Raw genomic sequence first — 57,192 nt, 5'->3', positions numbered from 1 at the left:
GACGCGAAGACCTTCTTGGCCTGGTCGAAGCCGTCCATGGTGCTGATGTCGTCGGTGGCGACGTTGCCCGTGACCAGCTTGGTGACGGCGAGGTTGACACCCTGGAGGATCAGGAAGCTGCCCAGGGTGATCAGGAAGCTGGGAAGCCCGGTTTTGACCACGAGCCAGCCGTTGAGGAAGCCGATTGCCAAAGACACCAGCAGCGCGACGATCACACCGACCCACACGTTCATGGTCAGCTGGTAGCTGAGCATCGACGCGGTCAGCGCCGAGGTGATGACCGCGACGCCGGCGGAGAGGTCGAACTCGCCGCCGATCATCAGCAGCGCGACCGGGAGGGCCATGATGCCGATGGTCGACGAACCGTAGAGGATGTTCGCCATCGAGGCGCCCTCGCGCACCGGCGGAGCGGCGATCAGGAAGAACACGTACACCGCCGCCGCGCCGAGGAAGACTCCGACCTCGGGGCGGGCCAACAGCCGGATGGCCAGCGGGCGTTCCGCGGTCCGGCCGTCGGTGGGCTTGGGGCCGGGGGCCGGCGGTGAGGTCACCGCCGGCTCGGCCTGCGGGATCGTACGCATCACCGGGTGCCCTTCGCGGCGAACTTCGCCACCGCGTCGACGTCGGTCTTGTCGACGAAGGCCGGACCGGTCAGTACGGGCTGCTCACCGCCGCCGCTGTAGTTGCCGTTGGTCTTGTAGAGCCACAGCGAGTCGACCGCCAAGTAGCCCTGGAGGTAAGGCTGTTGGTCGACGGCGAACTGGATACTGCCCTTCTCGATCGCGGAGATGAGGTCCTTGTTCAGGTCGAAGGTGGCGACCTTCGCCTTGCTGCCCGCGTCGGACAGCGACTGCACCGCAGTCAGCGCGAAGGGCGCGCCGAGGGTGACCACCTCGTCGATGGTCTTGTCCTGGGTGAGCTTGGCCGTGATCGTCGACTTCACCGATGGCATGTCCGTGCCGTTGACGTACAGGATGTCGGTCTTGCCGGTGAAGGTCTTCTTCACGCCGGCGCAGCGCTGTTCGAGGTTGACGTCGCCCTGGGCCTGGATCACGCACAACGCGTGCTTGGCGCCTGTGGAGTTGAGCTTGGTGCCGAGTGCCTGGCCGGAGACGGACTCGTCCTGTCCGAAGAACGACAGCAGGCCCTGCTTTTTCCAGTCGCTCAGCCCGGCGTTGAATCCCACGACGGGGATGCCGGCCTGCTCGGCCTTGGCGACGACGTCCTTCATGGCGTCGGGCTTGGCCAGGGTCACGGCGATGCCGTCGACCTTCTGGTCGATCGCGTTCTGCACCAGGTTGGCCTGGTCGGCGGCGGTCTCGTCGTTGGAGTAGATGAGCTTGACGTTGTCCTTGGCGGCGGCGGCCTCGGCGCCCTGGCGGATGGTGTCCCAGAAGGTGTCGCCGGAGGGTGCGTGGGTGACCATCGCGATCGTCATACGGGGGGTGGTCGCCTTGCCCGCGGAGACGTTGCCCGTCGACTCGTCGGACTTCTTGCCGCCGGAGCTGCTGGAGCAGCCCGCGAGGGTGAGTGCGGCCGCGGCGGCTACGGCCACGGCAGGGGCGATTCTGCGGGAGCGGGGAAGGGCTGTACGGCTCATGATTCGTGCACCTCGCTGTGCGACTGAAAGAGGTAGCAGGGCGGTGGGTCCGCGGCTGCTTGATGGGCCGGGGTCGGAATGGAGGACCGGAGTGGGCTCGCCGTGAACTGAGGCGGGCGGATGTACCGTCCGTGACCGCTCGTCCGCCTTGTGGGCGACGTCGACGGTGAGCGCGTGTCCCCGCCGGTTGCGGGCGACGAGCCAACTACCTTCGTTGGAACATCAGGACAATTTAAAGCGCTTTAATTCCTGGTACTATCGACTCGTTTCGAGAGCGTGTCAAGGGCGTTGCGCGAGAAGAATGCGGCCGGGAGGCACAAGTGGAGGACGCTGGGGCGGAACGTCACCGGGCAGCCGCGAAGAAGCGCCCACGACTGGAGGACGTGGCGACACGCGTAGGTGTCTCCACCGCGTCCGTCTCCCTCGTGCTGCGCGGTGTGGCGGGCCCCAGCGAACGCACCCGGCAGCGCGTCTTGAAGGCCGCCGCCGACCTCGGCTACCAGGTGGACCGCACCGCCAGCCTGTTGGCCAGCAGGCGCACCCGGATGCTCGGCGTCATGGTCGACGTCCACAGCCCCTTCCACGCCGAGCTGGTCGAGCATCTGCACTCGGCCGCCGAGGAGGTCGGCTACGACCTCGTCCTGAGTACCCAGACCCGCACCCGTGACGAGCGCACCGCCATCGAGACGCTGCTGGCCTTCCGCAGCGAGGCGCTGATCCTGCTCGGCCCGACCGCTCCCGTCGACACCCTCGCCGCACTAGACGGCAAGGCCCCCGTCATCGTCGTGGGCCGTCGCATCGAGGAAGGGGAGCTGGACGTGGTCCGCACCGCGGACGACGACGGCGTGGGCCAGATCGTCGACCGCCTCGTGGCGCTCGGACACCGCGAGATCACGTACGTCGACGGCGGCAAGGGCGTGATCGCCACCGACCGGCGCCGCGGCTACCGCACCGCCATGCGGCGCCACGGACTGGACGCGCACATCAAGGTGTTGCGCGGTGACAACACCGAGGCGGCCGGCGAGCGCGCCGCCCGCCACCTCCTCGACGCGGACCAACTGCCCACCGCCGTGGTCGCGTTCAACGACCAGAGCGCGATCGGTGTGCTGGCCGGTCTCGCCCGCGCCGGTGTTTCCGTACCCGGAGAGGTGTCCGTCGCGGGATACGACGACGACAGACTCTCCCGCCTGAGCTGCTTCGACCTCACCACGGTCAGCCAGGGAGCGGAGGAACAGGCCCGCTACGCGGTGGCCGCGGCGGTGGAACGCCTCGACCAGGGCCGTACAGAACCCCGCGAGGTCGTTCTCGCCCCGCACCTCGTCGTGCGCCGGACCATAGCCGCGCCGCGCTGAGGCTGTCCGTGCCGGTCACGCATGTTGCCGGCGCCTGAAACTCCAAGCCTCCGGCAGAACGCCTTTCACGTGACCGCACTGATCACTTTTGTCAGGTATTGGTCGAAGAGGTCTGCCTTGTAGAGGAGCCCGCTGTACTTGACGGGGATCCGGTACCCGTCTATTTCGGCAGTAGGTGTGCCGGGCCCTTCGTGCCCGTTGTAGTGCCCAGCGGCGGCGAACACCTTCTCGGAGGAGTCCACGAAGTCCTGGTACTTCATGGACGTCACCGCGGTGTCGAAGGACGGGCCGCGCAGCCCTGTCACCTTGCCCGCCAGTTCCAGCAGGCGCGCGTTGGTGAAACCGTCCACCTCCTCGGAGGGTTGGTTCTCGTAGAGGACGGCGTGATACTCGGCGAACTTCCCGCTCGCCACCGCCGCGCGCAGCGCGTTGACCGCCTTCTTCGACCCGTTCCCGCCCAGCCGCGGGTCCAGGAACGACGCCATCGTGTACTCGACCTTGACCTTGTGCCGCAGAACCCATTTGGTCAGGACCGGACCGCCGCCCGTGGTCTCGAATTCCCTGCAGTACGGGCAGCGCGGGTCTTCGTAGAGGCGCACGGTCACCGGCGCCTTGGGGTCGCCCACCAGAATGGTCGTGCCGTCCGGTTCCACCTGCTCGGGTGCGTCAGCCAGCCGTGGGTAGTCGGTCTTGCCCGTGGCTTGTTGCCCGTTGCCGTCTGCAGCGATCGGGTGCCGGGACCCGCAACTCACCAGCGCCGCACCGAGCACACTTGTCAACACGGCTGCCGTCAGCCGTCTACTCCCATGATTCAACCGCATCATGCCCCCCTGTGGTTATGGAAGGGGAGAGTAGGCCATCCGCCGCAGCACCATGGCTCGGGGTCCGCTGTGCTCTCGACGGAACCGCTTACCGGGCTGCACCATGAACGCCGGCCCTGGTGGGCGATGGTGCGGTCGAACGCGCCCCATCGGGCCACGCCCGCCGCCACCCCGGCCTACGCCTCACCGGCTATCCGCCCTGCGTGCGCAGCTGATGCTCGTACGCGAAGATCACGACCTGCACCCGGTCGCGGAGCTGCAGCTTGGTGAGGATGCGGGTGATGTGGGTCTTGACGGTGGCCTCGGTGAGGAAGAGGCGTTCCGCGATCTCGGCGTTCGAGAGGCCGGCGGCGATGAGGTGGAACACCTCCCGTTCGCGGGCGGTCAGGTGGGCGAAGCGCGCGCCCGCGTCGTCGGCGCGGGGCCAGGGCGCGATCTGGGCGAAGCGGTCGACGAGACCGCGGGTGATGCGTGGGGTGAGGACGGCGTCGCCGGAGGCCACGGCCCGGATCGCCGCCTGGAGTACGGCCGGGACGACATCCTTGAGGAGGAATCCGCAGGCTCCCGCACGGAGGCCTTCGAAGGCGTATTCGTCGAGGTCGAAGGTGGTGAGGATGAGAACGCGCGAGGCCGTGCTGGAGGTGATGCGCCGGGTCGCCTCGATGCCGTCCATGACCGGCATCCGTACGTCCATGAGCACCACGTCCGGCAGAGTGCGCCGCGCGAGCTCGACCGCCTCGGCGCCGTCGGCGCTCTCGCCGACGACGGTGATGCCCGGCATCGTGTCGAGGAGGCTGCGGAAGGCCATGCGGACGAGCGCCTGGTCGTCGGCGAGCAGGACCGAGATGGTCATCGTGGTTCCCCCAGCTTCAGTTCACCGGAGACGGCCCATCCGGAGCCGGTGGGTCCTGCCCGGAGGTCCCCGTCGAACATCGCGACCCGTTCCCGCATCCCGGTGAGTCCGTTGCCGGTACGTGCTTGGGCTCCGCTTCCGGGGGCCGGTCTGCCGTCGTCGGTGACGCTGAAGCCGATCAGGTCCTCGCCGCAGTGCAGGACGACGTCCACCGTCGACGCGTTCCGGGCGTGCTTGACGACGTTCGTGAGTGACTCCTGGAGGATGCGGTAGACCGTCGTCTGCGCCTCCGCGCTCAGGGTCGCCGGACTGCCGGTCTCGGTCAGCCGAACGTCCAGGCCGGTGCCGCGGGCCTCGTCCACCAGGGCCTTGAGCGAGCCGAGGTCCGGCTGCGGGGCCCGTTCGCCACCGTCGTCCGCCCGCAGGACGCCGAGGAGCCGGCGCATTCCGGCGAGCGACTGCCGACCGGTCGACGCCGCCTGGAGCATCTTCCCGCGGGCGCCTTCCGGATCGGTCGCCGTGGTCGCGGCGGCGGCTTCGGACAGCGCTACGACGACGACCAGGCCGTGGGCGACGATGTCGTGCATCTCCCGTGCGATCCGGGTGCGTTCGGCCGCCGCGGCGAGCTGCGCCTGCTGGGCGCGCTCCTGTTCCAGACGCTCCGCGCGGTCCTCGATGGAGGCGAGGTAGCGGCGCTGCGCCCGCACCGTGGTGCCGAGGAAGAACGCCGCGGCGCCCAGCCCACTGAGGATGACGAAGGCGTCGTTGACGCTCGCGGCCGGGGCGAACCGCACCGCGACCAGCACGACACCGAGTTCCACGGCCGCCGCGGCGCCGAGCGAGTGCCGCAGCCCGCGGTGGGCGGCGACCGTGTAGAGCGCGACCAGCACCGCGAACTCGGAGAACGAGACCGTACCGAGCGCCCAGGTCGCCATCGCCACGGCCCAGCAGAACCAGAACACGGCGACCGGAGCGCGGCGGCGCAGCAGGAGGGGGCAGATCACCGCGATCGCCAGCACCCAGTCCAGTACCCCGGACCGGTTGTAGAGCAACTCGTGCGACGCGGCGACGGCGCACAGGACCGGCGGCCCGAGGAGCAGGACGAGCGACAGCGACGGGCGGTCCCGCGGCAGGCGTAGCGTCGGCTGGAGGTGCTTCACCCTGCCGACATTACGGAAGGGCGGCCCCGGGGGCGTCAATCGAAGGTCTTACATCCGCCGGAAAGTGGCCACCATTGTCGGATGTGCCGGTCCCGGTGGCGCTTCTACCGTCGCGACATGGAAAAACGACCAGCGACCATGGCCATGAAGGTGCCGGAAATCACCCTCATATTCTGGATCGCGAAACTGTGCACCACCGGATTCGGTGAGTCCTTCTCGGACTACGTCTTCTTCAACGACTACATCGGACAGCACGCGGCCATGCTCATGGGCCTAGGCCTGCTCCTCGCATGTCTGGCCGTGCAGTTCACCACGAGCAAATACATTCCGTGGGTCTATTGGCTTGCGGTGACGGCCGTCAGTGTCTTCGGGACGATGTCGGCGGACTTCCTGAACAAGGATCTGGGAATGCCGCTCTACGCCTCCACACTGATGCTGGTGGCCTTGCAGATCGCCGTTTTCGCCGCCTGGTACGCGACACAGCGAACCCTGGACGTGCACAGCATCAACAACCGTCTGCGGGAGCTTTTCTACTGGCTGACCGTCCTGTGCACCTTCGCACTGGGGACAGCCGCGGGCGATTTCGCGGCCGTGACCCTTGGACTCGGCACGCTGGCCTCGTCCTTCGTCTTCCTGGGAATCATTCTGATTCCGGCGGCGGGGTATCGCTGGTTGGGTCTCAACGAAGTCCTGGCTTTCTGGTTCGCCTACACCATCACCCGCCCCTTGGGTGCCTCCGTCGCGGACTGGCTTTCCGTCCCCGCCCCTTATGGGGACGGACTGCAATTGGGTACGGGACCCATCAGCCTGGTCCTCGGGATTCTCCTCGCGGGAGTCATCGCGCTGATCGGATCACGACACCGCCGCTCCGACTCTCTGGAAGGTGCACCTCCGGAGACAGCCGCCGAGGTCCGTTGACCACGCCTCAGAGTTCCAGTCGGTAGCCGTGCCCCCGCAGGGTGGTGATGCGGGGCAGGCGGCCGGCGTGGGCCGAGGTGTCGGCGGCCTCGGTGAGGCGGCGGCGCAGGCCGGCCATGGTGACGTCGAGGGTCTTGGTGGAGCCGAACCAGTTCTCGTCCCAGACCTCGGCCATCAGGGTCTCCCGGGAGACGGCCTCCCCGGGGTGCTGGGCGAGGACGGCGAGCAGGTCGAACTCCTTGGGGCGGAGCGGGACTTCATCGTCGTGGAGGGTGCACCGGCGGGCGGGGACGTCGAGTACGAGGTCGGCCAGGTGGACGGGTTCCGGTGGTGGCGCGGCGACGGTGCGGCGGCGCAGGTGGGCGCGGAGCCGGGCGAGCAGCACGGAGAGGCTGAAGGGCTTGACGAGGTAGTCGTCGGCTCCGGCATCCAGCCCGGCGATCACGTCGATGTCGTCGGTGCGCGCGGTGAGGACGATGATCAGCAGGTCGGGACGGCGGGCGCGCAGGTCGCGGGCGACGTCGAGGCCGTCCATGTCGGGCAGGCCCAGGTCGAGGAGCAGGACGTCGTACGAGGACCGCGCGTCCTCGGCCAGGGCGCCGGAGCCGGTGCGGCTCCAGGTGGGTGCGTAGCCGTTGCCGCGCAGACCGGTCTGGAGGTGGCGGCCGATGGTGTCGTCGTCCTCGACGACCAGGACGCGCGGTCGGCTGCGGTCGGTGGTGACGGGCATGCGCATGGGCGACAGCCTAGAAGCGGGCGGCCCTCCGGTCCTGTCCGGCGCGGTCACAGGTCGCGCAGTTCCTCGACGGCCGGGCGTCCGGCGCTGCGGATGCCGTTGAGGGCGGCGGCCAGTACGGCGGCCACGGCGGCGCCCGCGGTGAGGATCAGGTAGCCGGAGGGCACGGACAGGCTCGCCGGGGGTGGGTCGAAGACGCCCGTGAGGACCTTCACCAGCATCTCGGACAGCGTCCAGCCGATCAGGGCGCCGCCCGCCAGGCCCCCGGTGGTCAGCAGCAGGGCCTCGGTGAGGACCATGCCGCGCAGCTGGCCGGGTTTCGCGCCGAGCACGGTGGCGATGGCGAACGTGCGGCGGCGTTCGGCCAGGCCGAGGGCCAGGACGAGTCCGCCCGCTCCGGCGGCGAGCAGCACGGCGAAGGCGAGTTCGATGCGGGTCAGACCGGCCAGGTCCACGGAGGTGAGGCTGGTGCCCACGGCGCCGCGGGTCTGGGTGAGGTCGGTGACGGTGGCGCCGGTGCCGAGCTGCTTGCGCAGATGGGCAGCGATCTGCTGCTGGTGTGTGCCGCCGGTGTCGAGCAGGAACGCGCCCACCGCGTCGCTGCCGGTCGCCTTGGCCACGTAGGCGGCGTTGGCGACGAAGAAGCTGTCCTTGGGGGCGGTGGGGAACTCCTTGACGATTCCGGCGTAGTGGAAGGGGACCGTGCGCAAACCCTTGGTGCGGGCGTCCTGGATACGGAGGTTGACGGTGTCGCCGGGGGAGAGCTGGAAGTCGTGGACCGTCTCCACGCTGACCAGAAGGTTGTCGGGGCGTTGGGCGAGGCGGCGCATGAGCTGGTGGGCGGTGCCGCCGGAGAAGTAGGCGTCCTGGAGCGAGGTGGCACCGGCGATGGTGTCGGGGCGGACACCGTAGAGATCCTGGAGGTCGGAGCCGACGTAGGCGAAGCGGTGCTGGACGGGCTCGACGTGCCGTACGCCGGAGGCCTTCAGCGTGCTCGCGGCACCGGGCGGGACGTGGGCGCCGGGTGGTTCGGTGACGGTGACGTCGGCGCCGTTGGTCAACCGGGCGTCGGCCTCGGCCTGTTGGTGGTAGGTGGAGTTGAAGACGGCGGTGGAGATCGCGAAGGACACCGCGAGAGCGAGCAGCACCACGGAGCGGGCCAGCGGGCGGCGGCGCCTGGACAGCATGGCGGCCGTGGTGCCGGCGAGGGTGGCGGTCAGTGGGCGGGCGAGGCGGCCCAGGGCCGTGCGGCCGTGGGTGAGGGCGAGCAGGGTCAGGCGCCACAGCAGCAGGGCGGCGCCGATCCACAGCAGGGCCGGGCCGAGAAAGGCCCAGTAGGAGACGGAGAGGGTGGGCACGCCCTCGGGGGCCAGGACGAGGGCGTACTGGTTGCCGGAGGAGGCGCGGAACACCAGCCAGGAGCCGATGAGGAGCGCGAAGTCGAGGCCGTAGCGCAGCCACCAGGGGGAGCGGGTGGTGCGGGCGCCGCTCTCCTTGCGGGTGTCGGCGACGGTCACCGAGCGCAGGTCGCGCAGCGCGGGGACGAGGACGGCACAGGCGGCCACAGCGGCGCCGAGGGCGAAGGCGATGCCGTACCAGATGACCCAACTGGCCGTGCTCGCGCCGAAGGAGGCGGCGCCGAAGGCGAGGCGGCCGGTCAGCGCGGCGATGCCCAGACCGGCGGCGCCGCCCACGCCGCCCACGAGTGCGGCTTCCAGGCTCGCGAGCGCGGTGATCTGACGGGGGCGCAGCCCGCGCAGCCGCAGCAACCCCTGTTCCTGACGGCGCCGTTGGCCGCCGGCCGAGGCGATCGCGGCAGTAAGAGCGGCGGCCAGTACTGCGCCGGGGACGCCGAGGAAGAGGAAGAGGATCTGGGCGTAGAGGGCGTCCTGGCGGGCGGAGTCGAGAGCGGCACCCAGGTTGTCGCCGACCAGTGCGCCTCCCGCGGTCTTGGCTTCGAGGTGGTGCGCGGCGCCGGTGACGGCACTGAAGGCGGCGGCCGGGTCGGCGGGCAGCCCGGCGCTGCGGGCAACGTGGATCTGGGTGGTGAGGGAGGTGGCGCCGCGGGTGAGGGAGGCGAACCGGGCGGCGGGCAGGAGGACGACGTTGTCGGGGGGTGCGGTCGGCTGGGACTGGGTGGGGGCGCCGACCTTCTGGAACAGGGAGTCGGCCTGGGGCAGGTCGACCACGCCGTCCACGCGCACCTGGCGCGATCCGGTGCCCTGCAGTTGCACGGTGACGGTGTCTCCGGGGGCGGCATGCAGGTTGGAGGCGGTCTGCTGGGCGAGCAGCACGCCGTCGGGCGAGCCGGAGAGAGTGCGCATCCCGTCGGGGAACAGGTGGCGGTAGCCGGGCGGCAGGCCGAGGGCCATGCCGGGACCGGTGGTCTGGGTGCTGCCCTGGACGCGGGCGGTGAAGCCGGTGGTGCGGGCGTAGCCGACCGGCAGGGCGGCCCGGGTGCCGGGGTCGGTGCGGACCTGCCGCAGCACGGAGTTGGCGTCCGCGCCGGGCTGCACCTCGACCTGCCAGTCCACGGCGACCGAGCGGACGGCGCGCTGGGTCATGGTCGCCTTCGAGGCGGTGAGGAAGGAACCGAGGGCGGCGACCAGGGCGACGGCGAGCGCGATGCCGGTCATGGCCGCCAGCAGCCGTCCGGCCCGATGACGGGCCAGACTCCTGGCCCATGAGGTGATCATGGCGTGTCCTCCGGTGCGAGCAGCCGTCCGTCGTGCATGGCCCGCCGGACGGTGAGCCGGGCGGCGACGGCCGGGTCGTGGGTGGTGACGACGAGGGCGGCGCCGGTGCGGTCCGCCGCCGCCAGCAGGGCGTCCAGGACGCGGGCGCCGGTGGCGTGGTCGAGGCGGCCGGTCGGCTCGTCGGCGAGGATCAGCCGGGGTTCCTGGGCGAGCACACGGGCCACGGCGACCCGCTGGGCCTGGCCGCCGGAGATCTCCTCGGGCAGCCGGTCGGCGAGGTCGGCCGCCCCGACCAGACCGAGGGCCTCCGCCACCGAAAGACGCGTCCGCGCCTCCGGCCGGCCGGCGAGGACGAGGGGAAGCGCCGTGTTCTCCGCGACGTCCAGGGCGGGGACGAGGCTGTCGGCCTGGAACACCAGCCCGATGTCGGCGCCCCCGCCGAGCCCGGGCCAGGAGACGGCACCGCTGGTGGGCCGTTCGAGCCCGGCCAGCAGATGCAGCAGGGACGACTTGCCCGACCCGGACGGGCCTACGATCGCCAGCCGGTCGCCGGTCCTGATGCTCAGGTCGGTCCCGTGCACGGCGACCACAGCCGTCGCGCCGCGCCCGAAGGTCAGCGCCGCGTTCTCGCAGAGGGCTAGGGTGTCAGTGCCGGACATCGTTCAACTCCGGTGTCGGTTCGGTCTGTTGGCCGGGCGGGGTGATCGCGTGGTTGGCGTTCCGGTCGGTCCCGTGCAGGGCCACCACGGTCGTCGCGCCCCGCCTGAAGGTCAGTTCCGTGTTCTGGCAGAGGGCGAGGGTGTCAGTGCCGGACATCGCTCACCTCCCGTGTTTCCCGGGCCTGCCCGTCGGTCAGGGTGATCACCCGGTCGGCGATCCGGACCGCCTCCGCGCTGTGCGTGACGATCAGCACCGCGCATCCGTCCGTGGCACGCTCCCGCACCATCCGCAGCACCAACTGCTCGGTGCCGCCGTCGAGTTCACCCGTCGGCTCGTCGGCCAGGAGCACGGCGGGGGAGTTCGCGAGGGCCACGGCCAGCCCGGCGCGCGCCAGTTCACCGCCGGACAGCTGGCGCGGCAGGGCGCGGGTCCGCAGGTCGAGCCCCACCTGCTCCAGCAGCGCCTCGGCCGCGACGGCGGGACGGCCGTGCACGGCCCGCTGGGCGAGGCGGATGTTGTCCCGCACGGTCAGGTGCGGCAGCAGGTTGCGGCTCTGGAGCAGGACGCCGATGTGGCGTGCGCGCAGCCGGGCCCGCTCGGTCTCCGGCCGGTGGCTGATACGGACACCGTCCACATGGACGTCACCACCGGAGGGCTCGTCGAGCCCGGCCAGACACGCCAGCAGGGTGGACTTGCCCGCTCCCGAGGGGCCGACGACGGCGACCGTCTCGCCGCGCCGCACCGTCAGTGACACCCCGCGCAGGGCCAGGGTCTCCTCTTCGCCCGCACGGTAGAAGCGGTACAACTCGCGGGCGATGAGCGCGTCGTCGTAGGACAGGGCCGTCACGACGGTCACCGCCACGCGAAGGAGTCGCTGACGATTCGCCATGGGTCGACGTTGTCGGCGTTGACCGGCCCGGACAGTGTCAGGTCGACCTCGTGCCCCTGCCGGTAGAAGGCGTACCGCTCGAACGCGTCCCGGACCACCTTGCCGGTGACCGGGTCCTTGGCGGAGTCGCCCTGGTAGGTCAGGCGGACGACGCGGTCGGCGTGCCGGGTGACTTCGGTCGCCTTCGGCGCCGCGAACTTCGGTACCTGCGCCTTGAGTTGGGGTACGACGGTGTTGGTGACGGATCCGACCGTGGGCGCGGCGGAGGCGGTGGCCGTGGTGACGCGCACGGTGTTCAGCTTGTCCGTGAACACGGTTGCGGCGCCCTGTCCGGTGCGGGCCCAGCCCTCGGGTACCTTCACCGTGAAGCCGGTGAAACCGCCGGTGGGCCGGTAGGCCACGTACACCTGGTTGTCGGGGATGTCGCCGGGCGGATTCGACTCGGTGGGCGCGGGGGTCGCCCCGGCATTGCCGACGCCGGCCGGGGTGGCGGACGTAGCGGCCCCCGAGTGCGAGCCGGACCCCGAGTGCGAGCCGGAGCCCGAACAGCCGGTGATCACCGCCGCGACCAGCGCCAGTCCTACGGCGGCGGATGTGCGTACAGGTGCCATGGTCACTGCCCTCCCGGAATCCTGCGACCGGAGATCGGTCATGGCACCGACGCTAGGAAGCGGCCGGTTAACGCCCGGCACGCCGACGGTTAGACGACGGCAAAAGCGCGTGGCGCATCACCTTTGGCCGGGCCACCGGCCCGCAGGATGAGGGCATGAGACAGCGTGTCGTCCGCGTCGCCCTCACCGCCGCCCTGGTCGCCGTGGTCCTCCTCGCCGTCCCGCTGGCCCTGGTCATCAGGTCCTCCCTGTACGCCGACCAGCGCGACACCCTGGAGCGGGCGGCCCTGTCGGGTGCCGTGCGGGTCAGCCCGGACTACACGACCGGCGATCCGGTCGAACTGCCCGCACCGCCTGCCGGAGGGCACCTCGGCCTGTACGACACCCACCTGCGCCTGCGGGCGGGCAGCGGCCCCCTGACAGGTGACGCGGCGGTGCGGCGGGCCTTCGGCGCGAGGGTGGTGCGCGGTCACTCGGGCGGCGACCTCACCGTCACCGTGCCGGTGTCGCACGCCGAGCAGGTCATCGGCGTCGTACGCGCCTCCTCGCCCACTGCCGCCGTACGCGCCCGGGTCCTCGCCGTGTGGGCTGTCCTGGCCGGTGCCTGCGCGCTCGCCCTGACGGCGGCCGTCCTGATCGCCCGCCGCCAGGCGCGGGTGCTGGCAGCCCCGTTGGAGGACCTCTCCCGTCACAGCAGGGCCGTCACCGCCGGCGACCTGAACGCACGAGCCGCACCCAGCACCATCGCCGAGATCGACCAAGTGGCCCGCACCCACAACGAGATGCTGCACAGCCTCACCGAACTCCTGCGCCACGAACGGGACTTCACCGCCAACGCCTCGCATCAGCTGCGCACCCCGTTGACCGGACTGCAACTCACCCTGGAAGCGGGCCTCGCCGAGCACGACGACGCCCGGCTGCGCCTCGCCCTGGAGGAGGCACTGGCCACCACCCGTCGTCTCCACGGCACGGTGGAGGAGGTGCTACGGCTCTCCCGTCCCCCTGGTCTGCCCGGCACCCCGGCCCAGTCCGTGCCGGTCGCACCGATGCTGGCGGAGATCGAGGACCACTGGCACGGGCTGTTCGCCCACGACGGCAGACGATTGCAGTGCATGACAGCCGACACACCGGACGACGCACGCGTGCCCGGTGCCCCGCTCGCCGAGATTCTCGGCATCCTGCTGGACAACGCGCGCGTGCACGGCCGAGGCACCGTCCACCTCACCGTGCGGGACCTCGGCGACGCCCTCGCCTTCGACGTCGCCGACGAGGGCGCCATCGAGACGACCCGGCCCTTCGAGCGCGGACACACCGGTGACGGAGAGGGAGCGGGCATCGGCCTCGCCCTGGCCCGGGACCTCACCGTCGCCCTCGGCGGCAGAATCTCCCTGACCGGCCGGCGCCCCACCACCTTCACCGTGCTGGTGCCGGTGCGTCAGGACGGGACCGGAGGCAGGGCAGGGGGCGGAGACGGCTGAGTACGCCGGGCCGCCCCCTCCGGAGCGGGCGGGCGCTCCCTCACAGGGCCCGATGGGAGACGGTGAGCAGGTAGGTGCCGTAGAAGAGGGAGACGCCGGCCAGGGCCGTGAGCAGGACGACGATGGTACGCATGCGGCTGCGCGCCAGATGCAGGGCGAGCGGGAGCAGCAGGGGGAAGGCCGGCAGCAGGAACCTCGGCTTGCTCGTGAAGAAGTGGGCGCCACCGACGGCCATCACGATGAGGACGGCTGAGTACGCGAGCAGGGGAAGGGGCTGCCCGTTCAGTGCGCAGAAGAGGAACAGCAGCAGGGAACCGAGGATGATCGCGGCGGTCGCGTAGACGACGAGGGTGTCGTGCCCCACGATCAGATGCCTGAACATGTGGGCCGTGTAGTGGCCGAAGTCGAATCGGGAGCCCCAGAGGCTCTGCACGTGGAAGTAGCCGGCGGGGTTGTGGGTCGTGAGTCCCACCCAGCCGATGTAGCCCAGCCATCCGAGAGGAGCCGTGACGGCAGCCGCCCAGGCGCGCGGAGCGGTGGGCTGCCCGGTGCGGCGCAGCTGCCAGAGATGAGCGACGGCGCCGGTCACGACGGCGACCGCCACGGCGAGGCCGTTGGGACGGCACAGCGCGGCCAGCACAGCCAGCGTCCCCGCGGTCAGCCAGCGCCGGGTCAGCACGGCGTAGAGCGACCAGGCGGCGAAGGCGGTCATCAGGGGTTCCGTGTACGCCATCGTCAGGATGATCGCGTGCGGCAGCAGCGCCCACAGCGCCACGAGGATGATCCCGACGCGTCGTCCGTGCAGCAGCTCACCGATCGCGTACACGCCCCAGGCCGCCAGCAGGGCGGCACTCCACGCGATGAGCAGCGCGGCGTTGACCGGGCCGATCGGCAGCACCGTGCTCACGGCACGGATCAGACCCGGGAAGAGGGGGAAGAACGCGAGGTCGTTGTAGACGTTGTGGCCCCCCTTGCCGTGGACGATCAGGCCGTAGCCGTACTGGGAGATGTGCCAGTACCAGCGGCCGTCCCATTCCAGGCCGAACACGGTGCGCGGGTGCCTGCCCAGGTGCAGCGACCAGAAGGTCGCCATGACCACCCCGGTCAGCCGTACGGCGGCGAACGACATCAGTGCCGGCAAGGCTTTCCCCAGCGCGAAACGCCACCCTCGCCGCTGAGACCGTGGATCGTGAATCGGCGCGAACCTGCGCGTGAACGCGTCGATCGTCTTCACGGGATTGTCACCGATTTCGACCTCCTTCTCCGTCCTGTAGGAGGGAGGAATGGGCGACCGGGTTCCAATGTCGTGAAATCTCTTACTTCACGAGAATCGGTCATATTTATAGTTAATTTCGCCCTTGCTTTCGAAGACGGTGATGCCACTCCGACCACACAGGTCAGGCGCCCGGGCGCGACATCGCCACCTCGCGAGGGTGGCCGGGTTACGGTGCTGTGAAAGGTCGCATCGAGACACGTCGGAACGGGCTTTGAATCCCAACGAGCTGGGCGGTTCGGTCGCGGCTGGACAATGATCCGACGGCCAGTGACCCGCGTACGTACCTGGGGTCCGGCCGACGACCTCGGAGCACGACAGTGCGAAACCCGAACGTCTGGAGGTCTGCGCGCCCGGTGAAATCCGTGGATGAACTAGACACGAAGCGCACGGATCTTTCCGCGCTGCTTCGGGAGGCCGCCAGGTTCGGTGCCGTCGGCGGGCTGGGCATCGGGGTGAATCTGGCCGTGTTCAACCTCAGCCGAGCAGTGACCTCTCTGCCCGTGGTGCGATGCAGCGTCATTGCGACCTGCGTGGCAATAGTCTTCAATTACCTGGGTTTCCGGTACTTCACCTATCGGCACCGTGACCCGCAGGGGCGCACCGCGGAGTTCGCTCTCTTCTGTTTTTTCAGTGTCGTCGGCCTGGTGATCGAGAACGGGGTGCTGTACGTCGCCACGTACGACTTCGGCTGGGACTCGGCCCAGCAGAGCAACCTCTTCAAGGTCATGGGGATCGTGTGCGGGACCCTTTTCCGCTTCTGGTCCTACCGCACCTGGGTGTTCCGGGTACGGCGCTGAGGACGGCTCCGTGCGCCGAACGGGTGTCACGCGCTGACACTCGGCGTACTTCGCGGCCCTGCCGTCACCGGCATCTGTGCGACGGCGTACACAACGAGCATGCGCACCGCGCCATGGCGACCAGCAGCAACAGGGGCCAGTGGGCGTGTCGCCCTGTGTGGCGCGGGGCGTGGTGGAGCGGTCATGGGGTGGGGGCGATGTAGGCATACACGGCACCGTCCAGCCGGACGAGCCTCCAGCCGCGGGCGTAGGACGGCGGGCGGGTCGTGCCGGTGGTGAGGACGGCGACCGGCATCCGCTGGGCCGCCCGGGCGATGGTCGCGGCGTTGATGTTGGCGTTGGGGCCGTTGGTACTGGCGGAGCCGCACCCCGCGTTGAAGGCGATCGGGATGGCCGACGACCCGGTGAGCAGACACGGCGGGCGAACGCCCTCCCGGCCCAGCGCGGCGGCCGTGCGCTCCCAGCTCTCGTGGGCGGCGTTGGTGCGCTGGACGGTGTGTGCCAGCACCGCGTACTGCACCGCCAGATGCCCGGCCAGACCCACCGCCACCAGCGTCACGGTGACCGGTCGCCAGGTCCTGCCCGGCGCGGTGACCAGCCAGGCGAGTGCGTCGGCGACCGGGATGGCCAGCAGAGCGTAGGTGGGCAGCAGGAAGCGGGGCGCGGCGTAGCCGATGAGGAACAGATACGGGATCGCCGCCGTCACCGCGCAGGCCAATGGCAGTGCGGTGGACGGCGTACGCCGGCGCCGCACGGCCACTGCCAGCCCGATGGCCGCCAGCACCGGCAGGGTGAACCACCAGGCCGTCACCACGGGGTTCGGCATCGCGCCGGTGCACGGGCGGCAGAGTGAACGCCCGCCCAGGCTGCGCAGTTGGTCACCGATGGCGATGTGCCAGCCCAGACCGCCCTGGATGTCGGATCCCTCGGACAGCCGCTGGCTCAGCCCGCCGAAGCGGACGTACGCCTCTATCACCCATTCGGCCGCCCCGGCCGCCAGGCCACTCGCCAGGGCGATGAGCAGCCGCGCGTGCCGCCACTGGCGAAGAACCACCAGGACGAAGAGCAGCGGCAAGGTCACCCACACCGCGTCCGTGGGCCGCATCCACGCCATCAGCAGGGCACTTGCCGCAAGCCCCCACACCGGTCCACGCCGGGTGCGGTCGGTCTGGGCCTGGAGGAAGCAGCCGACACCTGCCAGGGCGCCGACCGCCACCCAGTAGTTGGGCATGGCCTGGGGACCGTAGAAGAGGGTCACCCACAGGCTCGCGAACAGGGCACCGCCCAGGGCGAGCACCCGGACCGGGAACAGGCCGCGCCAGGCGCGCAGCGCCACGAACAGTCCGAGGCCCGCCAGCAGGGCCAGGTAGACCCGTAGGAGCGGAGTGGACGACGACCAGCCGGCGACCGGTGCCACCAGCAGCGAGATGCCACGGGCGCGCGGGGCGCTGAAGAACGACGCCGGGGCGTGGGAACTGACCTGGCTGACGTACACCGACTCGTCCCAGCCCAGCCCCATCCCCGGTCGTACGACGGTCAGTTGGGCCAGGACGAAGGCGGCCGCCACCGCCGCCAGCCACCACTGGCCCTTCCGGTCCCGGCCGGTGGCCGGTGCGGGTGCCGGCTCGTGGCCGTCGGTGGGGTGCAACCCCACGGTGTGCAAGGGCCTGGTCATCATCCGTCCCTCGTGCTCGACTGCATGCAGGGTGCTCGATACCCTACAGACTGTAGGGTCGAGGGCAGGGGTCGGGCTGAACGTGGTCAAATTAACGCGCATGCACCCGGAGCGCACCGCGGAGGTGGTCGAGGTCCGGCCGCGCCGGGGAGGGATCGTGCTGCGGCTGTCCCTGGTCGGAATCGGCGCTGGCCAGGCCACCCTCGTACTTCAGGCCCGCGATGGAGGCCAAGCCCAGATGGGGCTGCCCGCAGACAATTACGGTGGCCGGTTCCAGGTACGGATTCCGCTGGACGCCCTCGCCACCGCGTGCACCGCATGGGATTGGATCTGGGATCTCCACCTGAACGCGGGGACGGAGGGAGAGCCGCTGCAGGTGGGCAGGTATCCGGACGGCATCAGCGGCGAGAAAGACGTCTTCCGCTGCCCGGCGCAGCATGCGGCCGGGGTGCGGGTACAGCCGCACTGCACGGTCTCGGACAACGTGTCGATCGCCTGCGCGCGGGAGGAGAAGCGGTGAGATCAGCCGCCATGTCGGCTCCAGCGCCCCCGACTTCGCCCGGCGCGACGCCCCTTCGGCGAACGGGACTCGACGAGACAGCCTTGTCCACGCGCCCGCAGAACCAGGAGAGGCGACAACGCGGCGTGGGCCGGAGAGCGAGTTCTCGGCGCGCTGCGGGCCGTCGGCAATGCCCTGGCACTGGTCGAAATCCACGAGGCCGGCGGCGGTGTCCCTGTCGACATGGTGCAGGCCGTCCTCCGGCGGCATCGCGAGCGGGGCCCGGTCCAGCCCGTCGACGACGACCTCGGCGCTGGGAACCCGTACGACGCGACGCTGTGCGAATAGCCCAGGTCATGCATCAGATCCGCGTACCCTCCTCTGCCGACCCGGCCTGTCTTCCGTCCTCGTCCACGCCGGTGACCCCGGCCTCCCTCCGAGGTGAACCCCCACGGTGCCCGCACACCTCTCGCCCTCGAACCTTCGACACCACACGCCCGCGGACCGCGTTCCCTCCCCGGCCGGGCCACCGCGCCCACGCACACGGCTGCGCAGGGGCGCGGCGTCCGCCACGGTCTGGTACCTGCGGCTGATGGCCGTGCTCAACCTGGGCGCGGTGGTCTCGCTGTCGTTCCGCGACGAGGTCCAGGAGCACAACGTCGGTGAGTACTTCACCCCGTATCTGGCCACCGCCGGGCTCGTCTCGGCGGCGCTGGCGCTCTTCCTCGCCATGGTCATGCGGCGCCGCAAACGGGCCGCGTGGATCTTCAACCTGCTGCTGGCCGGCGGACTGTTCGCGCTCTACACGCTGGCCATGACCCAGGAGGCGTACCGCGAGCACGTCACCAACTGGGGCTCCCTGCTGCTCACCGGCCTGTTCGTGGCCGCGCTGCTCCTGGGGCGCGGGGAGTTCAAGGCCGTCGGGGACCGTTCGAACCCGAAGCTGGCCCTCGCCGTGGGAGCGGGCGGTCTCCTTGTCAGCGGCACGATCGGCACGCTGCTGGTCGCCGCCACCAACAAGCTGCCCGGCGCCACGCCGGCCGACGAGATCGCCTACACCCTGCTGCGCGGCATCAGCGTCGGCCCGCTCGCCGACCGCATCGACGCCGTGCACGCTCCGCGCTGGGTCGACGTCCTCATCAACATCCTGATCGCGGCGACCTTCCTGCTCGTCCTGTACGCCTGCTTCCGTGCCCCGCGCGGTCGCGCCCTGCTCGGCGAGGACGACGAACAGCGGCTGCGCGCCCTGCTGGCCCGGCACGGTGAGCGGGACTCGCTCGGCTACTTCGCGCTGCGCCGCGACAAGGCCGTCATCTTCTCCGCCAGCGGCAAGTCGGCTGTCACCTACCGGGTGGTCGGCGGCGTCAGCCTGGCCTCCGGCGATCCCATCGGCGATCCCGAGGCATGGCCCGGCGCCATCGGCGCGTGGCTGGAAGAGGCCCGCCTGCACGCCTGGACCCCGGCGGTCATGGGCGCGAGCGAGGAGGCCGGCACCATCTACGCCCGGCATGGGCTGGACGCCCTGGAACTGGGCGACGAGGCCATCGTGGAGATCGCCGACTTCACCCTCGAAGGACGTGCGATGCGAGGGGTGCGGCAGGCGCACAAACGGGTGCACCGGGCGGGATACACGGTGCGCGTCCGACGCCACGAGGACATCACGGACGACGAGATGGCGCTGCTGATCGACAAGGCCGACCACTGGCGCGACGGGCCGACCGAACGCGGCTTCTCCATGGCACTGGGACGGCTCGGCGACCCGGGCGACGGCCGCTGCGTGATGCTGGAATGCCGCGACGCCGACGGTGAACCGCGCGCCCTGCTCAGCTTCGTCCCCTGGGGCGAGCACGGCCTCTCCCTGGACCTGATGCGCCGGGACCGCGCCTGCGAGAACGGCCTGATGGAGTTCATGGTCGTTGAACTGCTGTCGCGAGCAGAGGAGTTGGGCGTACGACGAGTGTCGCTGAACTTCGCCATGTTCCGCGCGGTCTTCGAACGCGGCGCCCGCCTCGGCGCGGGCCCGGTACTGCGGCTGTGGCGCTCGATGCTCACCTTCTTCTCCCGCTGGTGGCAGATCGAGTCGCTCTACCGCGCCAACGCCAAGTACCGGCCCGTGTGGGAACCCCGCTTCCTGCTGTTCGCCAAGAGCGGTGACATCCCCCGCATCGGCCTGGCCAGCGCCCGCGCCGAGGGCTTCCTCACCCCGCCACCCCTGCCCGCCCTTCGGCGCCGCGGGCGTTCCTCGGCCTCCGAGACGGAACCGGCCCCCGCGCCCTACGGCCCGTAGGGCGGCTCGGCAGTGGGTGCGTCCGACGAGCCCGGCTCCGGGCCTGTCGAGCGTGACGCTAGGACACCGCGGGGGACACGGGCCGCAGTCTGGCGACGACCCGGTTGGCGGCCGTCTTCTGCAACAGCCCGTAGGCGAGCACCGGCAGCAGCAGGTGGGGCTTGTCGGGTAGCGAGGTCGTGATCAGTACCGCGCTCGCGCTGCTGTTGTTCATGCCGCAGGCCAGGGTCAGCGACGAGGCCACCGGGGCGTCCAGTCGAAGGACGCGCGCGGCCAGCCGGCCCAGCACGAACGACAGGACGCACACCAGGGCGGCCACGGCGAGGGCTGCGGTGAACAGCAGCGGGCGCGGTTGGGCGAGGAAGGTGCCGAGGGCGCCGCTGGCGTTGACGTAGGTCAGGACCAGCGAGCCGGCCAGGGCCGCGGGCACCACGGCCCGCAGGAGACGTTCGTGCCATGAGGGCGGAAGCAGGAGTGCGCACAGGAGACCCGCGGCGCAGGGCAGGACAACGGTGGCGAGGGTGAATCCGCTCTGGGCGGAGCCGCTCGTACTGGTGAGCGTCCGTGCGTAGCCGCCGCTGAGCAGCGGTGCCAGAGCCGCCAGCAGGAACGGTGTGGTGAGGGGGCTGAGGAGGGTGGAGGCGAGGACGAGTCCGACCATGGTCGGCTGGTCGCCCTCGCCCTTGGCGGTCCACACGGTGGCGCCGGCGGCCACGGGCATGGCCACGATCAGGATCATCGCGGTGAGCAGTCCGCTGCCGCCGTCGGAGTCGGGGGTGCCGCGCAGCAGTAGGGCGACGAACGGCACGACGAGCAGCGGGATCGCCAGGTGCAGTGCGAGTCCGGCCAGCATGGCCTTGGGGCGCCGCAGCACACGGCCGAGCGCGCGCACCGGTACCTGGAGTCCGGCCGAGAGGAGCACCAGGGACAGCAGGAGCGAGGCTGTGTGCAGGGCCAGATGGGCCGGTCCGCCCAGCCGCAGGGGGTGCGGGCGGCGCAACCAAAGGCCCGCCCCCGGCAGGAGCAGAGCGGCGGTATAGGAGACGAGGACGGCGCGGCCGAGCCGACGGCGCAGCCAGTTTGTCGCACGGTCAACAGGCGAGGGGGAAACAGCGGGAGGGTTCACGGCGTCCTTCTTCTGTCACGAGGGCAGGGGCGGGGCGGGACGCCGGTATGTGCGGGTGGGACGGGTGGATGTACATGAGGGCATCCTTCTCGGACGGTACGGGTGGGGCTGGTGATCAGCACGCGCAGTCAGGATGCGTTCAGGTGATCGCTGGCAGGGTCACGCCTTATGACCTACGAACTGTCCGGTGAGACCGCGGCCGACCTGCTCAACGAGAAGGCCGGGCTCGACCTGACCGGCGTGTCCGTGCTGATGAGTGCGCTGCTCAGGGTCGTCCTGGTGGTGCACTTCCGCACCGCCGCCTACCGCGCGGGCGTGTACTGGCCGTCGCCCTGATCAGCGTGGTCGGCACGCTGATCAGCGACAACCCGACCGACAACATGGGTGTGCCGCTGGAGACGGCCACCGCGGTGTTCGGGATCGTCCTCGCCGTCGTGTTCGTCGTCTGGTACCGGAGGGAGCGGACCCTGTCCATCCACAGCATCGACACCACCAGCCGTGAGTCCTTCTACTGGCTGGCCGTCCTGTTCGCCCTGGCCATCGCCGCCGTCGGCATCGCCCACTTCGCCCTCGGACTGGACGCCGTGTGGAGCTTCTGGATCGCCTGCATCCTCACCCGTCCGCTGGGCGCCTCGATCGGTGACTACCTCTCCCAGCCGACCGGTGACGGCGGGCTGGGGCTCGGCACGGTCGTCACGAGCGTCCCCTTCCTGGCGGTCATCCTCGGCCTGGTGGTGTTCCTGACGGTGACCCGCAAGGACGTCATCGACCGCGGGCCCGTCGCGGGACAGGTGGCCTGAACAGCACGGGAGGCGTTCAGGAAGCGTCAAGGAATTGATCGACAGAGTCGGACCCGGCGGCCGTCCCCCACGGCCGGACCACGCGTTACAGGGCGCCAGTTTCCTTCACGGGAACGGGCGCGCTCCCACACCCCCCCCACGTACAGAACAGGAGTGTCCGGCACTTGGAGATTCCGGAAGCCCTCACCGACACCGACGTCACCGGTACGCGCCAACGGGCCGTGGCCACCGTCAAGTCGGTGACGAAGAAGCTGCCCGAGGTCACCCTCGCCTTCTGGATCATGAAGATCGCGGCGACGACCCTGGGCGAGACGGCCGGCGACCTCTTCGCCCAGACCCTGAAGCTCGGCTACTTCCTCACCACGACCGTGCTGTTCGCGATCTTCGTGGCCACCCTCGTCGTGCAGCTTCGCTCAAGACGCTACAACCCGTTCTTCTACTGGACGGTCATCCTGTCGACCAGCACCGCCGGCACCACGATGTCCGACTTCATGAACCGCGACGCCAGCACCAAGTACCTTGCGAAGGGGGCGACTTCACTGGGCTGGGGCCCGCAGGGACTCGGTCTCGGCTACCCGACCGGCGCGGCGATCCTGATCTCGATCCTGGTCGTCATCTTCGCGGTGTGGAAACTGACCGGGATGACGTTCGTCATCCGGGACATCGTCAGTTTCCGCGGAGAGGCGCTGTTCTGGTCGGCGATCCTGGTCTCCAACACCCTCGGCACCTCCATGGGCGACTTCCTGTCCGACAGCTCGGGCCTCGGCTACGCCGGCGGGGCCGTGCTCGTGACCGGTGTGCTGCTGGTGCTCGTCGCCCTGATGAGGGCGCCGGCGGTGCCGAACGTGTTGCTGTTCTGGATCGCGTTCGTGCTGACCCGTCCCCTCGGCGCCACCGCCGGAGACTTCCTCACCAAGCCGACCGCCAAGGGCGGCCTCGACCTCGGTACGGCGGGCTCGTCGGCCGTACTCCTGACGGTCCTGATCGGCCTGATGGGGTATGCCCACGTCCAGGAGCGCCGACGCCCCGCCCTGTCTCCGTCGTCGCCTCCGCGGCCTGGCGCGCGCGACTGAAGCACTTGGCCGACAGCGTGACCGGCTCGGGTGCGCTCGGCCGTCACGCGGCAGGGCGTCCCCCGGTCGCAGGGCACGGCCGGTCCGGGTGACGTGAGGGGTGCGAAGGGTGTCCTGCCGGGCGGGTGGGCCGTGCGTTTCGTGCCCGGGGGCAGTGACCGTGTCCTGCGGGCCGACCGTGCGCATGGCCACCGCCCACGGCGGAGGTCCGTGGATCGCCGTTCTCCGGGCCTGGGCCGGGTTCCCCGTTCGGCTGCCCGGCACCGGCTCAGGGCTGCCCGGTGACCTCGATGCGTGCGGTGCTGATCGTCATGGGCGTCCCGGTCACGGCGATGAGGGACATTTGCCGATGCGCGCCGGGCAGTGCGCGGTGGCCGCCGGCGGGTCGTACGACGTACACGGCCGTGCTGTGCGGGGCGACGGTGGCGGGGCCGGAGGTGATGGTCCACCAGTTGGAGGCGCCCTGGCCGACGCGGCTGGCGAAGTGCGGGGTGAGGGTGGTCCCGGTGGTGTTCGCCGCCCGCACGGTGACGGAGGTGACGGCGGGGTGGGACCGGCCGGTGAGGTGCGCCGTGAGCGTCATGTGCAGGGGTGGCGCGCTTGCGGCGGCGATGCAGGCGCACAGCAGTGCCGGGGTCACCAGCGCCACTGCCACGGTGGCCTTTGCGGGGCGGCCGGTGAGGCGGGGGATGCGGGGCTGCCAGGCACAGGCCAGGGCCGAGGCAGGAACCGTCGCGGCGGCGGCCAGCCACAGCGGGGTCATCATCAGGAAGTAGCCGTCCTGGGAGCGGGTGGCGAGGTAGAAGGACAGCCAGGGCAGCACGGTCAGCGCCGCTCCCAGGCGCCGGACGAACAGCAGGGTCGCGGCGAGCAGACCGACAAGGAGCAGCTCGCTGGCGTAGGAGTAGTAGTCGAGGCGGCTGCTGCCGTCGGTGAAGTAGTAGGAGATGCCCATCAGGCCCTGCCCGTGCAGGATCGCCTTCTGGGTGAGGGGCAGCAGCAGCCCGTGCAGCCAGGCGGAGAAGCCCTGCGCGGCGAAGTAGGCGTTGACGGCGGCCCACGTCAGCACGGCAACTCCGGCGAAACGGGCCAGCACGGCCGCCGCGGGACGGGCCCCGAGTTCGCCGCGCCGTACCGCGTACAGGCCGATCAGCAGGAACGGGGCGAAGAACCAGGCCAGTTGCTGGGCGGCACAGGCGGCGCCCAGGCACACGGCCCGCAGCACACCGCTCGCTCCCAGACGTCCGCCCGCTCCGGTGGTCGGCCAGTGGACCGCCACCGGGATCAGCAGGGCCAGGGCGACGATCGCCGGGTAGCCGGAGCGGGCGTAGCCGGGGAGGATGCCGAAGCCGAGGCACACGGCGGTGGCCGCCGACCGCCAGGGAGCGGGCAGCAGCAGCCACAGCGTGACCGTTCCGGCGATCAGCGCCCCCGTGGTGACCAGGGTGGCCGCTGCCGAGGTGTGCAGGAGGGCGTGGACCGGTGCGGCGAGCAGGGCGGTCAGTGGTGGATAGCCGTATGTGTAGTCCGCCGAGCCGGACATCGTCTTGGTCAGGCCGGAGTTGGACGTGCCGAACAGCCAGGGCCAGGGCTGTCCGTAGACGGGGCGGCCGTGCGCGATCTGGTCCGCGGCCTGTGCGGTCAGTACGCCCTCGTCGGTGCCGGTGTGGTTCAGCCAGTAACCGCAGACCACCAGGGCCACCGCGAGAACGAGAACTGCGGCGTCCACCCGGATCAGGGCGCGCCGGCCTCGTACGGCGAGTGCGAGTACCCCGCACCCGAGGATCCCGGCGTAGCAGACGGAGATGACCGCGGCGACGGGCGGATGGGTGAGCATCGCCTGGGTCCAGGCCGAGCGGGTGCCGATGAACAGGCTGATCGTGCCGATCAGCGTCATGCCCCGGTGCCACTGCTGAGGGCTGTCCGCGTCGTCGGAAGCCCGCGGCCGGCCTGCGGCGGGCGGACGGGTGTAACTCCGCCGAACTCCCGCCTCGCCGGTATGGCCGGTATGGCCGGTATGGGCGGTCGTATCCACCTTCTCCATACTCGGCTACTACATCATGTAGAGGTGAAATGGGCATCCTGGGTTCGCCCGGATGGGGTGAGAGCGTCATAAGAATGTGGTCGGGCGTTCAGGAGCGGCGGGCTCCCGCGGTGATGTTCGGGAGCACCGGCCCGCGGACGTTCTCTCTGGGGCGCTCGTGTCGGCACCGCCGCTCTGCTCCCCTGCCCGGGTGCCTCCGCCGACCCTCCCCGCTTCAGCCGCAGCCCCGTGGATCCGTTGGACGCCTCTCTTCCTTGGGGAAACCCATGCCTGCTTGGCGAAGACCCGACCGCTCATTCCGGATGTGTTCACAGATACGCCGGTTCCGGTACACAAGGCACGACTCTGATGAGCCCGGCACCCGCAACCCGCCCCGAACACCCGGGAGAAACCAGATGTCCAGACGCCACGTCAGGCCCGCAGCCCTCCTCGCCGCGACCGGAGTTCTCACCGGGGTGACCGCCGCCCAGCCCGCCGCGTTCGCCGCCACCCACCACCCGGCCGCCACCCGACACGTCCTGCTGGTCTCCGTCGACGGACTGCACCAGTCGGACCTGGCCTGGTACATCGCCAGGCACCCGAACTCCGCGCTCGCCCAACTGGTCGGCGGCGGTGTGGAGTACACCCACGCCAGCACCACCACGCCGTCGGACTCCTTCCCCGGCATGGTCGCCCAGGCGACCGGCGGCAGCCCCGGCACCACGGGCGTCTACTACGACGACACCTACAACGCCGCGCTCCTCCCGGCGGGCACCACCGGCTGCAAAGGCGTCAAGCCCGGAGTCGAGGTGGACCTCACCGAGGACCTGGACAAGAACCAGGCCTCCATCGACGCCGGTCAGGGCCTCGCGGGCCTGCCGGACAGCATCCTGTCGATGACCGGCCGCCCGCAGAGCCTGATCAACCCGTCGAAGCTGCCCGTCGACCCGAAGACCTGCAAGCCGGTCTACCCGCACTCCTACCTCAAGGTGAACACCATCTTCGAGGTGGCCCGCCAGGCCGGTCTGCGCACCGCCTGGTCGGACAAGCACGCCGCCTACGAGATCCTCAACGGCCCCTCGGGCACCGGCGTCCAGGACCTGTTCACCCCGGAGATCAACAGCGACGCCCTCGGCTACGCCACCGGTGACGACTGGACCAAGGACAACAAGGCCACCGAGCAGTACGACGGCTACAAGGTGAAGGCCGTCCTCAACGAGATCGACGGCTACGACCACAGCCGCACCCACAAGGTCGGCACCCCGGCGATCTTCGGCCTCAACTTCCAGTCGGTCTCCACCGCGCAGAAGCTGCCCGCCTCCGACGGTCTCACCGGCGGCTACACCGCCAAGAACGTCCCGGGCCCGCTGCTGGTGAAGAACCTCGACTTCGTCAACACGGAGATCGGCGCCCTGACCGCCGAGATCCGCAAGCGGCACCTCGCCGGCAGCACCACGGTCATCCTCTCCGCCAAGCACGGCCAGTCGCCCACCGACCCCGCCGCGCTCACCCGCGTCGACGACGGCCCGCTGCTGGACGGCCTCAACGCCGCCTGGAAGAAGCTCCACCCCGGCGCCGCCGACCTGGTGACGCACGCGGTGGACGACGACGCCATGCTGCTCTGGCTCTCCGACCGCTCCCCGGCCGCCACCGCCTTCGCCAAGAAGTACCTGCTCGCACAGAGCGGCACCGGCACCGACATCAACGCCAAGCCCAAGGCCTACACCCACAGCGGGCTCAGCAAGGTCTACGCCGGCAGGGCCGCCGCCGACTACTTCCACGTGAAGCCCGGCGACGCCCGGGTCCCGGACCTCTTCGGAGTCGCGCAGTACGGCGTCGTCTACACCGGCGGCACCAAGAAGATCGCCGAGCACGGCGGCGGCCACTCCGACGACCTCGCCGTCCCCCTCGTCGTCTCCGGCGCCTCCGTCCCGGCCGGCGTGCGCGACTCCGCGCACGTGCAGACCAAGCAGATCGCCCCGACGATCCTGAACCTCCTCGGGCTCGACCCCCGCTCCCTGCAGGCCGTACGCGAGGAACACACCACCGTGCTGCCGGTCCGCCGGTCGGCGAAGTGACTCTCGCCCGCCGCAGCCACGAGGTACGACAGTCAGGCCGGGCTGCGGCGGGCGACGGCGAGGAACTCGGCTTTGAAGGGTTCCAGACGATCAGCCAGGCGCCCGTCGTCCCGCTCCTGCCAGACCGCCTGGTTGAGGGCGCGGGCATACGTTCGTGGGGGCGTGCAGGCCGGGGGCACACAGCAGCTCTACCCCCTTCTCGGCTATCCGCAGACCGTCCATCGCCGGCCTGGCCGCCACGTACCACTCGTCGCCGACCTCCCACCGTGACGGCCGTGCATGTGCCGCAGCCCGTCTTTGTTCCTCGGCCCGCTCGGCCGTCCGCTGGGTGGTGCGTTGGGTCAGGTACGCCAACGCACCACCCAGGGACGCAAGTCGCAGCTGCGCAGGGCTAGTCGGAGCCGCCGCCGCAAGTCCGGGCCTGGAAATCCTGGCCACAGGCCGGAGTGGCAGGATCTTGCCGGCAGTTCACCATGAGGAGGCAACGTGGACGACCGCTCGAAGCATGACCACTCCGGCTGGGAGGCGGTCGTGCTCGCGGCCCGGGAGCGTGCCCGCTCGCGGCAGGTACTCATGGTCGAGCGTTTCGGCCTGTCGGGCGACGTGCGGTACGACTGGTCGATGGACGACGCGCAGATCACGTGGTCGCGCGACGGGAAGGTGTTCCTCGCCGGCCGACTCACAGTGATCGGAAGCGTCAGCGTTGCCCAGCAGACCTGGCTGTGGTCCTGGGCGAACGACTCACTCCCGCACGCCGCCCTGGGCGACATCGAGAGGGTTCGGCGGTTCGGCGAGGAGAACGATTACCCCGTCCTTCCCTGGCCAGGCTTCACCTCCCACCCGAACTCGTCGCTGAGGCTCGGACGGTCGCGGCATCCGTGCTCGACGCGGAGGGGCTGTGGGCGGAGTCGACGGACGAGGTGCAACTCCACTTCATGGTCCATGACCTGGTGCTCGCTTCCGAGCGACAGTGACGGTTGCACGGATACCCCGGCTGCCGGCGTCGGCCGCCGGACGTTGAACGGCAAGCTATGAGAAGGCCCGCCGGCGGGGCTCGGCCGAGTAGCAGGGTTCGGGATCGGCAGCCGGTATCAGTGAGATCTGATCTTGAAAGCCGCGCCGGACATGGTGTCCCTCCATCTACGAACCGTGGTAGCCGACCGGCCGACACCGGATCCCGGTGTGCAGCGCGAACAGGATGCCCTGCAGGCGACCACGATCGTCCAGTGGCGGCCGGGCGGGACGGTGCGGATGTCCAACTGGCGGGCGTCTGAAGGTACTTCAGTCATCCTGAGCGTTGGGGCGGCGTCGGTTTCACAGCCGACCGCCTCGTCGTGTCCGACGGTCCGTCAATAACTGATGCATCGTCAGCAATGTTTGGATCGGCAGCAGTTGGCATACCCGAGCCGCGATCGGTACCGGCGTAGTGGCATGCTGCGGTGGTGGGGCCCGCAGAGGCAGCCGGCGTTCGGGTCGGGCAGACCCGGGGCGCAGTCGGGGAGGCGATGGGATGGAGCGCTCTGCGGAGGGCGGCCTCCCGCGTGTGCTGCCCAGCCTCAGCGTTCCGCGTTTTGTCGGCCGGGCGGTCGAACTGCACCGGCTGACGGACGCCTTGGCCCGGCCGCCGGCCGTGGTTCTCGTCGAGGGCGAGGCCGGAATCGGCAAGAGCCGGCTCGTACAGGAGGCGCTGGACGAGCCCGGTGTCGCCGCCCGACGGCCGCTGGCCGCCATGTGCCCGCCGTTCCGGGAGGCCCTCACCCTGGGTCCGGTCGTCGATGCCGCCCGCGATGCCCGGCCCGATGTGGCCGAGTTGGTCCTCACCTCCCTCGCCGGGGTGCTGCGGCCGCTGTTCCCCGAGTGGGGGCAGGACCTGCCGCCGTCCCCCGAGGCGCTGTCGGACGCGGGCGCCGCCCGGCACCGGCTCTTTCGCGCACTGGCGGAACTGCTCGACGCGATGGGTGTCGGCGTGCTGGTTCTGGAGGACGTCCACTGGGCGGACGAAGCCACCCTGGACTTCCTGCTGTTCCTGGCCTCCCGCCGTTCCCGCCGGATGAGCATGGTGCTGACCTACCGTCCCGAGGACGTGGCGCCCGAGTCCGTGCTGATGCGGCTGACCGCCCGGCCGCCGGCCGGCACCGGGCACGTAAGGATCCGTCTCGGCGCGCTGGACGTGCCGCAGACCGCGGAGTTGATGTCGTCGATGCTCGACGGGGAACACGTCTCCGAGTCCTTCGCGTCGTTCCTCCAGGAACGGACCGACGGTGTACCGCTGGCCATCGAGGAGTCCGTCCGGCTGCTGCGCGACCGGGCCGATCTGGTCCGGCGCGACGGCGAGTGGGTACGCAGGACGTCGGCCGACATCGTTGTGCCGCCCACCATCCGGGACGCCGTCGCCGAGCGCGCCTCGCGTCTCACCCCGGTCGCACAGCGGGTGCTGCAGGCCGCCTCCGTGCTGGCCGAACCGGTCGGCCCGGCCGTCCTCGCGATGGTGAGCGGGCTCCCGAACAACGTTGTCGGCCGGGCCGTGGACGCCGCCGTACGCAGCGGACTGCTCGGCGAGGACCGGGCCGGCCGGGTCAGCTTCCGGCACGCGCTGGCGGCCCGCGCGGTCTACGACATGACGCCCGCGCCCGACCGCCGAGCCCTGCACCGAGGAGCGGGTCGTTCACTGCGGGCCCTGACGCCGGAGCCGGTGGCTCGGCTCGCCCACCATTACCGGGAGGCGGGGGACACCGGGCAGTGGCGTCAGTACGCCGAACGGGCCGCCGACCTCGCGCTGGCCTCCGGGGACCATCGCACCGCCGTCGGACTTCTGCACGAGTTGCTCACCGAGAGCGATCCGCCCGCCGCCTCGGTGGCCCGGTGGGCGCAGAAGATGCCGGTCCTGGCCTTCTCCGGGCTCGTCGGCCGCGGTGACCTGACCCGCGCGCTGCGCGGGGTGCTGGACACCGAGGCGCTCGCCCCGCACGACCGCGCGGCCGTCCGCACGCAGCTGGGGAGGATGCTGCTGCACGCGGGTGAGTACGCGGCCGGTGCGGCCGAACTGGAGAGGGCACTGCCGGATCTGGCCGGTGAGCCGTTCCAGGCCGCGTGGGCGATGAACACCCTCGGCAGCCCGCCGAGCACCCTGATGTCCGCCGCGGAGCACCGCGGTTGGCTGGACCGGGCGGCCGTCGCGGCCCGGCTGCCGATGACGGCGGACCAGCGGCTGGCTCTGGTGGTGGACCGGGCGACTTCCCTGCTGGACATGGGCGACGAGGCCGGCTGGTCCGTCGCCGCGGAACTGCCCGACTCCGCGGCGACCCCGGAAGGAATGATGCAACTGGCCCGCAGTGGGCTCAACATCGGCAACGGGGCCATGCGCTGGGGCCGCTACGACGAGGCCAGACAACTGCTGACGACAGCGCTGGCCAGGGCCGAACAACACCGGTACCAACGACTCCACGACATGATCCAGGTGACGCTGGTGCACCTGGACTGGTTCACCGGCGCCTGGGACGGACTTGCCGAGCGAGCCGCAGCCCTGGCGGCGGTGGACGCGGAACCCCTGCTCCAGCTGGACGCCCAGCTGATCATGGCTCTGCTGGAGGGGGCGGCCGGCGGCAGCGCGGCGGGTCCCGGCCCCGAGGCGATGACCGGAGACGGGGCGGGAACCGTCGAAGAGCGGCTGCGCCAGGTGCTCGACGCGGGGCTGCGGCGCGGCATCGTAGATCTGCCGTTGGAGCCGGCGGCCGCGCTGGCGCGGATCCGGCTCGCCGAGGGGTCGGCCGCGGAGGCGCTGGAGCTGACCGAAGGACCGGCCGACGTCGTGGCCCGCAAGAACATCTGGCTGTGGGCCGCCGAGTTCGCACCGGTACGGACCGGAGCGCTGCTCGCCGTCGAACGGTCGGACCAGGCAAGGAAGTTCGTCGCGGACCTCGCCGAAGGGCTCAGTGGCAAGAACCTGCCGGTAGCGGACGCGGCCCTGGAGACGTGCCGCGGAATCCTGGCAGAAGGTGAGGGCCGCGGCGTCGAAGCGGCGGCCGCGTTCGGCCGGGCCGTCGCCGCCTGGAAGCGCCTGCCCCGACCGTACGAGGCGCTGCTCGCGGCCGAACGCCGGGCAGGCTGCCTGCTGGCGGTGGGGGAGAGGGATACCGGACTGGCCGAACTCGCCCGCGCGCAGGCCGGATTCACGGCTCTGGGAGCCCGGACGGACGCCGACCGGGTGCACGTCGCGCTCCGTGCGGCCGGGGCGCCGGTACGACAGGTGTGGCGCGGCGGGCGGCGCGGCTACGGCGACCAACTCTCCCCGCGCGAACTGGAAGTGGTCCGGCTGCTGCTCACCGGTCTGACCAACCCGGCCATCGCACGCGCACTTTCCCGTTCCCCGAAGACCGTTGCCGCGCAACTGAACTCCGCCATGCGCAAATACGGAGTGACCTCGCGCACCGCACTGGCGGTGAGCGTGACGCAGGCCGGACTCACCCCGTCGGAAGGGCACGCCGCCGGCGCGGGCTCCGATCTTTAGGTCATCCGCCCCATCGCGAAGCCACGCGGCAACCGTCGATACTCAGTGCGCGCAGAATCCGAGAGCCTGCCTTCACCTGGACATGGCCGGAGAGGCAACCATCCGTCGCACAATCAGCACACCTCCCGAACCGACGCCCGCCGCACCGGGCGTACCCGCCGACGACACGACGGCGGACCCCGCCTGTGCGGACGACTCGTACAGCGATGACGAACCCCTCTGATCTCGGCCCGATCGAATCCTGAACGTGACGAATAGGGTGCCCCTTGCTGTCCTTCTCGCTGTCCTCAAGACGTGCGCGCGTGCGCGCTCCCCTCTCCCTTCTCATAGCCGGCTGTCTCGGCGCCGGAGTTCTCGCCGCGATACCACCGGCCACCGCAGCCGCGGCCACCCCCAGTTCCTCCGCATCCGCCTCGGACGCCGACTCCTCCAAGGCCTCCGACCTGCTCAACGCCGTGCCGCAGGACAACGTCCCGCAGAACTACGTCCCGGCCGGCTGCAACAACTCCAGCCTCAAGGACGGCGTGGCCCAGTGTTTCGCCGACGTGCGCACCGACTCCGACCACATCGTCCGGCCACAGGCGAGCGCGCCCCCGTCCGCGGCGCTGGGCCCGGCCGACATCCAGGCGGCTTACAGCCTTCCCGCCACAGGCGGGGGCCGGACCGTCGCGATCGTCGACGCGTACGGCAACTCCCACGCCGAGGCCGACCTGGCCGCGTACCGCACGCACTACGGGCTGCCCGAGTGCACCACCGCCAACGGCTGTTTCCGCAAGGTCGATCAGAGCGGCGGCACGGACTACCCCGCCGACGACGCGGGCTGGGCACTGGAGACCGCGCTCGACCTCGACGCCGTCTCGGCCGCCTGTCCGGCGTGCAACATCCTTCTCGTGCAAGGCGATTCGGCGAGTCTGGACGACCTGGGCACCGCGGTCGACACCGCCGTACGCCTCGGCGCCAAGTACGTCTCCAACTCCTACGGTCTGCCCGGCGAGAGTGCCTCCGAGACCGCGTACGACCACCACTACGACCATCCCGGAGTGGCCGTGGTCGCGTCCACCGGCGACACCGGCCATGTCCAGAACTGGCCCGCCACCAACCCCGACGTGGTGGCCGCCGGCGGCACCCGGCTGACCCGCACGCCGGACACGGAGCGCGGTTGGACGGAGTCCGCCTGGACCTCCGGCGGATCGGGCTGCTCGCTGTACGAGGCCCAGCCCGTCTATCAGAGGGGGCTCACCACCGGCTGCGACACCCGCGCGACGGCCGACGTCTCCGCGGTCGCCGACCCCGCGACCGGTCTGGCCGTCTATGACACGGTGGGCGAGGACGGCTGGCTGCAGGTCGGCGGCACCAGCCTCTCCGCGCCGCTGATCACGGCGATGTACGCGCTCGCGGGCACCCCCGTCGAGGACACCTACCCGGTGACCTACCCGTACATCAACGCCTCCGGGCTGACCGACGTCACGACAGGGTCCAACGACGACTGCGGCACCGTGGTGTGCACCGCCGGCGCCGGCTGGGACGGCCCCACCGGTCTCGGCACCCCGGTCGGCGTGTCCGCGCTGGCCTTCGGCGCCCATGGAACGCTGTCCGGCCACGTCACCGACAGCACGTCCGGCGCCCCGCTCGCCGGTGCGGCGCTGGACATCTCCGAAGAGGCGGCAGACGGCCGGGAGTACCACGTCACCACCGACGCCGAAGGCGCCTACGACCTTCCCGTCGCGGTGGGCGAGTACCGGATCACCGCCACCGACTTCGGCTACCGGGAGAACACCCGCTCCGCGGTGAGCGTCGCCGAGAACCAGAGCACCACCGCCGACCTGACCCTGGTGAAAGTGCCGACCCGCACGGTGTCCGGCACGGTGAAGGACGGCAGCGGGCACGGCTGGCCCCTGTACTCGAAGATCACCATCGAGGGCTATCCGAACGGCGCCGTCTACACCGACCCCTACACCGGCAAGTACCGCGTGGAGCTTCCGGAGAACGCCACCTACGACGTCCACGTGGCCCCGGTCTACCCCGGCTACCGGAGCACGGACCTGAGTGTCCCGGTGGGCACGGCCGACGTACGTACCGACGTCACGCCGGACGTCGACCGGACGGCCTGCGTCGCACCCGGCCAGGCCTACCCGGGCGCGGCCGACTTCGAAGGCTGGACCGGCACCACGCCGGAGCACGGCTGGACGGTCGTCGACAACGGGACGAGCGGCGCCACCTGGGACTTCGCCGACAGCCTGCTGGCCAACTACACGGGCGGAACCGGGAACTGGGCCACCGCCGACCCCTGGGGCCGGGGCGGTGTCCACGAGGACACCGAACTCGTCTCGCCCACCTTCAGCCTGGCAGGCCAGAACTCACCCGTTCTCGGCTTCTACGCCCTCTACGCCGCCAGCAAGGACTCGGTGGCCGACGTCGACCTCAGCCTCGACTCGGGCGCGACGTGGACCACGGTGTGGCACCGGGACACGGCCGAGTACCTGGGCCACGCCGAGGTTCCCCTGCCCCAGGCGGCCGGTGCGAAGCACGTGAAGGTGCGCTTCCACTACTCCGGCAGCGGTCTGTCGATCTGGCAGCTCGACACCGTCACCGTCGGCTCCTGCGCGGCCGTGAGCGGAGGAATCGTCGCCGGAAAGGTCGTCGACGGCAACACGGGCGGTGCCATCACGCCCGCCACCGTCACCGACACCGCCGACAGGTACACGACGGCGACCACCGTGGCGACACCCGACGACCTTGCATCGGCCGACGGCTACTACTGGCTGTTCAGCGCCCCCGCCGGACGGCACACGTACCGGACGGCCGCCGCCCGCTACACCACCTCGACCGGCACCCTCAGCACACGGCCGGACAAGGTCAACCGGTTCGACCGCACACTCAAGGCGGGCCGCCTGGCGGTGAGTTCGGGCAGCCTCTCCGTCAGCGAAACCCTGGGCGGATCGGGCAGCAGGAAGGTCACCTTCACCAACAAGGGACAGGCGCCGCTGCACGTCGACCTCGGTGAGCAGAGCACCGGTTACACCTCGCCGGACGGCATCTCCACGTCCACGTCGGACACGTCGGCGGGCGCCCCGACGCTGCGCGTCAAGGGCAACTACTCGCCCGGGCCGATGAGTTCCACCTCCCCGGCCGCCAAGAGCACATCGAGCGACCAGCCGGCCACGGCATCCGCAGCGGCTTCGACCGGGTCCTGGACCGGCATCGCCGACTACCCCGAGCCCGTCATGGACAACGCGGTGGGCACCTACCGGGGCAAGGTCTACTCCGTCGCCGGAATCTCAGGTCTCTTCGGCGGGGAGTACCTCGACCGCGGCTATGTGCACGACCCGTCCACCGACGCCTGGACACCCATCGCCGACCTCCCCGAGGCCCTGGAGTCACCCGGCGGGGCGTTCGTCGACGGGACCATGTATGTCGCGGGCGGCTGGACCGCGGACGGTGCCCGCGCCACGCTCTACGCCTATCACCCCACCACCGACACCTGGACCCGTCTCGCCGATCTGCCCCAGGCGATCGGTATGCCGAATGTGACCACCCTCGACGGCAGCCTGTATGTCATCGGCGGCTGCACCGGAGCCGGCTGCGGAGACAGCGTCAGCACCGTCTACCGCTACACCCCGGCCACCGACACCTGGACCCGCCGCGCCGACTACCCGCTCACCATGGAACGCGGCGCCTGCACCGGCATCACCGGTGAACTGGTCTGTGCCGGCGGCATCACGGTCGTCGGCGGCGGGGTCGCCACCCCCAAGGGGCAGACCTACCGCTACAGCCCGTCCGCCGACACCTGGACCCGTGCGGCCGACATGCCCTACGCGAGCTGGGGCGCCACCGCCAGCGGGAACGACGGCCAACTCCAGGTCGTCGGCGGCATCGTCGGAACGGCCGCGGTCAACACCGTCACCCAATACGACCCGGTGTCCAACACCTGGTCCAGCCTGCCGAACACCGGATCCGCCGTCCTCCGGGCCGGCGGCGGCTGCGGGATCTACCGCGTCGGCGGCATGACCGCGTCCCTGAGCACCGCCTCCTCGGCCGAGGTCCTGCCCGGCCACGACCAGTGCGACGGCGACGACGTCACCTGGCTCTCGGCGGACAAGACCTCGTTCGACCTCGCCCCAGGCCGCTCCACCACGGTCACCGTCCGCGTGGACGCCTCCGCCGTGGCCACGGCCGGCACCTACAGCGCCCGACTCACCTACAGCACCGACGCCCCCTACGCCGGAGCTTCCGTCAAGGTCAGCCTCAAGGTCACGATCCCGCGGAGCTGGGGCCACCTGTCCGGAACGATCACCGACAGACGTACGGGAGCGCCGCTCGCCGGAGCCACTGTCCTGGTCTGCCCCGTCGCGCACGGAGGAACGGCCGGCTGCGACCACCTCGCGCACACGGTACGCACCGACTCCGCCGGCCACTACGACCTCTGGCTGGATGCCCGTCCGGGCCCACTGCGGATCACGGCCTCCGCGGCCGGCCATCGCCCGGCATCCAAGGAGGTGACCCTGCTGCCGGGCGGCGCCACGACGGCCGACCTGTCGCTGACCGCGACCTGACCCCACCGCCATTCGCTCACGTCCCGCCCACCCGGACGCTCTGTCCGGGTGGGCGCGGCTTCGCCCGCTCGCCCAGGTCCGTGGGACGTTCGGTTCCGGTCCACAGGCGGTGATGGGCGGGCCTCAGCCGGACTGTCGGACGATGACGTGTGCCGGTTCGGGGGTGGCGTCGGCGGCGGGCAGGCCCAGTGCGGTGCGTGCGGAGATGCGGCCGAGGGCCTCCGCGTCGATGTGCACGGTCGTCAGAGCGGGTGAGAACAGTGCTCCGTGCGGAGAGTCGTCGAACCCGATGACCGCGAGGTCCTGCGGGGCCCGCAGGCCGAGCTGCCGCATCGCGGCGAGCGTGACGAGCGCGACGTCGTCGTTGTAGGCGGCGAGCGCGGTCACCTCGGGATGTTCGGCGCGGAAGGAACGCAGCCGTTCCTCGGCGGCCCCGAGGTCGCCGGGAAGGACGAGGGTGGGGCAGCCAGGCAGGTCCGCGGCTTCGACGGCCCGCCGCATCAGCCGCTCGCGCAGACCGGCGAGCGCCTGGAGTTCGGGGGTGTCCGGCAGCACGGTGGCGATGTTCCGGTGGCCTTGCCCGGCGAGATACCGGACCGGCACCTCGGCCTGCGCGGAGAACGCGATGAGGGATGCCCCGGTGTCGGCGGTGATCGTGTCCGCGCGACCGGAGTCGGCCAGGTCGATCACGGCCCGCGCGGAGACGGCCTGTGCCACGTCGGAGAGATCCTGCGAGGACAGGTGGCCGTGCAGCACCAGCAGCACGTGGTGGTGCGCGGCGAGCTCGGCGTCGAGGCCCCGGATGTAGTTGCCGAGGCTGCTGCCGGTGGGGATGCCCTCGACGTTGAGCAGGACGATGCGGGACGCCCCTGTGCGCAATGCCTGCGCCGAACCGTTCGGGACGTAACCGAGTTCGCGAGCGGCCTGCCGCACCCGTTCCCGCGTCACCTCGGAGACGTGCCCGGCCGCCCCGTTCAGGACGAAGCTCACCGTCGTCTGCGAGACGCCACTGGCCCGGGCGACGTCCTTGGCCGTCGCGCGCGTGGACTTGATCACTCACTCGCTCCTTGGGGGCGGAGGCCGTGGGCGGGCCTTCCGCGTGCGGTCCGATCCGGGGCTTGTGGGGTGCGGGATGCGCTGGATACCGTACCGCAGGCAGTTGGTAATACGTTTTACCAGCCGTGGGGTTCGTGCCGCGGACCGGATTCGAGGAGAGCGCCCATGAAGCTCGACATGATCGACCCGGAGCTGCGCCGCAGCGTCGCACGGATACCGCGGCTGCCACTTCGCCAGAAGTGGGGGCGGCGCCTTGTGCGCGCCCTGACCGTCCGGCGGAGGACGGGCGGGCCGGTCGAGGGCGTCGACGTCGGCATCCTCGGTGAAGATCGGGGCCTGCGCGTGTACACACCGGTGGGCGGTGGATCGGGAGCGGCGCTGCTGTGGGTGCACGGCGGCGGGTACCTCATAGGCGATGTCGCCCAGGACGACGCCTTCTGCGCCGTGACAGCATGCGAGCTCGGCGCTGTCGTTGTCTCGACGAACTACCGCCTCGCACCTGAACATCCCTTCCCCGCTGCTCTCGACGACGTCCTGGCCGCGTGGCACCGGCTGCTGGCATCGGCCGAGGACCTCGGCATCGACCGGGAGCGTGTCGCAGCCGGAGGTTCCAGTGCCGGCGCGGGGCTGGCGGCCTGCCTGGTCCAGCGGCTGCACGACGACGGAGGGACCCAGCCGGTCGCGCAGTGGCTGTTCTCCCCGATGCTCGACGACCGCACCGCCGCGCGCCGCGAGCTCGACCCGGTACGGCACCGGGTGTGGGACAACGCCGCGAACCGGACCGGTTGGGGCGCCTACCTCGGCGCCGAGCCCGGCGGCCCCCGGGCACCCGACCACGCGGTGGCGGCCCGGCGCGCCGACCTCAGCGGTCTGCCCCCGGCCTGGATCGGCGTGGGCGACATCGACCTGTTCACCGACGAGTGCCGCACCTACGCGGAACGCCTGCGCGACGCGGGCGTGGACTGCACGTTCGACCTCGTCCCCGGTGCCCCGCACGGCTTCGAAGCGTGGGCCCCCGACACACATGTCTCCCACGGGCTGCTGGAGCGCGCCCGCACCTGGCTGGGCGCACGGCTGGTTGGCACGACCTCGCAGGTGCGCGGAGGCGAGGTCGCATGATCCGTACGTCCTTCAACGACGGCTGGCAGACCCGGACCAAGGTCAACCCCTTCGCCGAACTGGCCGGCACGCAGGCGCCCTTCCGGCCGGTGACACTGCCGCACGACGCGATGATCGAGCGGGAGCGTACGGCCCCCGGCGGCGAGGCCACGACGGAGGGCGGCGCCGGCGCCTACTTCCCCGGCGGGGTCTACGAGTACCGCAAGACCTTCGCCGTCCCCGAGGAGTACCGGGGCAAGCGGGTCCTCGTCGAGTTCGAGGGCGTGTACCGGGACGCCACAGTCCACATCAACGGGAACTACGCCGGGCAACGCCCCTTCGGGTACTCGCACTTCTTCATCGACGCCGACCGTTTTCTCCGCTTCGGCGAGGACAACGAGATCAAGGTCGAGGCACGCGCCCACCGGGATTCGCGCTGGTACACCGGCGCGGGTATCTACCGTGACACCTGGCTGCTGGTCGGAGAGGTGGTCCGGATCGCGCCCGACGGGGTCCGCGTCACCACCCCGGACATCGACGGCGGGCGGGCGGTGGTCGAGGTCGCGACGAGGGTCGAGAACGACTCGATCGCGATCCGTACGGTCGACGTCGTCACGGAGATCCGCGATGCCGACGGAAGCACCGTGGCGAGTGACGCGTCGAAGGCCACAGTGCTGCCTGGCGAGGCCGCGACGGTACGCCAACGCCTTTACGTCCGCGACCCGTTGCTCTGGAGCCCGGACGCTCCCACCCTGTATGCCGCCACCGTGACCCTGAAGGACCTGGACGCCGAGACCGTCACCTTCGGCATCCGTTCGCTGCGTCTGGACCCCGAGTACGGACTGCGGATCAACGGCCGGACGGTCAAGCTGCGCGGCGCGTGCGTCCACCACGACAACGGAGTTCTGGGCGCTGCGACCTTCGCCCGCGCCGAGGAACGACGGGTCCAACTCCTCAAGGCGGCCGGGTTCAACGCCATCCGGATGTCCCACAACCCGATGAGCAAGGCGATGCTGGACGCGTGCGATCGCCTCGGCATGCTCGTCGTGGACGAGGCGTTCGACGTGTGGACGTCCGGCAAGAGCGAGTTCGACTACAGCCTGAGCTTCCCCGAGTGGTGGGAGCGCGACATCGAGGCGATGGTCGCCAAGGACTACAACCACCCCAGCGTCGTCCTCTACTCGATCGGCAACGAGATCCCCGAGACCGGCACACCTTTCGGTGCCGCGTGGGGGCGCAGACTCGCCGAGAAGGTCCGGTCCCTGGACCCGACACGCTATGTCACCAACGCCGTCAACGGCATGCTCGCCGTCCTGTCCGAACTGGGCAGGCTGCGCGGACAGTCACCGCAGTCGACGGACGAGGACACGGACAAGGGCATCAACACCCTCATGGCCGACGCGGGGGACATGATGAACGCGATCAGCGCCTCCGGCCTCGTGACAGAGAAGACGGCCGAGTCCTTCGCCGTACTCGACGTCGCCGGCATGAACTACGCCGAGGCCCGCTACGCCCTGGACCGTGACCTGTACCCCAACCGGATCATCCTCGGCACCGAGACCTTCCCCACCCGCATCGACGGCAACTGGCGCCTGGTCGAGCAACACGGCCACGTCATCGGCGACTTCACCTGGACCGGCTGGGACTACCTGGGCGAGGTCGGCATCGGCCGCCCCCAGTACCTCACCCCGAGTGCCCCGCGACCCTCCTACACCGCCCCCTACCCCTACCTGGTCGCAGGCTGCGGCGACCTGGACATCACCGGCCACCGCCGCCCCGCCTCCTACTACCGCGAGATCGTCTTCGGCCTGCGGCACGAGCCCTACATCGTGGTCCGCCGCCCCGAACACCACGGCAGGACGTGGGCCGGGACGCCCTGGGCGTGGAGCGACACCGTCGCCACCTGGACATGGCCCGGCTTCGAAGGCGAACCGGTCACGATCGAGGTCTACGGCGACGCCGACGAGGTCGAACTCCTCGTCAACGGACGCTCGTCGGGGCGACGACTGGTGGGACGGGACCACCGTTTCCGTGCGGAGTTCGAGACGGAGTACGAGGCCGGAGAGCTCCTGGCGATCGCCTACCGGGACGGCATCGAAACCGGCCGCCACGTCGTGCGCTCCGCGACCGGTCCGGTGCGGCTGTGTGCCGAGACCGACCGCCCGGTGATCAAGACGGACGGCGGCGACCTCGCGTACGTCTCGCTCACCCTGACGGACCCGGACGGCACTCTCCACACCGCGGCCGATCGCCCGGTGCGCCTCGAAGTCTCCGGCACGGGCGTCCTGTTGGGCTTCGGAAGCGCCGACCCGTCCACCGAGGAACGCTTCGACGCCACAGAACGCCGTACCTACGAGGGCCGCGCCCTGGCCGTTCTCCGACCGACCGGCCCCGGCGAGATCCACCTCCTCGCCACCGCAGCCGACTGCGACCCGGTCGAAGTCCTGGTCGTCGCCGAACGGTAGCCAGGCCGGCGGCGCGTGCACCGTCCGTCAGGCGTCGAAGCGGCGGCGGGCGGCCTCGATGTGGCCGAAGTACTGGTGGGTCCAGCCGCACATTCCGTCGACCGTTGCGCGCAGGGCCTGCCCCGGCTCGGTGAGGGTGTACTCGACCCTCGGTGGGACCGTGGGGTACACGGTGCGCTCGACCAGGCCGTTGCGCTCCAGCATGCGCAGGTTCTGGGTGAGCATCTTGTGGCTGATGCCCTCGATCTCGTTGCGCAGCTCGCTGAAGCGCAGGGTGCGGTCACCGAGACCCTCGACGATCAGGAACGCCCACTTGTTGGCGACGTCGGAGAAGATCTCCCGGGCCAGGGAGCCCGCACGCGCCAGGTCTGCGTCCTCGGGGGAGCCCGTGAACTGCTTGGTCACCATAAGGTTCTCCAGTCACCGAAAAGTGCGTTCTTCCACGTCAGCGAACACTCTCCTATGGTCCCTGAGTAACCACAAGAGACCGAGAGCCGCTGGGGCGTCGTGGACGCGAGCCCACAGGCGGCGCTCAGGACGAGGAGAAGGCAGCATGGCCATCACTTTTGTAGACCCCAGCGGATTGCCCACGATCGATGTCTACCGGCAGGTGTCGATCGCATCCGGGTCGAGGCTGGTCTTCGTCGCCGGTCAGGTCGCCTGGGACGCCGAGGGAGTCACGATCGGCGAGGGCGACCTCGCCGCCCAGGTCGAGCAGAGCTATCTCAACATCGGCACCGCCCTGGCCGAGGTCGGTGGCTCCTTCGACCACGTGGCGAAGCTGACCTTCTACGTCGTCGACTGGACCCCCGACAAGATGACCCCGCTCCTGGAGGGGATCTCCCGGGCAGCCGCGAAGCTGGGCATCACCCCGGCCCCGCCGACCACACTGATAGGCGTTGCGGCCCTCGATGTCCCCGACCATCTGGTCGAGATCGAAGCCACCGCGGTCCTTGACTGAACAGGCGCTCCTGGGACAAACGCAGTCTCGGACCGGTCATCTAAGCGTCCGAGGGAAGCGGGTACGAGCCGGTCCGGTAGCGGCTGCGGAATTCGGCGAGCAGTTGGTCGGTCGCTTCGGCGCCGGCGCTCACGGCGGCGTGGACGTCGCGGAAGTAGTTCTCGTAGCCGGCCGGGGTGTAGAGGCACAGGGCTCGCGCGGTGGCCGGGCCTTCGTTGCGGAAGCCATGAGGGGTGCCGCGAGTCGCGGCGAGCAGATACCCCGGGCCGGCTGTCACCTCGCCGTCCCCGGTGTGGAGGGTCAACTCGCCTTCAAGCACGTAGAAGTACTCGTCGTGTCCTTCGTGTACGTGGGGCCTGGCACCGATGGTGCCCGGCGCGAGGCTGAACTCCTCGAAGGCGAAGCGTCCCTCCGTCTGCTCGCCGGTGAGTCGGAAGAAGTGCGCGACACCGGCGACGTCTATGAGCTCGCCGTCCGAGGGGTGGCGCAGGAGGGGGCGAGGCGCACCGCGGGAAGGTTTGTCGGTCATGGTGTCATTGTCGCCCGGCGATTCTCCTTGATCGCTCGCAACGTGACGGCGAGATGGTCCAGCTCTTCTGTCGATGGATCGCGTCAGCGACGCCAGGGCAGTCCCGTGGTGGCGGGACCGTTCGGATCGGTGAGGGCGGCGAGGATGGTCGCGCAGATCTCGGTGAAGGCGCGGGTCTGCTCGCTGCTGAGGTGGTCGAAGATCGCGGCGCGGACGGTGGTGACGTGTCCGGGCGCGATCCGTGCCAGGGCGGCCATGCCCTCGTCCGTCAGAACGGCGAACTGGGTACGCCTGTCGGTGGAGCAGTTCTCGCGGCGGACCCAGCCGTCCTCCTCCAGCCGGCGGGCCGCATGGGTGAGCCGCCCGCGGGAGATCGTGAGCTGCTCGGCCAGGTCCGTCATCCGAAGGCGTCGGTCGGGGGCATCGGAGAGGCGCACCATCACCGTGTAGTACAGGTGCATGATGCCCGCCGTGCTTCTCAGCTGCTGGTCGATGGTGTCTTCCAGCAGGGCGCTGGCGTTGCAGTAGGCGGCGAGGATCAGCGGGAATTGGTCGTCCTGTCGGTGCCGGGCGAAGTTGAACACCGTGTCCGCGAACGACAGCAGAAGCCCCCGTGCCTCCTCGGTAAGCCGACTGGGTCGGCAACCGCGATCGCAGGGAACAGTGCGGCCGGCAGAGCCCGCAGCCCGGTGGTCCTTGTAGCCGACGCCGTGGGCCGACGAGAAGCGTTCGTGGTCGGACATTGCCGCGCGGACGTGGTCGTAGCGGGGGAGTACCCAGGCGTCGTAGGCGGACAGCAGTACGGCGGGGTAGGGGTCGTGCAACGCATCGTCGGCGAAGAAGCCGACGTCGGAGGTGGGCAGAGGCAAGGTCGCACGCATCGACGACACTCCTTCGAGCTGCTCGGGCTACGACGGAGCTCCGGAGGCGGGAGAGGGGCTGAGCTGTCGGCACGGGGGTGTGTGCAACGAAGAGAGCGAACCTGCGTGAGTCGGTATTCACACCTGCGGTGAGCGTGAGCTCACAACCGCTCCCGTCGCGTCAAGCCCCGTGCGCGCACTTGTGTGCCACGGCGAGCCGGGCGGTCAGCGGCCTTCCGGGGTGCCGAGGAGGTAGGAGATGACGGCGGTCTGGAGGTGGCTGCGCAGCTCGTTCCAGGACAGCGGGCGGTCGGACTCCAGGAACTCGCCCTGGGTGATGCGGTGCGCGATCGTGGCGTAGACCAGGCGGAAGGCGAAGTCCAGCGCGGCCGCGGGATCCGGGTGTGCGAAGGGGATGTGGCGCAGGGCCTCGGCGAAGTTGCGGTTGCCCTCGACGCTGACGCGCGAGCCCTCGACCCGTACCGCTTCGTGCCGGGTGCCGAGCAGCAGGAAAACGCGCAACAGGGCCTCGTGCGCCCGGAAGGCGTCGGTGATCGCGCCGACCGCTTCGGCGATCGCCACGGCCGGATCGCGCAGGAGGCGCAACCGCTGCACGGACATGCGTTCCGTGATCTCGGCCTGGAGGTTCTCGGTGAAGGCGTGCTGGATGGCGAGCAGGAGTCCTTCCTTGTCGCCGAACCGGCGGTAGATGCTGCCGACCGCCATGCCGGCCCGTTCGGCGACCGCGGCCACGGTCAGCGCGTCCACGCCACCCTCTTCGAGCAGCGTGTACCCGGCCTGCATGAGGTCCTGCTGCGAACGGCGACTGCCTTCACGGAGGGCGGCGGGCCTGCGGGTGGGGGACTCGGTCATTCGCGCAGTTTATCGACCGGGCTCTTGACGTCCATGTTGCCGTTGTGTGAATCTCAATTCACTCCAACTGTGAATCCAGATTCACACGAAGTTGCGGCACGCACCGCACGGTCGAGCCGTACCCCTCTCCCATCCACCATGACCCCTCGCAACTGCGCGGGGCTGTCTCTGGAGGTGTCCGATGGCTCCGCGCTATGACATCGCCGTCGTCGGCTACGGTCCGACCGGACTCGCCGCGGCGTCCCTGCTCGGCCGGCTCGGCCACCGCGTGGTGGTCTGTGAGCGCTGGCCGGCGCTGTACGGGCTGCCCCGGCTCACCCACATCGACGACGAGACCGCACGTACGGTCCAGGCGGCGGGTGACGTCGACGAGGCGCTGCGGGACTCGTCCCCGTGCGAGTACCTGTGGGTCAACGGCAAGGGCGAGACGCTCGTGCGCATCCCGGCGAACCCCGACGGCCCGATGGGCTATCCGGATCACATCTCCATGTACCAGCCGGATGTGGAGCACGCGATGGACAAGCGGCTGCGCGGTTACGGCACGGTCGACGTCCGCCAGGGCTGGGCGGTCACCGGCCTGGACCAGGACGACGACGGCGTCACCCTCCGCCTGGGCGGCTGGAACGCCGAGACCGGCTGTGCGGACGGCCCGCGCGACGAGGTCCGGGCCCGCTATGTGATCGCCGCCGACGGCAGCCGCAGCGGGGTACGGGAGCTGCTCGGAGTGAAGCGCGAGGACCTCGGGTTCAACGAGCAGTGGGTCAACATCGACACCGAGTGGCTGCGGCCCCAGCCCCCGGAGTTCGCCTACGGCACCCAGTACTGCGACCCCGCGCGCGGGCACATGACCATCAACATCGGCAGCACCCGCCAGCGCTTCGAGTTCGCCCTGCTGCCCGGCGAGACCCGCGAGGAGATGACCACCCCGGAGACCGCCTGGCGGCTCCTGCGCGACTACCACGGCCTGGGCCCGGACGACGTGCGGATCACCCGCCAACTGGTCTACGGCTTCGAGGCGCGCATCGCCACCCGCTGGCGCACCGGCCGCGTCTTCCTCGCCGGCGACGCCGCCCACACCATGCCTCCCTACCTCGGCCAGGGCGCGTGCAGCGGGCTGCGCGACGCCACCAACCTCGCCTGGAAACTCCACCTCGTCCTCGGCGGGCAGGCGCCCGAGGCTCTCCTCGACACCTACGAGAGCGAGCGCCGCCCGCACGTCACCGCCCTCACCCACGCGGCGATCGGCCTCGGCAAGGTCGCCAATACCCACGACGCGGAGGCGGCGGCGGCCCGGGACGCGGCGTTCTTCGCGGGCAAGGTGCCTCCGCCGCCTCCGTTCCCGCCCCTTGCCCATGGAGTACTGCGCCAGGGCGCGGACGCACCGGTCGGCATCCTCACTCCGCAGGGCCGCATCCGTCTGGCCGACGGGCGCACCGGACGGTTCGACGACCTGACCGGATACGGCTTCACCCTGGTCGCCGCCGAGGACCCCGCCACTGCCCTCGGCCCGGAGCGGCTCGCGCGGCTGGAGCGCCTGGGTTGTGCCGTGGTAGCCCTCGACACGGTGGACGACCTCGACGGACGGCACCGGGAGTTCCTCCAACTGCTCGGTGCCGTCGCCTACTTGGCCCGCCCCGACTTCGTGCTGTTCGGTACGGCGACCGACCCTGCGGACCTCGCCGCGCTGGTCGACGATCTCGACGCCGCGCTCTCCGGAACGGTCGGAGCCGCCGTATGACGACCGGAGATCCTGGGGCGGGGGACGCCCTGCCTCCGCTGATCGCGGCTCAGCACAGGGCAATGCCCTTCACCCGGCTCATCGACTGTGGCATGGACCAGGCGGACGCCCGCCGGTTGCTCGCCGGCGCCGGCGTCGCACTCCCGTGGCAGGACGCGGCAGCGATACTCGCCGACACCCAACTGGAGCGTGCCCGCCTCGCGGAGACGAACGGCCACGACGTCACCGCTCGACAGGCGCGCCGATACGCAGCCGCGGCCCTGATGTTCGCGCAGATGGCATACCAGACCGACACGGCGGAGAAGCGGGAGCTCTACGCCCGGCACACGGCTGTGACCTCCGCCCTCGTACCCGACGTGGAGCGCGTGGAGATCCCGTACCGCGACGGCGTCCTGGGCGGGTGGCTGTGCCTGCCGGCCGGCCCGCCCCGCGCCACGGTGATCGTGTGGGGCGGGCTCAGCGGCTGGGGCGCGGCGTATCTGCCGGTCGCCGACGCCTACACCGCGCGCGGCCTGGCCTGTCTGCTCGCGGAAGGGCCCGGTCAGGGTCAATCACGGCTGCAGCACGGGCTGTACGTCGACGAGCGCGTCACCGACGGCTTCGCCCGCTTCGTCGACCTGGTCGAGGCCGATCCCCGCCTCGGCGGCGCCATCGGCATCCAGGGCATCAGCTTCGGCGGACTGTTCGCCGCCCATCTGGCCGCCGCCGATCCGCGCGTCGGCGCGGTGGTCGTCAACGGCGCACCGGCGGTCCCGACCGTCCCGGAATTCCGCACCGCCCGCGAGCAGATGGCCGCCGTGGTCGGCACGGACGACCTGGACCGGGTGGCCGAGGTCATGGACGGTCTGCGCTTCGACCCGGACAAGGACCGCATCCGCTGCCCGCTGCTCCTGCTGCACGGCGGTCGCGACCCGCTCGCCACCTACGAGGACCAGGAGCCCTTCCTGCACGCCGCGGACCCCGCCGCCGCGACCGTCCGCATCTGGCCCGACGGCGAGCACACCCTCTACAACCACGCGGCCGAACGCAACGCGCTCACCGGAGACTGGTTCACCGACCACCTCACCGGCCGGAGCACCCCGAAAGGTTAGGACCACCAGTGGACTTCACCGTCGAGACCGCCACCGACGCGGTGGTGGAGAGCTCCGGGAGACCAGGGACCAGCGGCTGCGGCAGGTCATGACGAGCCTGACCCGCCTTCGAGGGTTTCGCCGGCACCGGCGACTCGGGCTTCCGCGACGAGATCGAGACCGAAGAAGCCCTCGCCTGAGCCCAGTTCCTCGCGCACATGAGCACGGACGACGACCGGCCGGCCCTGATCGGGCCGGCCGCAGCGGAGGCCGAGACCGGGCTCGCCGAGTTCGCCCGCCACGCCGCGTCTTGCCTCCGCACTAGCCGGCGATGACCGTTTTCAGGTCACGCGCTGTCGGCAGGCAGCGTCGGGTAGTCGGTGTAGCCGCGGTGGTCGCCGCCGTAGAAGGTGGCCGCATCAGGGGTGTTGTAGGGGCCGCCGGCCGCGAGCCGGGCGGGCAGGTCCGGGTTGGCCAGGAACAGTGCGCCGAAGGCGATGAGGTCCGCGGTGCCGTCCTCGATGCGGGCGAGTGCGCCGGGGCCGGTGGTCTCGGGGTGGGTGAAGGGGTTGAGGATGAACGCCGTCGGCCAGTCCTTGCGCAGCCGGGCGGTCAGGTCGCGGTCCGGGCTCTCGACCAGGTGCAGGTAGGCGAGGTCCAGCCGGGCGAGTCCGGCGGTCAGGGTGGTGTAGGTCTCCAGCACGCCGGCCGGGTCGGTCTCGGCGATGTCGTTGTAGGGGTTGCCGGGGGAGATGCGGAAGCCGGTCCGGTGGCCGCCGATCGCCTCCGCGATGGCCGTGGCAACCTCGATCCCGAAGCGGGCCCGGTCCGCGGCGCCGCCTCCCCAGCCGTCGGTGCGCAAATTGGTGTTGGGGGCGAGGAACTGGTGGATGAGGTAGCCGTTCGCCCCGTGGATCTCAACGCCGTCGAAACCGGCGGCGATCGCGTTGCGCGCCGCGTCGGCGTAGTCGGCGATGGTCTGGGTGATGTCGGCCTGGTCCAGTTCCTTCGGCGTGACGTAGTCCTGGGGGCCCTGGTGGGTGAACACCTGGCCCGCCGCCGCGACGGAGGAGGGGGCGACGGGGAGGAGTCGGTCGGGCAGCAGGCTGGGGTGGCTGATCCGGCCGGTGTGCATCAGCTGCGCGAAGATCGTGCCGCCCCGGGCGTGGACGGCGTCGGTCACCTTCCGCCAGGCGTCGACCTGCTGGGCGGAGTGCAGGCCCGGGGTGTTGGTGTAGCCCTGGCCGCCCGCAGACGGCTGTATGCCCTCGGTGATGATCAGGCCGGCGCTCGCGCGCTGGGCGTAATAGGTGGCCATCAGCTCCGTCGCCGTGGCTGCGGGAGCGTCGGCGAGGCTGCGGGTCATCGGCGCCATCGCGATGCGGTTGGCGAGCGTCTTGCCGCTCAGGTCGATCGGGTCGAACGCGGTGGTCATGGCAGTTTCCTCCGAAGAATGGGTCAGGTGAAAGAGGCAGGCGGCGGCACGTTCCCTGCGGGGTGTCGGGGAACTCGTGATCGGCAAGGCCAGGGTGGGCCGCCGCTGGAAAACAGTCATAGGCGTCAGCTGCGGCCGAAGGCCGGCGCGGTGGCCACGCACGAGAGCGATGTGCTCGCCGAGGTCACCGAACGCAGGCTGCCGACCAGGAACTTGCGGACCGTCAACGCCCTGACGGACCCGACGGTCCTCGAGCCGGTGATCGCCGGTGTGACCGCGGGCTCAAAGGGGCGGCACAGTGCCGCCGGTCGGTCGCCTGTCCATGGGTGAGTGGGGTTGCCGCGTGGACAGGCGTGACCGTGGGCCTCAGGCCGTTTCGAGGAAGGGGTAGTCGGTGTAGCCCTCGGCGCCCGGCCCGTAGAACAGTTCGGGCCGCGGCTCGTTCTCCGGGTGGCCACCCTGCCAGCGGTCGACCAGGTCGGGGTTGGCGATGAGGGCCCGGCCCACGACCACGGCGTCGGCGTGGTCGGCCTCGATGTGCTGGAGCGCCTGCTCGCGGGTGGTCTGCCCCCCGAAGGGGCCGCTGTTGACGATCAGCTTGCCGTCGAAGCGCCGCCGCAGCTCCTGTACAAGGTCGCCGCCCGGCTCGGCGTGCAGTACGGAGAGGTAGGCCAGGCCCAGCGGGCGCAATTGGTCCATCAGGGTGCCGTAGGTGGCCAGGACGTCGTCCCGGTCGGTCTCGAAGACGTCCCCGAGGTCGACCTCCGGCGAGATCCGCAGCCCGACCCGCTCGGCACCGACGGCCTGCGCGACCGCCGTGACGACCTCGACAACGAAGCGGGCGCGGTTGTGCGGCGAGCCGCCGTACTCGTCGGTGCGCTGGTTGGCCGCCGGGGAGAGGAACTCCTGGAGCAGGTAACCGTTGGCGCCGTGGATTTCCACGCCGTCCGCCCCCGCCTCGATGGCCCGGCGGGCCGCGGTGACGAAGTCCTCCCGGGCTGCCTGGATCTCTGCGGTGGTCATCGCTTCCGGTACGGGGTAGGGCTGCTCGCCCTTCTCGGTGAACGTCTTGTTGTCGATGGCGATCGCGCTGGGGGCGAGGATGCGGCGGTCGCCGTTGATGTCGGGGTGGGTGCCGCGGCCGGCGTGCATGATCTGCAGGACGATGCGGCCGCCCTCGGCGTGCACCGCCTCGAACACCCGCTGCCAGCCGGCCGCCTGCTCGTCGGTGGCGATGCCCGGCTCACCGACATACCCCTGCGACGCGTGGTCGGGGTAGGTGCCCTCAGTGATGATCATTCCGACGCTTGCCCGCTGCCGGTAGTACTCGACCATCAGGTCCCCGGGAATGCCGGAGGAACCAGCCCGGACCCGGGTTATCGGTGCCATGACGATGCGGTTGGCGAGCTCGATCTTCCCGAGCGAGACGGGGGAGAAAAGAGACGGAACGGTCGAAGACGCTGAAATATCGACAGTCATGGGTTTCTTTCTTTCTGTAATACGGAGGAAAACGGGACGAAGGTCTGCACCGCAGGGGGTCCACGCCGTTCAGGCGGATGCGCGGATGCGGTCCTCTGGCAGGCGCGGGCCCGCCGACGGTGACGCGGTTCCATGACCGCGAACGGGATGTTGGGGGCGAACGCGGTGAGAGCCGCATGCCGTCGGCATCGACGCCGGTCAAGATCGGTGTCTGCAGGCCGCGTCGAGACCGACTCCCTCGTCGCGACCGGCTCCCTCCGCGCCCCCGCGAGGAGGACCGATACACGGCTTCACCTGGAACGCGCTTGCGGCGGCGGGAACAGCAATCGCAGTACTCCTCGTTCGCACCGGCCTGAGGCACTTCCGCCGGCCGATCGCCCATCGGACAGCCCGCTTCGGGAGAGCGCGGGGCTAGTTGAGCGGGACGTCCGCGACGGCCTTGAGGTGGCTGAACGTCTCGAGGGAGTACCGGCCGTGATACCGGCCCATGCCGCTTTCGCCGACGCCACCGAAAGGCAGGCCGGGCATGAGCAGCTGCATCACCGGCTGGCCCCAGGCGATGCCGCCGGAGGACGTCTCGTTCACGAGGCGCGACTTGGTGTCCTCGGAGGTGGTGAAGGCGTAGAGCGCGAGGGGCTTTTCGCGTTCGTTGATGAAGGCGATGGCGGCATCGAGGTCTTCGACTTCGACGACAGGGAGGATCGGACCGAAGATCTCCTCCTGCATGACCGGCGATGCAGGGTCGACATCGGTGAGTACGGTAGGTGCGATGTACAGGTCGTCACGGTCGTGCCGGCCTCCCACCGCCGCCCGGCCGGAGTCCAGCAGACGGGTGAGCCGGTCGAAGTGCCGCTCGTTGATGATCCGGCCGAAGTCGGGTGAGGTCTGCGGGGTGGAGCCGAACTGGGCTTCGACCGCGACACGCAGGGCGGGAACCAGTGCGGCGGCGGTGGCCGGATCGGCCAGTACGTAGTCGGGGGCTATGCACTGCTGCCCCGCGTTGCCGAACTTGGCGCCGACCAGCCGCTTCGCGGTCTCCTCCACGTCGGCGTCGGACGCCACGAAGACCGGCGACTTGCCCCCGAGTTCGAGCGTGACCGGAGTGAGGTTCTTGGCCGCCGCGGCCATGACGATCCGGCCGACCGTGCCATTGCCCGTGTAGAAGATCTGGTCGAAACGCTGAGCCAGGAGGGCCGTGGTCTCCTCGGCGCCTCCCTCGACCACGGTGAGCACATCCGCGTCGAAATACTGTCGCAGGAGGCGTGAAGCGACCGCCGAGGTGTGCACCGACATCTCGCTCGGCTTGGCCACCACGGTGTTCCCGGCGGCCAGCGCGCCGATGATGGGGTCGATGAGCAGGTGCAGCGGGAAATTCCACGGAGCGATCACCAGGACGACCCCGAGCGGGTCGTACGTGGTGTAGGCCGTGGTCGTGGGACCGAAGTGGGCGGGAACCTCCACCGGGCGAGGCTGAAGCCAGTTCTCGAGATTCGCCAGTGCCTCGTCGATGTCGGCGACGGTGAAGTCGATCTCCTGCGTTTTCGCCTCGGCGGCGTTCTTCCTCAGGTCCGCCCAGAGGGCTTCGATCAGCTCCTGCTCGTTCTCGACCAGCAGGGCCCGCAGCCGCTGCAGCTGGCTGATGCGCCAGTCCAGTCCGCGGGTGACGCCGGTGTTGAACGTCGCGCGAAGGCGGCCGACCACCTCCGCGGCCGTCTCGCTCTGGTGCGTCCTCGACTCGATCCCCTGTGTTGCGCTCATGGGACGTACTCCGTTCTTGATCCAGGCCACGCCCCGGCCGTCTTCCAGCCGGGCACAGTGGCCAGCGTGCTGGACGATCCGGCATTCACCCAGGTCACGGCTTTGCGTACGTGCGCGATGCCTACCACTGGTTGGGTCAGGAAGGTGTGCGTACGACCGTGGATACTCGAGGCATGGACGAATACCCCGACCCGGTGCACGAGCCCGCCGCCGGCGCTCTGGACCCGCGTGCCGAGCTCAGTGAGTTCCTGCGCACCCGACGCGCCCGGCTGAAGCCGGAGGACTTGGGACTGCCGGACTACGGGCGGTACCGGCGGGTACCGGGGCTGCGCCGCGAGGAGCTCGCGCAGCTGGCCGGGGTGTCCGTGGCGTACTACACGCGCCTGGAGCAGGGCAACGGGCGGCACGTGTCGCCGGAGGTCCTCGACGCCATCGCACGCGCCCTCAGGCTGAGCGACGCCGAGCACGCCCACCTCACACACCTGGCGAAGCCGAAACAGCAGAAGAAGAAGTCGGCCGGCCGCGCCCAGCAGGTGCGAGGTCCCCTGCGGACGCTGCTGGACACCATGGACGGAGTTCCGGCGATCCTCGTGGGGCGGCGCTCGGACATCCTCGTCTGGAACCGGATGGCCGCGGCGGTCTTCGGCGACTTCGCCGAGCTGCCGGCCAGGGAGCAGAACTGGGCGCGGCTGGTGTTCCTGAGGCCCGAGTACCGCGACCTGTTCGTGGACTGGGAGCACAAAGCCAGCGACGTCGTCTCTCAGCTGCGCATGGACGCCGGCTCCCATCCCGACGACCCCCGGCTGTCCGCGCTGGTGGGCGAACTCTCCGTCAAGAGCGAGGAGTTCAGGCGGCTGTGGGCCACCCACGACGTCAAGGAGAAGTGCCACGGCATCCAGCGCCTGCACCACCCGCTCGTCGGCGAACTCGACCTCCGCCTCGAGTCGTTCCACCAGGCCGACGCCCACGAGCAGATGCTCGTGACCTACCACGCCGAACCGAACTCCCCGTCGGCGGAGGCTCTGCGACTGCTGGCCAGCTGGGGCGCGGATGCGACCCGGGCGGGAACGGGCACTTCGTCGGCACGCACGGCTTCATGAACTCCCCATGGGCACCGGTAGTCGGCTGCGCGCCACGTCCGGCGTCCTTTCGCACGCCGGACGCCTCCGGGGGCGTCGGATTCAGGACGGCTCGGGTGGCGCGGGCATGCTGCGGTTGTGCAGGGGAATGACGGCGGCGCCGCTGCGCAGGTAGGTGTTCCCCTTCCGTAGCCGGCTCAGGTCGGCAGGCCTCCGGCGATGGTGCCTCCGGGATGGCGGGCGATGAAATGCACTCGCCAATCGATGACCGACATGACGCTGGACGATAGTCCACACCTGCATTCCCGGACATTGCCACGGCGGCGGCCGGACTCGGCGAGTCCCTCGTCCTGGACGGCGGGCTCGTCGTCCCGCGCGGCGGCCGGCTGGACTCCACCACCCTCCAGAGCCGCGCACGCCGCCGCGGCCCGGGAGCCTTCCAGACCGCTGAACTCCAGCCCGCCCATCTGATGGTCTTCGACATCCCGGAGGTCCGCGTCGCGGCTGCTCTCGTCCGCCTCTACGCCCTCCCCCTGACCCGCACCGTCGAACTCACGGACGATCACATTCGCCGCGACCAGGGGCATACCTACCTGACGGTCAACCACCGCCCCTTCGTGCTCCCGCCGAAGCTCGCGCGCCTCATCGACGATCAGCTGCACTACAGCCTCCGGCACAGCAAAGCGGCCTCGCCGACACCTTGAGCCACCACGGTCTTCCCGCCCCAAGACAGCCGAACGCTGGGCCACCCTTGCCGGCGGGAACCGGCCCGAATACTTGGCAGCGCGACGGGCCGCCCCGCAGAGTTGGGCGGTTGAGCAGGGCATTGTTGCGAGTCCGCGCTATTGGGGGATGGTGACCAGAATGCGGCCGTGGCCACCGCCGGCGTCGACGTGGTCGTGGGCCTTGGCGATGTCGTCCAGCGGGTAACGGTTGCCGACGGGGACGGTGAGGGCGCCGACGGCGGCGGCGGAGGTGAGGTCGCGGGCGGCCTGGCGCTTGGCCTCGGCGGGGAAGTCGTCGCTGCCGAGCAGCCGCAGGGTGACGTTGTTGAACAGCAGGGGCCAGAAGGGGATCTCGGTGCGGTCCGCGCGGGTGGCATAGGCGGCGATGACGGCCCCCTGGGCGGCGACGGCGTTGTCGAGATCGGCGTTGTCGGACAGCGCGACCTCGATGATCCGGTCGACGCCCCGCGGCGCGTACGAGCGGATGGCAGCGGCGGGCTCGCCGGTGTCCAGGGCGATGGCGTGGGCGACGGCCGGGTCGACGCGGTCGAGGTCCGCGGTTCGGCGGACGGTGGCGATCACGGTGGCGCCGGCCCAGTGTGCGAGCTGGGCGGCCAGGGAGCCGACGCCGCCGAGAACTCCGTGGACCAGGACCAGTTGGCCGTCGACCGGGCCGTCGGAGAAGACGGTGCGGTGGGCGGTGATGCCGGGGATTCCGAGGCTCGCGCCCAGCTCGTCACCGAGGTGGTCGGGCAGGGGTGCGGCCTGGTGGTCGGGTACGACGGTGTACTGGGCGGCCGTGCCGAAGGGGCGGTAGGACTGGGCGCCGTATACCCAGACCCGTTGTCCGACGCGGTGGACTTCGACTCCGGCGCCCACCGCGTCGATGACTCCGGCAGCGTCGCTGTGCGGGATCACCCGCGGGAAGGGCATGGACGAGCCGAGCCAGCCGCGCCGCTTCTTGGTGTCGCCGGGGTTGACGCCCGAGACGGTGACGCGGACGCGGACCTCGCCGGGGCCGGGGACGGGATCAGGGAGTTCACCGACCTGCAGGACATCGCCGGCTGGTCCCTGGTCGTCGTACCAGGATGCAAGCATGGGGGTACCTCCGTGGACAGTCAGTTCGCGGGAGCGGTGGGCGCATGCGGATCGCTGTCGGTGCATGCGGTGTCGAATGCGGGCGGCGCCTCCCCGAGGGTTTCGCGGAGCCAGGTCCGTTCGGCGCGACTGGTGGCGCGGGCGGTGAGCAGCATGCCCCGCCGGTAGGGGTCGGCTACCTCCTCGGCACGCAGGGGGCGCTCGTTGTCGTAGAAGAAGCTCGCCGGTTCTTCCAGGAACTCCAGCCGTCTGCGCAGCACCGCGTGCCGCTCGGCCACGTCGGGCAGGTGGGAGAGGAATGCCAGGACGACGTAGAACCGGGTGAAGTCGGTGATCTCGTGGTCGGCGGGCTTGCGCAGACGCTGAAGCATGTCGGCCCGCCCGGCCGAGGTCAGGCTGAGCACGTACCGGGCCGCCCCCGCGGCCGGGTCGGCGCGCCGCTCGATCAGACCCGCCCTGGTCAGGCGATTGATCGCCGGATACAGGCTGCCGTCACTGACCGGCCGCGTATAACCGGTCAGTTGAGAGACGCGGCGGCGCAGCTCGTGTCCGGGCAGGGGGCCATCGGCGAGGAAGCCGAGTATCGCGAGTTCCAGCATGAGGCCATCCTGACACAGACACATCGAATCGATGCACACATCGATTCGATGTTACGCTCACAGGTACCCGCCCAAACGTCTCCGGAGAGGCACAGCAAGATGCCATCGCAGTCCACCGAGTCAGTGATGAAGCGTTTCGTCGAGTTCATCAACACGGGCAACGAGGATCTCGCCCGCGAGGTCATTTCTCCGGACGCGGTGTTCCACGCACCCAGTCACCCGGAACCACTGCGGGGGCCCGATGGGTACATGGAAGTCATCGGGATGATGCGGGGCGCCTTCCCCGACGTCCAGTGGACGCTGGAGGAGACGGTCACCGAAGGCGACACCGTGGCCGCGCGGTTCACCATGCGGGGAACCCACGACGGTGAATTCCTCGGGATCCCGGCGAGCGGCAACAAGATCTCGGTGCAGGCCATGAACTTCTACTACCTGGCCGACGGCCGGATCGTCGGTGAACGGGGCCAGCCCGATCTCCTCGGAGTTATGCAGCAGATCGGTGCCGTACCGGCGCCGTGAACCTCGTAGCGCCGAGTGAGCCTTCTGCGGGCGGCAAATCGCTGCAGTAGCGCTTCGGCAAGATTGCCTTGCAGGCAACGCTCAGCCGCTCCACGACCGCTCCTACGGGTTTTCGCACCGGCTCGGCAACTGGGGTGGCCAGCGATCGTCGTTGTCCTCCTCGACGGCAGCCCGGCCAGCAGGCGTACGACCAGTTCGAACACCTCCCTCGTGCCCATGTGGTTGACGTGGGTGGGTGAGAGGAGAGGCGGCGCAAGCACGGCTGTCGAACGTAGGGGTCGCTCCGATCAGCGGGGGTTGAAGAGAGCGGAGGAGTTGGCCGGCCGAGCCGGCCGCTCGGCGACCCCTCCGCTCCGCCACGACGGTTCGTGATGTTCTGGCGGCGCGGTCGGCGCCTGATCTCCTGGGCGTGAGATGGAATCCGGCCCGTCACCCAGGGTCGGCGAGTTCCCTTGAATCGCTGCGGTCGGTTTGCGGTGCCCGGGGTCTGGCGCTGGCGACTGGAACCGGGCGAGGAATACCCCAGCCACCCCCACCAGGCCGGAGTGGTGGAGACCGTCAGTGTCACCTCCGGCCGGATGGCCCTGGTCGTCGACGGCACGGAGCACGCCCGGGTCCGGCGTCGACGAGCTGAGCGGCGCCGCCCGCGTCACAGGGACGCCGTAACCGCAGACAGCAGGCGCCACAGCCGGGTGCGGGGCGTGGGGTCGGGGATGGCCCGGTCGGTGAGGAAGGCGAACGCGACACCGGATTCCGGGTGGGCGAAGGCCAGGTGTCCGCCGAGGCCGTCGTGGCCGAACGAGCCGTTGCCGAGCATGGGCTGTCGTGGGGACGAGAGCCCGAAGACGGTGCCGAAGCGGGTCGGTTGGTCCACCAGGACCTCGTCGGGCCCGTGGACCTGCGGTCGGCGGACGCGGTTCACGGAGATGGGGGAGACGACGGGCAGCGGACCGTTCACCACGGTGGAGTACAGCCGGGCCAGTGACCTGGCGTCGAAGACGCCACGCAGTCCCGGTCGACCTGGAGACCGACGCCAACGAAGGCATCCTGGATGCGGCCGAGAACTGCCGGCGGAATGGCGGAACCGATCAATATCGGCCGTCCGGTCATTCATGGAGTGGTGGATTCCGTTCCACTTTCCTTGTTTTCCTGCGCGGTACCGGTCGTTGCGTCGTAAAACATTCTTATTTCTCCGCTATTTTTGGTCAACTCTCCCATGCGTTCTTGGGAACCCCGAAAGACGTCGTTACGATCAATGGGAGCGCGACGGGGTCGGCCTGGCGCGCCGAATTTTCGAGGGAGAGAAAATGCGCGAGTCAAATGACGAGCAGAAGATCCTCGAGGAGATTGAGGACCTCGACTCCCTGGAGGTTCTGGAGGCG

Annotated in this window: 47 protein-coding genes and 3 pseudogenes (2 of these 50 only partly in view); 22 read left to right on the top strand and 28 right to left on the bottom strand. The window is 70.4% G+C overall.

All coding sequences use genetic code 11. The features are described from left to right. Both ACFXC1_RS45645 and ACFXC1_RS45640 read right to left on the bottom strand, forming a co-directional pair. The coding region annotated (locus ACFXC1_RS45645) for an ABC transporter permease (RefSeq protein WP_381254854.1) crosses the window boundary (this coding region is incomplete at its 3' end): on the bottom strand, window positions 1–581 show 581 of its 1,019 nt. The annotated region extends 438 nt beyond the left edge of the window. Next, window positions 581–1,600 (bottom strand): sugar ABC transporter substrate-binding protein, encoded by a 1,020-nt coding sequence (locus tag ACFXC1_RS45640; RefSeq protein WP_381254851.1) that lies wholly within the window; start codon window positions 1,598–1,600, stop codon window positions 581–583. The genes ACFXC1_RS45640 and ACFXC1_RS45645, both read right to left, overlap by 1 nt. 383 nt (window positions 1,601–1,983) lie before the next feature. Between ACFXC1_RS45640 and ACFXC1_RS45635 the strand changes: the two genes are divergently transcribed. Further along, a complete protein-coding gene (locus ACFXC1_RS45635; protein WP_381254848.1) occupies window positions 1,984–2,952 on the top strand; it encodes a LacI family DNA-binding transcriptional regulator in 969 nt (322 codons plus the stop codon). 65 nt (window positions 2,953–3,017) lie between these two features. Here the strand turns inward: ACFXC1_RS45635 and ACFXC1_RS45630 are convergent, their stop codons facing one another. From ACFXC1_RS45630 to ACFXC1_RS45620, 3 genes are all read right to left on the bottom strand, one after another. Continuing rightward, on the bottom strand, window positions 3,018–3,734 hold the full coding sequence (locus ACFXC1_RS45630; RefSeq protein ID WP_381254846.1) for a DsbA family protein: 717 nt from the start codon (window positions 3,732–3,734) through the stop codon (window positions 3,018–3,020). Between the two features lie 229 nt (window positions 3,735–3,963). After that, window positions 3,964–4,626 (bottom strand): response regulator, encoded by a 663-nt coding sequence (locus ACFXC1_RS45625; protein WP_381254843.1) that lies wholly within the window; start codon window positions 4,624–4,626, stop codon window positions 3,964–3,966. Continuing rightward, the gene (locus ACFXC1_RS45620; RefSeq protein WP_381254841.1) at window positions 4,623–5,786 is read right to left on the bottom strand and encodes a sensor histidine kinase; all 1,164 of its coding nucleotides are present in this window, start codon (window positions 5,784–5,786) and stop codon (window positions 4,623–4,625) included. The genes ACFXC1_RS45625 and ACFXC1_RS45620 overlap by 4 nt, the downstream gene beginning before the upstream one ends. A 117-nt stretch (window positions 5,787–5,903) precedes the next feature. On the opposite strand from ACFXC1_RS45620, the gene ACFXC1_RS45615 reads away from it, so the two are divergent. Continuing rightward, entirely contained in the window at window positions 5,904–6,704 is an 801-nt protein-coding gene (locus ACFXC1_RS45615; protein ID WP_381254839.1) for a COG4705 family protein, read from the top strand. Between the two features lie 7 nt (window positions 6,705–6,711). On the opposite strand, the gene ACFXC1_RS45610 is transcribed toward ACFXC1_RS45615, so the two are convergent. Genes ACFXC1_RS45610 through ACFXC1_RS45585 form a run of 6 tightly spaced genes read right to left on the bottom strand, consistent with a single transcriptional unit; the run spans window position 6,712 to window position 12,296 of the window. After that, the gene (locus ACFXC1_RS45610; RefSeq protein ID WP_381254863.1) at window positions 6,712–7,434 is read right to left on the bottom strand and encodes a response regulator transcription factor; all 723 of its coding nucleotides are present in this window, start codon (window positions 7,432–7,434) and stop codon (window positions 6,712–6,714) included. A gap of 53 nt (window positions 7,435–7,487) precedes the next feature. Further along, complete coding sequence (locus tag ACFXC1_RS45605; protein ID WP_381254837.1) at window positions 7,488–10,136, bottom strand: ABC transporter permease; 2,649 nt, start codon at window positions 10,134–10,136, stop codon at window positions 7,488–7,490. After that, a complete protein-coding gene (locus tag ACFXC1_RS45600; protein ID WP_381254834.1) occupies window positions 10,133–10,795 on the bottom strand; it encodes an ABC transporter ATP-binding protein in 663 nt (220 codons plus the stop codon). Before ACFXC1_RS45600 ends, ACFXC1_RS45605 begins: the two co-directional genes overlap by 4 nt. Further along, the gene (locus ACFXC1_RS45595; protein ID WP_381254832.1) at window positions 10,782–10,952 is read right to left on the bottom strand and encodes a hypothetical protein; all 171 of its coding nucleotides are present in this window, start codon (window positions 10,950–10,952) and stop codon (window positions 10,782–10,784) included. The genes ACFXC1_RS45600 and ACFXC1_RS45595 overlap by 14 nt, the downstream gene beginning before the upstream one ends. Then, complete coding sequence (locus ACFXC1_RS45590; RefSeq protein WP_381254829.1) at window positions 10,939–11,685, bottom strand: ABC transporter ATP-binding protein; 747 nt, start codon at window positions 11,683–11,685, stop codon at window positions 10,939–10,941. The genes ACFXC1_RS45595 and ACFXC1_RS45590 overlap by 14 nt, the downstream gene beginning before the upstream one ends. Beyond that, window positions 11,649–12,296 carry a hypothetical protein gene (locus ACFXC1_RS45585; protein ID WP_381254827.1) on the bottom strand — a complete coding sequence of 216 codons (648 nt, stop codon included), beginning with the start codon at window positions 12,294–12,296 and terminating at the stop codon, window positions 11,649–11,651. The genes ACFXC1_RS45590 and ACFXC1_RS45585 overlap by 37 nt, the downstream gene beginning before the upstream one ends. A gap of 155 nt (window positions 12,297–12,451) precedes the next feature. Between ACFXC1_RS45585 and ACFXC1_RS45580 the strand changes: the two genes are divergently transcribed. Then, on the top strand, window positions 12,452–13,774 hold the full coding sequence (locus ACFXC1_RS45580; protein ID WP_381254824.1) for a sensor histidine kinase: 1,323 nt from the start codon (window positions 12,452–12,454) through the stop codon (window positions 13,772–13,774). A 40-nt stretch (window positions 13,775–13,814) separates the two neighbouring features. Here the strand turns inward: ACFXC1_RS45580 and ACFXC1_RS45575 are convergent, their stop codons facing one another. Then, complete coding sequence (locus tag ACFXC1_RS45575) at window positions 13,815–14,915, bottom strand: hypothetical protein (protein WP_381254822.1); 1,101 nt, start codon at window positions 14,913–14,915, stop codon at window positions 13,815–13,817. 497 nt (window positions 14,916–15,412) lie between these two features. On the opposite strand from ACFXC1_RS45575, the pseudogene ACFXC1_RS45570 reads away from it, so the two are divergent. Next, window positions 15,413–15,835 (top strand): annotated as a pseudogene (locus ACFXC1_RS45570) (GtrA family protein); the annotation flags it as partial. Window positions 15,836–16,028: 193 nt separating this feature from the next. On the opposite strand, the gene ACFXC1_RS45565 reads toward ACFXC1_RS45570, so the two are convergent. Beyond that, window positions 16,029–17,522 carry a hypothetical protein gene (locus ACFXC1_RS45565; RefSeq protein ID WP_381254819.1) on the bottom strand — a complete coding sequence of 498 codons (1,494 nt, stop codon included), beginning with the start codon at window positions 17,520–17,522 and terminating at the stop codon, window positions 16,029–16,031. A gap of 100 nt (window positions 17,523–17,622) precedes the next feature. Here ACFXC1_RS45565 and ACFXC1_RS45560 point away from each other — a divergent pair, with 100 nt between their 5' ends. Next, a complete protein-coding gene (locus ACFXC1_RS45560) occupies window positions 17,623–18,042 on the top strand; it encodes a hypothetical protein (protein WP_381254818.1) in 420 nt (139 codons plus the stop codon). Between the two features lie 526 nt (window positions 18,043–18,568). Further along, window positions 18,569–20,308 carry a phosphatidylglycerol lysyltransferase domain-containing protein gene (locus ACFXC1_RS45555; RefSeq protein ID WP_381254861.1) on the top strand — a complete coding sequence of 580 codons (1,740 nt, stop codon included), beginning with the start codon at window positions 18,569–18,571 and terminating at the stop codon, window positions 20,306–20,308. Window positions 20,309–20,366: 58 nt separating this feature from the next. Here ACFXC1_RS45555 and ACFXC1_RS45550 read toward each other — a convergent pair whose 3' ends face one another. Further along, complete coding sequence (locus ACFXC1_RS45550) at window positions 20,367–21,434, bottom strand: bile acid:sodium symporter family protein (RefSeq protein ID WP_381254815.1); 1,068 nt, start codon at window positions 21,432–21,434, stop codon at window positions 20,367–20,369. A gap of 186 nt (window positions 21,435–21,620) precedes the next feature. Here ACFXC1_RS45550 and ACFXC1_RS45545 point away from each other — a divergent pair. Both ACFXC1_RS45545 and ACFXC1_RS45540 read left to right on the top strand, forming a co-directional pair. Then, window positions 21,621–22,234: pseudogene (locus ACFXC1_RS45545) on the top strand (COG4705 family protein); the annotation flags it as partial. Between the two features lie 164 nt (window positions 22,235–22,398). Further along, complete coding sequence (locus ACFXC1_RS45540) at window positions 22,399–23,307, top strand: COG4705 family protein (RefSeq protein WP_381254813.1); 909 nt, start codon at window positions 22,399–22,401, stop codon at window positions 23,305–23,307. 268 nt (window positions 23,308–23,575) lie between these two features. On the opposite strand, the gene ACFXC1_RS45535 is transcribed toward ACFXC1_RS45540, so the two are convergent. After that, window positions 23,576–25,351 (bottom strand): hypothetical protein, encoded by a 1,776-nt coding sequence (locus ACFXC1_RS45535; RefSeq protein WP_381254810.1) that lies wholly within the window; start codon window positions 25,349–25,351, stop codon window positions 23,576–23,578. Window positions 25,352–25,746: 395 nt separating this feature from the next. Between ACFXC1_RS45535 and ACFXC1_RS45530 the strand changes: the two genes are divergently transcribed. The 4 genes from ACFXC1_RS45530 (at window position 25,747) to ACFXC1_RS45515 (ending at window position 36,468) form a co-directional block, all read left to right on the top strand. After that, on the top strand, window positions 25,747–27,408 hold the full coding sequence (locus tag ACFXC1_RS45530) for an alkaline phosphatase family protein (RefSeq protein ID WP_381254808.1): 1,662 nt from the start codon (window positions 25,747–25,749) through the stop codon (window positions 27,406–27,408). Window positions 27,409–27,894: 486 nt separating this feature from the next. Then, window positions 27,895–28,443, top strand: a complete 549-nt coding sequence (locus ACFXC1_RS45525) for a DUF6882 domain-containing protein (RefSeq protein ID WP_381254806.1) — start codon at window positions 27,895–27,897, stop codon at window positions 28,441–28,443. Window positions 28,444–28,918: 475 nt separating this feature from the next. Beyond that, entirely contained in the window at window positions 28,919–31,915 is a 2,997-nt protein-coding gene (locus ACFXC1_RS45520) for a helix-turn-helix transcriptional regulator (protein WP_381254804.1), read from the top strand. A 302-nt stretch (window positions 31,916–32,217) separates the two neighbouring features. Further along, window positions 32,218–36,468, top strand: a complete 4,251-nt coding sequence (locus tag ACFXC1_RS45515; RefSeq protein WP_381254802.1) for a carboxypeptidase regulatory-like domain-containing protein — start codon at window positions 32,218–32,220, stop codon at window positions 36,466–36,468. A gap of 123 nt (window positions 36,469–36,591) precedes the next feature. On the opposite strand, the gene ACFXC1_RS45510 is transcribed toward ACFXC1_RS45515, so the two are convergent. After that, window positions 36,592–37,524: a LacI family DNA-binding transcriptional regulator gene (locus ACFXC1_RS45510; RefSeq protein ID WP_381254800.1), complete on the bottom strand. Its 933-nt coding sequence runs from the start codon at window positions 37,522–37,524 to the stop codon at window positions 36,592–36,594. A 165-nt stretch (window positions 37,525–37,689) separates the two neighbouring features. Here ACFXC1_RS45510 and ACFXC1_RS45505 point away from each other — a divergent pair, with 165 nt between their 5' ends. Both ACFXC1_RS45505 and ACFXC1_RS45500 read left to right on the top strand, forming a co-directional pair. Continuing rightward, window positions 37,690–38,643: an alpha/beta hydrolase gene (locus tag ACFXC1_RS45505; protein ID WP_381254798.1), complete on the top strand. Its 954-nt coding sequence runs from the start codon at window positions 37,690–37,692 to the stop codon at window positions 38,641–38,643. Then, a complete protein-coding gene (locus ACFXC1_RS45500; RefSeq protein WP_381254796.1) occupies window positions 38,640–41,087 on the top strand; it encodes a glycoside hydrolase family 2 TIM barrel-domain containing protein in 2,448 nt (815 codons plus the stop codon). Before ACFXC1_RS45505 ends, ACFXC1_RS45500 begins: the two co-directional genes overlap by 4 nt. Before the next feature lie 27 nt (window positions 41,088–41,114). On the opposite strand, the gene ACFXC1_RS45495 is transcribed toward ACFXC1_RS45500, so the two are convergent. After that, window positions 41,115–41,495, bottom strand: coding sequence for a winged helix-turn-helix transcriptional regulator (locus ACFXC1_RS45495; RefSeq protein WP_280892056.1), 381 nt, complete (start codon window positions 41,493–41,495; stop codon window positions 41,115–41,117). 145 nt (window positions 41,496–41,640) lie between these two features. On the opposite strand from ACFXC1_RS45495, the gene ACFXC1_RS45490 reads away from it, so the two are divergent. Further along, complete coding sequence (locus ACFXC1_RS45490) at window positions 41,641–42,048, top strand: RidA family protein (RefSeq protein ID WP_381254793.1); 408 nt, start codon at window positions 41,641–41,643, stop codon at window positions 42,046–42,048. Window positions 42,049–42,088: 40 nt separating this feature from the next. Here ACFXC1_RS45490 and ACFXC1_RS45485 read toward each other — a convergent pair whose 3' ends face one another. The 3 genes from ACFXC1_RS45485 to ACFXC1_RS45475 form a co-directional block, all read right to left on the bottom strand. After that, window positions 42,089–42,577, bottom strand: coding sequence for a cupin domain-containing protein (locus tag ACFXC1_RS45485; protein ID WP_381254791.1), 489 nt, complete (start codon window positions 42,575–42,577; stop codon window positions 42,089–42,091). 83 nt (window positions 42,578–42,660) lie between these two features. Continuing rightward, window positions 42,661–43,458 carry a MarR family winged helix-turn-helix transcriptional regulator gene (locus ACFXC1_RS45480; protein WP_381254788.1) on the bottom strand — a complete coding sequence of 266 codons (798 nt, stop codon included), beginning with the start codon at window positions 43,456–43,458 and terminating at the stop codon, window positions 42,661–42,663. Window positions 43,459–43,662: 204 nt separating this feature from the next. Continuing rightward, complete coding sequence (locus ACFXC1_RS45475; protein WP_381254785.1) at window positions 43,663–44,310, bottom strand: TetR/AcrR family transcriptional regulator; 648 nt, start codon at window positions 44,308–44,310, stop codon at window positions 43,663–43,665. A 181-nt stretch (window positions 44,311–44,491) separates the two neighbouring features. On the opposite strand from ACFXC1_RS45475, the gene mhpA reads away from it, so the two are divergent. Together mhpA and ACFXC1_RS45465 are read left to right on the top strand one after the other, a co-directional pair. Continuing rightward, window positions 44,492–46,048 (top strand): bifunctional 3-(3-hydroxy-phenyl)propionate/3-hydroxycinnamic acid hydroxylase MhpA, encoded by a 1,557-nt coding sequence (gene mhpA, locus ACFXC1_RS45470; protein WP_381254784.1) that lies wholly within the window; start codon window positions 44,492–44,494, stop codon window positions 46,046–46,048. Further along, a complete protein-coding gene (locus ACFXC1_RS45465) occupies window positions 46,045–47,139 on the top strand; it encodes an alpha/beta hydrolase family protein (RefSeq protein ID WP_381254781.1) in 1,095 nt (364 codons plus the stop codon). Before mhpA ends, ACFXC1_RS45465 begins: the two co-directional genes overlap by 4 nt. 86 nt (window positions 47,140–47,225) lie before the next feature. Here the strand turns inward: ACFXC1_RS45465 and ACFXC1_RS45460 are convergent, their stop codons facing one another. Then, on the bottom strand, window positions 47,226–47,420 hold the full coding sequence (locus ACFXC1_RS45460) for a hypothetical protein (protein ID WP_381254779.1): 195 nt from the start codon (window positions 47,418–47,420) through the stop codon (window positions 47,226–47,228). Window positions 47,421–47,464: 44 nt separating this feature from the next. Next, window positions 47,465–48,553: an alkene reductase gene (locus tag ACFXC1_RS45455; protein WP_381254777.1), complete on the bottom strand. Its 1,089-nt coding sequence runs from the start codon at window positions 48,551–48,553 to the stop codon at window positions 47,465–47,467. Window positions 48,554–48,703: 150 nt separating this feature from the next. Here ACFXC1_RS45455 and ACFXC1_RS45450 point away from each other — a divergent pair, with 150 nt between their 5' ends. Beyond that, complete coding sequence (locus ACFXC1_RS45450; protein WP_381254775.1) at window positions 48,704–48,883, top strand: hypothetical protein; 180 nt, start codon at window positions 48,704–48,706, stop codon at window positions 48,881–48,883. A gap of 36 nt (window positions 48,884–48,919) precedes the next feature. On the opposite strand, the gene ACFXC1_RS45445 is transcribed toward ACFXC1_RS45450, so the two are convergent. Together ACFXC1_RS45445 and ACFXC1_RS45440 are read right to left on the bottom strand one after the other, a co-directional pair. Next, window positions 48,920–50,032: an alkene reductase gene (locus ACFXC1_RS45445; RefSeq protein WP_381254772.1), complete on the bottom strand. Its 1,113-nt coding sequence runs from the start codon at window positions 50,030–50,032 to the stop codon at window positions 48,920–48,922. 411 nt (window positions 50,033–50,443) lie between these two features. Continuing rightward, window positions 50,444–51,790: an aldehyde dehydrogenase family protein gene (locus ACFXC1_RS45440; RefSeq protein ID WP_381254770.1), complete on the bottom strand. Its 1,347-nt coding sequence runs from the start codon at window positions 51,788–51,790 to the stop codon at window positions 50,444–50,446. A 173-nt stretch (window positions 51,791–51,963) separates the two neighbouring features. Here ACFXC1_RS45440 and ACFXC1_RS45435 point away from each other — a divergent pair, with 173 nt between their 5' ends. After that, the gene (locus tag ACFXC1_RS45435; RefSeq protein ID WP_381254767.1) at window positions 51,964–52,890 is read left to right on the top strand and encodes a helix-turn-helix transcriptional regulator; all 927 of its coding nucleotides are present in this window, start codon (window positions 51,964–51,966) and stop codon (window positions 52,888–52,890) included. Window positions 52,891–53,066: 176 nt separating this feature from the next. Here the strand turns inward: ACFXC1_RS45435 and ACFXC1_RS45430 are convergent, their stop codons facing one another. The 3 genes from ACFXC1_RS45430 to ACFXC1_RS45420 all read right to left on the bottom strand — a co-directional run bounded on the left by ACFXC1_RS45430 (window position 53,067) and on the right by ACFXC1_RS45420 (window position 55,291). Further along, entirely contained in the window at window positions 53,067–53,531 is a 465-nt protein-coding gene (locus tag ACFXC1_RS45430; protein WP_381254766.1) for a hypothetical protein, read from the bottom strand. 180 nt (window positions 53,532–53,711) lie between these two features. Beyond that, complete coding sequence (locus ACFXC1_RS45425) at window positions 53,712–54,692, bottom strand: NADPH:quinone reductase (RefSeq protein WP_381254763.1); 981 nt, start codon at window positions 54,690–54,692, stop codon at window positions 53,712–53,714. A 20-nt stretch (window positions 54,693–54,712) separates the two neighbouring features. Beyond that, a complete protein-coding gene (locus ACFXC1_RS45420) occupies window positions 54,713–55,291 on the bottom strand; it encodes a PadR family transcriptional regulator (protein WP_381254761.1) in 579 nt (192 codons plus the stop codon). Window positions 55,292–55,417: 126 nt separating this feature from the next. Between ACFXC1_RS45420 and ACFXC1_RS45415 the strand changes: the two genes are divergently transcribed. Together ACFXC1_RS45415 and ACFXC1_RS45410 are read left to right on the top strand one after the other, a co-directional pair. Further along, a complete protein-coding gene (locus tag ACFXC1_RS45415; RefSeq protein ID WP_381254758.1) occupies window positions 55,418–55,810 on the top strand; it encodes an ester cyclase in 393 nt (130 codons plus the stop codon). A gap of 485 nt (window positions 55,811–56,295) precedes the next feature. Then, window positions 56,296–56,418 (top strand): annotated as a pseudogene (locus tag ACFXC1_RS45410) (cupin domain-containing protein); the annotation flags it as partial. A 41-nt stretch (window positions 56,419–56,459) separates the two neighbouring features. Here ACFXC1_RS45410 and ACFXC1_RS45405 read toward each other — a convergent pair. Then, on the bottom strand, window positions 56,460–56,924 hold the full coding sequence (locus tag ACFXC1_RS45405; protein ID WP_381254756.1) for a serine hydrolase: 465 nt from the start codon (window positions 56,922–56,924) through the stop codon (window positions 56,460–56,462). Window positions 56,925–57,117: 193 nt separating this feature from the next. Between ACFXC1_RS45405 and ACFXC1_RS45400 the strand changes: the two genes are divergently transcribed. Then, window positions 57,118–57,192, top strand: the 5' portion of a protein-coding gene (locus tag ACFXC1_RS45400; protein ID WP_267884975.1) for a hypothetical protein. It continues 51 nt past the right edge of the window; the window shows 75 of its 126 coding nt (coding positions 1–75); the start codon lies at window positions 57,118–57,120; the stop codon falls past the right edge of the window.

The organism is Streptomyces hokutonensis (assembly GCF_042751305.1).
Classification (GTDB): Bacteria; Actinomycetota; Actinomycetes; order Streptomycetales; family Streptomycetaceae; genus Streptomyces; species Streptomyces hokutonensis_A.
This window is presented reverse-complemented; position numbering and strand designations above follow the sequence as displayed.

Coding starts and splice junctions, on each gene's coding strand:
- ACFXC1_RS45580 (WP_381254824.1), top strand. CDS start 12,452: ATGAGACAGCGTGTCGTCCGCGTCGCCCTCACCGCCGCCCTGGTCGCC.
- ACFXC1_RS45585 (WP_381254827.1), bottom strand. CDS start 12,296: ATGGCACCTGTACGCACATCCGCCGCCGTAGGACTGGCGCTGGTCGCG.
- ACFXC1_RS45440 (WP_381254770.1), bottom strand. CDS start 51,790: ATGAGCGCAACACAGGGGATCGAGTCGAGGACGCACCAGAGCGAGACG.
- ACFXC1_RS45615 (WP_381254839.1), top strand. CDS start 5,904: ATGGAAAAACGACCAGCGACCATGGCCATGAAGGTGCCGGAAATCACC.
- ACFXC1_RS45590 (WP_381254829.1), bottom strand. CDS start 11,685: ATGGCGAATCGTCAGCGACTCCTTCGCGTGGCGGTGACCGTCGTGACG.
- ACFXC1_RS45495 (WP_280892056.1), bottom strand. CDS start 41,495: ATGGTGACCAAGCAGTTCACGGGCTCCCCCGAGGACGCAGACCTGGCG.
- ACFXC1_RS45610 (WP_381254863.1), bottom strand. CDS start 7,434: ATGCCCGTCACCACCGACCGCAGCCGACCGCGCGTCCTGGTCGTCGAG.
- ACFXC1_RS45485 (WP_381254791.1), bottom strand. CDS start 42,577: ATGACCGACAAACCTTCCCGCGGTGCGCCTCGCCCCCTCCTGCGCCAC.
- ACFXC1_RS45625 (WP_381254843.1), bottom strand. CDS start 4,626: ATGACCATCTCGGTCCTGCTCGCCGACGACCAGGCGCTCGTCCGCATG.
- ACFXC1_RS45465 (WP_381254781.1), top strand. CDS start 46,045: ATGACGACCGGAGATCCTGGGGCGGGGGACGCCCTGCCTCCGCTGATC.
- ACFXC1_RS45520 (WP_381254804.1), top strand. CDS start 28,919: ATGGAGCGCTCTGCGGAGGGCGGCCTCCCGCGTGTGCTGCCCAGCCTC.
- ACFXC1_RS45565 (WP_381254819.1), bottom strand. CDS start 17,522: ATGACCAGGCCCTTGCACACCGTGGGGTTGCACCCCACCGACGGCCAC.
- ACFXC1_RS45595 (WP_381254832.1), bottom strand. CDS start 10,952: ATGTCCGGCACTGACACCCTCGCCCTCTGCCAGAACACGGAACTGACC.
- ACFXC1_RS45640 (WP_381254851.1), bottom strand. CDS start 1,600: ATGAGCCGTACAGCCCTTCCCCGCTCCCGCAGAATCGCCCCTGCCGTG.
- ACFXC1_RS45475 (WP_381254785.1), bottom strand. CDS start 44,310: ATGACCGAGTCCCCCACCCGCAGGCCCGCCGCCCTCCGTGAAGGCAGT.
- mhpA (WP_381254784.1), top strand. CDS start 44,492: ATGGCTCCGCGCTATGACATCGCCGTCGTCGGCTACGGTCCGACCGGA.
- ACFXC1_RS45435 (WP_381254767.1), top strand. CDS start 51,964: ATGGACGAATACCCCGACCCGGTGCACGAGCCCGCCGCCGGCGCTCTG.
- ACFXC1_RS45490 (WP_381254793.1), top strand. CDS start 41,641: ATGGCCATCACTTTTGTAGACCCCAGCGGATTGCCCACGATCGATGTC.
- ACFXC1_RS45600 (WP_381254834.1), bottom strand. CDS start 10,795: ATGTCCGGCACTGACACCCTAGCCCTCTGCGAGAACGCGGCGCTGACC.
- ACFXC1_RS45530 (WP_381254808.1), top strand. CDS start 25,747: ATGTCCAGACGCCACGTCAGGCCCGCAGCCCTCCTCGCCGCGACCGGA.
- ACFXC1_RS45415 (WP_381254758.1), top strand. CDS start 55,418: ATGAAGCGTTTCGTCGAGTTCATCAACACGGGCAACGAGGATCTCGCC.
- ACFXC1_RS45420 (WP_381254761.1), bottom strand. CDS start 55,291: ATGCTGGAACTCGCGATACTCGGCTTCCTCGCCGATGGCCCCCTGCCC.
- ACFXC1_RS45405 (WP_381254756.1), bottom strand. CDS start 56,924: ATGAATGACCGGACGGCCGATATTGATCGGTTCCGCCATTCCGCCGGC.
- ACFXC1_RS45500 (WP_381254796.1), top strand. CDS start 38,640: ATGATCCGTACGTCCTTCAACGACGGCTGGCAGACCCGGACCAAGGTC.
- ACFXC1_RS45480 (WP_381254788.1), bottom strand. CDS start 43,458: ATGCGTGCGACCTTGCCTCTGCCCACCTCCGACGTCGGCTTCTTCGCC.
- ACFXC1_RS45425 (WP_381254763.1), bottom strand. CDS start 54,692: ATGCTTGCATCCTGGTACGACGACCAGGGACCAGCCGGCGATGTCCTG.
- ACFXC1_RS45445 (WP_381254772.1), bottom strand. CDS start 50,032: ATGACTGTCGATATTTCAGCGTCTTCGACCGTTCCGTCTCTTTTCTCC.
- ACFXC1_RS45605 (WP_381254837.1), bottom strand. CDS start 10,136: ATGATCACCTCATGGGCCAGGAGTCTGGCCCGTCATCGGGCCGGACGG.
- ACFXC1_RS45560 (WP_381254818.1), top strand. CDS start 17,623: ATGCACCCGGAGCGCACCGCGGAGGTGGTCGAGGTCCGGCCGCGCCGG.
- ACFXC1_RS45535 (WP_381254810.1), bottom strand. CDS start 25,351: ATGGAGAAGGTGGATACGACCGCCCATACCGGCCATACCGGCCATACC.
- ACFXC1_RS45455 (WP_381254777.1), bottom strand. CDS start 48,553: ATGACCACCGCGTTCGACCCGATCGACCTGAGCGGCAAGACGCTCGCC.
- ACFXC1_RS45505 (WP_381254798.1), top strand. CDS start 37,690: ATGAAGCTCGACATGATCGACCCGGAGCTGCGCCGCAGCGTCGCACGG.